We start from the raw sequence: 52,647 nt of genomic DNA on the forward strand, positions 1-52,647 counted from the left end.
GAATCGTCGTTGTTGCCACTGGAGATCACCGCCGCGAATTCGATGTTCGTCAGGGTGTCGCGGTAGCGCCAAGCCTGCACGATGGCCTGCACCTTGGGCGGCCGCTGACACAAGGCTTCGTCGTCCAGCGCCTTGTCTTCGGGCGGAAGTGCCTCGGCCTCGGCTAGTAGTTCAGCGCGCGCGGTTTCAAATGCAGCCACGTAACGTACCGCCGCTAAACGACTGTAGGCCACCACCTGCGCCTTGTAGCCGTTGGGCAGGATGTTGGTCAAGTAGTGCCGCAACATGTCGCGCGCCTTGTCCGCGATCAGCAGCGGGGCGTCGAAGATCGGTCCCTTGGTGGCGTACTTCTGCTTGATCGCCTCCAGCTCCTCGGCGCTGCGCTCGCGGAACAAGTCCTCGAACAGCTCGTCCAGACTGGCCCCGTCCTTGACGGCACCTTGCGCGGTACGCCCCTCGTACAGCACTGGCACGGTCGCGCCGTCTTCCTCGGCCTCTTTGATCGTGTAGCGGTCGATGAACTCGCCGAAGATCTCGTGGGTGCGCTTCTTGTCACCCATGATGATCGGCGTGCCGGTGAAGCCGATGCGCGCGCAGTTGGGCAGCCCGGCCAGCAGGTTGGCGTGCAAGTCACCCGCCTGGGTTCGGTGTGCCTCGTCGACGAGCACGAGAATGGTTTCGTCCTCGTTCAACACCTCGAAGGTCTTGGCGGCTGGCTTGGCTACATAGGCTACCGCCGTAGGCTCCCTCACCGCCATCTGCCCGTCTTGCCAGCCCTCCGGGATGTCGTCCTCGGTCAGACCTGGCTCACCGGCGGCATCTGGATCACGGTACTTCTGAATCGTGGCAAACAGCAGCCCTGGGCCCTTGCGGCGCACCAGCTTCTGCACGGCCACCGTTGATGTGGCCACTTCCACCACTTCGCCGGTCAGCGTCGCCGTAGCGCTGAGCTGGTCCTGCAGGTCTTTGCGGTCGGTCACCACCACCACTTTGAAGCGGCGCAGGACGGCGTTGGTGCGCAGCTTGCGCACCAGGAACACCATGGTCAGCGACTTGCCCGAACCCTGGGTGTGCCAGATCACGCCACCGCGCCGGTCATACTCGCCATCCTGCAGACGGGTTTTGCCGCACTGCAGGCGTTCGATCGCCTTGTTCACCGCGCGGAACTGTTGATAGCGACACGCCACCTTGATGATCTGCCCACCGGCCTGCATGAACAGGGTGAAGTGACGCACAATGTTCAGCAGGTTCGCCTTGTTGAGCATGCCAGCCACCAGGCGCTGCTGCTCGGACAGTGCGGCCACCCCCAGGGTGGCGGCAATGTCCTCTTCGCGGGCTGGGGTCACGGTCTTCCAGCGGGCGAAGTGCTCGAACAGGCCGCCGATGGTGCCTACGCGCGCCTCGTCGAAGCTGGTGGCGATTAGCAGCTGGTTGGTGAAAAACAGTGGCTCGTTCCCCTCGTTGTCTTCCACCTCGTAGTTGGCATGCCGCTGGTTGCTGTACCGGCGCAACTGGTCGATGGCTTCACTCAGCGGCTCTGGGAAGGACGGGCTCTTGCACTCCACCACCACCAGTGGAATGCCGTTCACTAGCAGCACCAGGTCCGGCACGATGAAGGCCTTGCCGCTGTTGTAGCCGGGCGGGCAATCCACGCGGTATTGATTGACGACCGTGAAGGTGTTGTTCTCGGGCGTGTCCCAGTCGATGAAGCGGATGGTCTGGCCACGCCCGCCATCCCAGCCCGGCAGGCCGTCGACCGTGATGCCCAGCAGCAGCAACTCCGTTGCGGCCTGGTTGGCTTCGATGAGCTTGGGCCGCGCAATGCGCGTGATCGCAGCGACCGCTTCGGAGATGCGACCCTCGTCCAGCCAGGGTACGAATGCGCCATTCACCTCGCGCAGATTGATCTCTGTCAGCTTGGCGCGTAGCACGCCTTCCTGGATCACCTCGGTGAAGTTCGCACGGCCGGTGACAGCGGGGTCATCGATGCTGCCCGCGATGTGCGTCCACCCCAGGCCTTCCAGTTGCTCGACGAACGGCCTTTCGACGTCTTTGAGTTCCCATCCCATGGTCTGACCCTTCTTCTTATGGCGCCATCAAGGGCGTGACACGGACGCGGCCGGTGAGGAGGTCGTCAATGACCCCCGCTTTCTCTTTCTGGCGCTTGTGAAGCTCAAGTTGCTCAACCGCAAGCCTGGTCAACAGGGCGCGAAAGCGACTGACAATTGCAATCTGCTCATCCCTGGTCGACGGCATGGGCAGTTCAAACGTCTCGACGTCTACTTTTGTGATGTTCGGATCTTTCCGCGTACTGGCCGCAACTCGCTTCCACCTCGGCCGTCCATGTTGAAGCGCACGTAGCACGTACTCGGGCACAACGTCAGGGTCGTTGATCGTCACGGTGCTGATTGCCTGGTTTGTCGCCGCAGGAACCCCCAGCATTGCCGTTCGTCCAATCTGCTCCCACCCACCGTACATTGCGATCAAGACTGAGTCCGCAAGCAGAATCGAGCAGGAGCTCTCCCGGAGTGCTGCGACCGTGATGCATTCATCTGTCTTGCGGATGATGTCTTCGTTCAGATCAAGCGTCTTTACCCACGGCGTTCCTTCCGGGTGAAAGTAGCGGTCGGCCTTTCCGCGTGAGGGAGTACTTCCGGATCTGATTTCACCAAGCGAGGCGACAGATCGCAGAGTCCAGTCCTTGGGTATCCAGCCCAACCTGGATTCTTGGTAGAGGTGGGGTGCCTGATCATGGCCCGGGCGCAATTCGCCATTGGCATCCACACCTCGCGTCAGCAGGTCATGAAGCAAGCCCTGCTTGACCTGCTTCAGCTTCTCGACGATGGCCTCAGTCTTGCGGATTGCGCCATCAAGAGTATGGAATATTCTTAAGAAGTCGTTTTGCTCTTCAATACTTGGAACAGGAAGCGAAGTCGCTGCGAGTTCCGTCCTGCTCAACTCGACCTGATTGGTTGACCCAGCGTAACAGAACCGCTCAAGATGGTTTTGGGCCCAAGACGTTCTGAGAACGGCATCAAGCCATTCACCTCGAAACTGATCTGGCGCGGAGCGCAACAACGTAATGTGGCCGTCGACGATGAAGTCCTTCGAGCTATCAAAGACGCAGGATCGGCCAATCGTTCCGGTGCCCGTGGAATTGAGAAGTACATCGCCGACTTCTGGCTTCAGTACATTGCCCATTGCATGACTTGAGTGTGGCCTCGCAAAGGCAGGATCAAATCCAAGCACGGTGACACACCGTTGGCCAATTGCCAGCACATCGCTATGTTCGACATAGACTGGCGCTGTTCCCCTTGAGATTGTTGAGCACATACGTTCCAAAGTGCGCTCCGGCCATCCAGCCTCGTTGGGGATATCAATAACCGAGTCAGACATAGCCGAGCCCCTTCAGGAACCGCTGCAACTGATTCGCAGCTATGTCGCGATCCTGCTCAATCTCGGTCAGCGTCACCTTGTACTTGTCCCACCAGTTCTCGAAGGCCGCCACGATGAGTTGACGCTGGCCGGTGACGTAGCGCTCCACGATCCGCTTCATGTCGTCGTGCAAGATGGTGAGCAGCAGCTTGGCGGCGTCCTCGGGCGCAAGACCGTCAACTGCCGAGTTGAGGTGGTCGGCGAAGACCTTCTTGCGGTCGGCCAGCTCCTTCTTCACGTCCTTGAGGGCGTTGCGCAGCTCGACGAACACCGCAAGCTGGTCGAGGATGGGCTTGAGCGTCGCCTCAATGGCTTGCTGCTTTTCAGCCTGGACGAGCAGTTCTGCGTCCTGCGCAGCAATCTCGGTCCGCAGGGTGGCGATCTCGGCAGCGTTCGCCTGCTGCGTCTTGGGCTTGTCGAGCTTCATCAGGGCACTGGCATTGGCCTTTTTGTCTTTCTCAATCGCCTTCACGACCCGAGCGATTTCTTTGATCTTGGCCTCAAGATCCTTCTTCTGGGCCCTGAGCTGGGCCTCATCCACGGCATCGTCGTCCTCGGCCTCGGCGGCTTCAGGGTCTTTGCCGCTTTCCTCTTCGCTCGCGTCGTTGGCCTTAATCTGGGCCTCAAGCTCGACCTTCTTGGCTTCCAGCTCCTCGATCTCATCGACGAAGTTGCCCATCAGGAACTTGACCAGCTTGTGTTCCAGTGGGCTTTCCTTCTTGGTCTTGTCTTCCAGCGCAGTGACGATGCTGGTGCGCCACGCATCGACCACGCCATGCGAGCCGCGCGCCATCAGGGTGAGGAAGTCGTACTTGGTCTGGTTCCAGAATCCGGCCACGATGCCACGCACCTGGAAGGGGTCGAGCAGCCCAATCTGTTCCAGTGAGCCGCTGAAGCTGGCCAGCAGCTCGTTGCGCAGCGCCACGAAGCTATGTGCCCCCGCCAGATCGGTGATGCGCTGGCTATGGGCCGCCCACCAAGCTTCGAAGGCGGCGCGGATGGCGGCTTCCTTGGCCTGCAGCCCAACGTTGGACTCGATGGCGGGTTTGAGCTCGGTCTTTGCTGTGAAGCTGGGTTTGAAGTCGTAGTTGGTACCGTCCCGCTCGACGAAGATGTCCATCGGGTTCAGGCCGTGCGCGTCGAATAGGGCCTTCTTGTTCGGATGCGCCACTTCGGCCTTGGGGACGCCACCCAGCAGATGGGCGCGCACGTCATGCGGCTCGGGCGGCGGGGCGTTGTCGGCATAACGGCGAATGTTGAGGTTGTAGCCGTTGGCCTTGAGCGTGGCGGTGTCCACGATGGCCGAGAAGCCCGGCTCCTCTTTGAAGGCCTCAAAGGTGGTGACGATCTTCTCGATGTGCTCAGGCATCAGAAAGCTCTGCGCCCGACCCTCAAAGTATTCGCGGTCGGCGTTGATGAACAGCACCTTACCCTGGCGCTCCTTCGGCTTGCCGCTGACCCGTTCCGCGCCGTTCTGCACCTGCTGTCTCAGCACCAGGATGCACGCCGGGATGTTCGTGCCATAGAACAGGTTGGGCGCCACGCCGATGACGGCTTCCAGCAGATCCTCTTCGATCATGCCGGCGCGGATGGTTCGCTCCTCGCCGCCCCGGAACAGCACCCCGTGCGGCATGACGGTGGCAATCTGCCCGCCATCGGCTAGCACCGCGACCATGTGCTGCAGGAACATCATGTCGGCCTTCTTGGCCCCCAGCGGCACCTCGCCGTAGTTGAAACGCTCGGCGCGGAACTCCGGTGCCCAGGCGGACTGGCCGCTCTGGTCTTTGTCGGTCGTGCCCCAGGGAATGGAGAACGGTGGATTGGTGAGGATGCGGTCAAAGCGTCGCAACTCTCCGCCTTTGACGTGCTGGGGCTTGGCCAGGGTGTCTTCGTTGTGCAGGTCAGCGGTGCTGATGCCATGCAGCAGCATGTTCATCTTGGCGATGGACCACACCGTGCCGTTGGCCTCTTGCCCGTAGAGGTTTGCCTTGCGCCCCTCCTGGCCTTGCTCATCGATGTATTCCTTGGCGGAGATCAGCATGCCGCCCGAGCCACAGCAGGGGTCGTAGATGTGGTGTTTCAACTCCGGTTTGATTAGGCGAACCATCATCCGCACCACCGAGCGCGGCGTGTAGAACTCGCCGCCTTTCTTACCGGCGGAGTCGGCGAAGTCGCCGATCAGGTACTCGTAGGCAGCGCCCAGCAAATCCGGGAACTCAAAGTCTTCGTTGCGCAGTCGGTGCAGGCTGAAGTGGTTTATCAGCGAGCGCAGCTTGATGTCGGGGATCTTGCTCTGGCCGACCTTGCGGGTGAAGTTGATGTGCTCGAGCACGTCGTAGAGACTGGTGTTGCCTGTCTCCAGACCGGCAAGCGCCTTGTTCAGGAAGTCACCGATGTTCTGGTGGGCCTCGTTGAGCAGGTACTCGTAGCGCGACTGGGGTGGCACCCAAAAGGAGCCTTCCTCCATGTACCAGTCTTTCTGGTTGGCGCTCTCGATGGCCTCCGCCTCGCTCAAGCCGGCCGCCAGCTCCTCCTTGATGATCTTCTCGCGGTGCTGGTCAAAGACGTCGGAGCAGCGCTTGAGGAACAGCATCCCGAAGATGTATTCCTTGAACTCGGAGGCGTCCATCTTGCCGCGCAGGATGTCGGCGGCTTTGAAGAGATGGCGCTCCAGCTGTGGCAGGGTTAAGGGCATGTAGGGAATCCAGTCAAAGTCGGTTGTTCTGTATTGGCGCGGCGCATCAGTCAGCCTTGCCCATCATGTTTTGTGCGTCGGGTGATCGGTAACCAGGGGCCAGCATTGCGTTCTTTACGCCGTAGAGCGCTAGATGATCCTTCAGCCAGAGTCGATATTCGTGGCCTCGCAGGCTGTGGTCTGGCGAGCAGTCCACACTCCATTGGCGCAGGATGTACCCGGCTGTAGCAGCACGAAGCTTCATCCGCAGCACGCCACCATCCATGCTGTAGTCCATCTCGGTGATCTCCGGCCGGGGCAGGTCTGGATGCGGTACCAGTTCCAGCTCGACGATCCGGGTCCACTGGATGTCTTGATTGCTCATCTCAAAGGCCGCAACTAGCTGCCCCTTGAGCACGACGGCGTGTGAGATCCGGGTAATGACGAAATCCCGGAACTCTTGGGACTTCCGGTCGAAGGCGCGGACGTGCCAGCGTAGGCCGTTGTCGATAAGTGCGAACGGGACGATCTCTCGCTCGGTGCGGCCACTGGAGATGGAGTGGTACTCAATGCTAAGTGGACACGCATGGTGGATCGCACGGGTCACGCTCGCCAGCACATCCAGATCCGGGAGGGCGAGCCGGGACGGGCTCTCGCTAGCCACCCACGCCTTGAGCCGCATCGGTTCGCCGTCACCAAAACCCTGAGTCAGCCACGACAACACCCGCCCCGGGGGAAGTCGAAGACCGACTGGAAGTCCGGCCCGAGGACGTAGGACTTGCCTTTGGAGTCGTAGTCGATGTTGCCGGAGGCCAGCTCCTTGTACAGCGCCAGATCCCTGGATGCGGCGGCGGACTTGATACCAAACCGCGTCACCAAGTCCTGGCGGCGTATTTCCCCACTGAAGCGCACGCGCAATTCCACGAACGCGAGTCGATCGCGTTGTGGCTGGGTTAGATCTGCAAACTGTTCGTTCGACAACCTGGCTGGCTCGTTCGTGTTAGCGAATGCTTGTGCTTACCTCTGAGGGAAAATACATACCCACTCTTAGAGCACGAACATTACCCTATTTTGATTTTATGTGCGTTGCATTCTGATAACCACAAATCTAGAGCTGAGGTTAGCTTTTGCCGCAAAGCGCCCCTCAATCCCAGGCGGATCGCAGACCGAACCAGGCCATTACCGTCCGAGTGCTAGCTCATGCCTTGCCACAGCTCATTGGACTCGACAACAGCTATAAATCGTCCAGCAAATCCGTCAGGGAACAATGAATTCTGACCCTCCTCGTCAAACTGATCCATCGGCCGGAGGAGCTGCTTCTCGTCACGCAGAATGACCTCTAGTGCCTCACGGGATACCACTCTGAACGCATCGACTGATTGCCCGTCGATCTCAATGGAGGCGTCGACGATCCAGGCCCACAGGCCCGCCTCAGGATGCTGACCGTTGCGGCCCAACCTGAACCAAAGATCTTGATCAGACCCCAACGCCTTAGGGCTAAGCTGGCCAGCTCGGAGCGAGCGACCGCAGCCACACCACGCCAAAACGGTGCCGACGTCAGGCCTATCGCGTGGTCAAGTGCAGTGGGGTTTTTACCTGTAGGCCGCTTACCCGAGAAATGATGCAGGCTTTCATCAAGAGCACAACCCTTACTGGGCTCAGACTGCTTCCTTGCACATACCGACCGGTAATGCTGCCGGCATCGCTCCCGTTTCTCTGTCATCCCACAACACTCACGTCAGCCTTAGATTCACGACCGTAGCCTAAACCATCGGCTGACCAGGACTTCACAGGCACGGTGCTAGCACCCGGCACGCTGGCAACACATCGGATCACCAGCGCGAGCTTGAGCTATCAACCCAACCTACCTGATGAGTTACGTTCGCCCTTGAATGGACCGCTTAGTCATCCCGGAAACCCTCCTTGTCAGCCCCTTACGCAAGCAACGAGCGCCTACTGGCTTGAGCCGCAGATGTTGATCATTCTTGACCAGGTAACGCATGGCGTAATGCACGTTACCCCGCGCGCCCAGGTCACGCCTGTGGATCAGGCCAATCCCCAGCCTGTCTTGATGTTTATCTTTTTCGAGGTTGCAGTTGTTGAAGCAGCCCTGACCACGGGTGATGCTCTGCCACAGCTCTCCGATCCGCTGTGCCCTGTAGATGTCGGCACTCACTTCAGCGCCGTTGAAGAAGAAAGCAGCATGGATGTGATACCCACGATCCTCGCCTTGTTCAACGCTGCAGATGTAGCCGGTTTCATGATCGAAAATCAGGTTACGTTCACGCTCAGCAATCAACCGGTTCAGGTCGTCGAATACGTGCTCCACACGCAACCTAGCTTGGGCCTCAGTTCGGTAATACAGATCAACCCTGACAACGCAGGTACGGGCGTAGCGATCAAGCACGGCATCAACGTAGCGGCCGACCTCAATCTCTTGCTGAATTGCCTGGTAGCGCTGGTCGTGTTCCCTACGCTTGAATCTCTTTTGGGTGAGGAGAGTTCGGATGCTCTTGGTCAGCTCGTTCAGCGCCTCGCTGATGCTCAGATAGCGCGTTTCACTCTCGTTCAAGCAGGTAATGCCAAAGGGACTGCGCTCAACCCCAATGGACTGGCAGGCTTCCTGAAAAAGGCTTAATTGCCAGCTGCGCTGATACTCCGCATCACAATCGAACAGCGCGACCATCTGCACGATCCCATCAAAGTATTTTGACAGCCTAGTTTCACTGACCTGCTCATCACCATGCTTCGAGCATGTGATTCGGAAGGCTTGGCTATCTGTACGCTGAATGGAGTTTACGAGGCGTTCAATACGGATAGCGGTATCGGATTGAGATCGAACGGTGCTGGTGTTTCGCTTGGTCATGGTTGTGTACCTGATTGGGGGTTCGCATACCAGGTACGTGTTTTGTATTTTTTAACTGATGACCTAACCCATAGACCGGGTAATAGATCTCGTGTTGCCATTGAGCTAAGGCTATTGTGTTGTTATAAATTGATAGCCTAGAGCTATATAACTAGATCCCGACCCAAGCCACAGCGGCCATCCAAGGCTGGCCAGGCAATGGGGAGCAACATTGCCGAGCCCGCCGAGTGATTCACCGAGTTTCCTCCTGGGAGAGTTAGCTGAGAGCGCTGGGCTTTTCAGCGGCATAAGCGCCATGACCAGCCTTAGCCGGTCATGGCGCAGATGGTCATTTTAGCTAGCCACGCTTAAGTGGTTGGTCGGGCGCAACGCAGTCCCGTCAGCCAAGTCCCGCTCCTCGATCCTTGCCAGGATCCAGTCATGCACTTCGCTGTCGACCCAGCCGACGCAGCGGTCGCCCAGTGACACCGGTTTCGGGAAGGTGCCTTCCGCGATGTATTTGTAGATAGTCGACCGGGCAAGGCCTGTCGAGTCTATGACTTCTTTCAGACGGATGATCCTCATGAACGGGGCTCCTCGTAATCGTTCAGAGGATTGGCAGAGCCGGTAAAAAAACACTGTAGAACTGATCCGCAGGCGCTCCTACGGTGCACCTTCAAGCTGTGTACGTACATACGTACAGCGCTCTGGTCCCGAGCGCTGACTCACACCCTAGCCCACCTTGTGACTACCCGACCTCACTCAGAAACCGCCCGGACTCACGCAAGGCCCAGCAGAACATCCGGCTTGAGTTTGTACATCAGATCAGTCTCCCCCAGATGCACTTTCGCCCGCCTGAGCGTGGATAGCAAAGCCATGCTTCCAGTAGCCGCGTCCCATCCTGAGCTCTCCTATTGCACAAGGGAAAGCTAAAAGAGACTCTGTAGCCAGCAACAACCTCAACAAACCCCAATGAAATCTGGTGATATCCAAAAAATATGATTCTAGAATCGCTGTAGAATACTTATAGAAATCAACAAGAATCCATCTAGAACAACCATAGAATCAATGTAGAATCATCTAGATTTTGCCCCCATAGCCGCCCCTAGATCCGGATGAGATGACATGGAAATCAACAATCGCACACGCAATAAGGATGCGGACAGGCTGAGCGAGCTACTCCAAGAGCCTCATCAAAACCATCGCCACGACATCTGGTTGTGGCTGTTCCTCTACTACTACAAAGAGGCCAGGCTTGATCTCAGTACCTGCAACGGCCTCACCATGCGTGACGAGATAGCCAGGGCCCTGAGGAGCCAGAGGTTCTTCCAGTCCCGCATCCCTAGACAGAAGGACCGATTCCTACTTCCAAACGAAAAGCTGGACTGGATCGAAGAGGATGAACGGCAGCACCGGTGGCTGATCCGCGAGATCGAACAGATGACTAACCTGCGCCTGCATCGCGACCTAGTCCACCTCACTGGCAGGGATCGCCTCATCGCCATGGTCGACCTTTGGGATGTCGATATTGCTGACAAGGCATCCCAGATCGATGACCTTCACCGGGACTGGCGTAGGCACAAGTCGAAGGACACCGAGTTCGAGTGGTTTGCCGATAAAAAGGAGAGCGAAAGGCGCTGTGTTTGCGCCTGGGAATGGCTTGAAAAGAAGCATCTGTCCCCGCTGCACAGGCAAGCGCCAATCACCAACCACCAAGAGCTGCTGATGTTCTTCGACCAGGCTGATGTAGGCCGTTACGAACGGGCGGCGATGATTCGAGAGATCAAGAAGCGATGGAGCCGTAAGCAATTCGACGAACGCGCCGCAGACAAGAAGCAGGTCAACGTCATGCTCTCGAAAGCAGTGATCGCTCAGCTTGATGCGCTAGCTGAGACGCGTGGCGTGAAACGCGCTCAAATCATTGAGAGCCTGGTGAGGATGGAGGCTGAGTCTGGCTTATACCTCGCCGATGTTTGAATACCGCTCCACCGGCAGAGACCACGAGATCAGCCACAAGGAGCGCCACGCCCCCTGAGCTCAAATCCAGTCACTCGGTATTCCAAAATGTATTCCAATCAAATATCAAACCGAACTTCTCACATATACTTCAACAAGATAGCTAATCCTTTCAGATTACCCCGGCCCACCAACTCTCAACGACAAAGCCCGCCCAGTGCGGGCTTTGTCGCATCTGGGGTTAGTCGAATGGCCGCCCATTTCCTTCACATTCTCAAGCCTGCCGGTGGCTGTGAATGTTCGAAGCGTACTAAGAGGACGCTGGGGGCTGCGGCACCGCTTTGGCTCATCTCCAATTTAACGAAACCAGTTTGGCTGTAAGACGAGTGCGCTTGTGTGATAGCAAAACCACAGCCATCCCCTTACCATTCCGCGGCTGGCTGGAAGCCTCGCAGAGAAAACCGGTTCGCATGTGGAAACTCAACCTGCACAAGGAAGGCAATAAACCATGAGCTTCATCGAAACGATCCAATCCAAGGAAGTCGATATCTACATATCGGCGTTCTTCACCATCCTCGGCCTGATTCTGGGAGCCATTCTGGATCGGGTACTGAAAGGCGATTCTCCACAATCCGCCAATCAGCCGGGCCATTCGGTAAACCTGACCTTCAACACGGTGGTCAATCCACCACCGGGCGTGAACGCCGCCAGCACGAGCCAGGATATGACTCCAGTCATCTGCATGATGATGCTGATCGCCGGGCTGATTTATGTGTTTTTCCGGGCCGAGATACTCAACCTGATTTCCTGGATCACGCTATTCACCATTTCCCTGTGGGCTGGCGGCACCTTGCATAGCCTTTACCGGGGCTTCTTCGCGGGCATTAAGTGGGTCGTTGCGCTGTTGTTTTGCTTGGCATTTTGCGTGGTCGCGACGTATGTCACCGACGAAGCTTTTATGCCCACCCTGGCGCCGCAAAACTTTCAGTACAGCCAGCAGATCATCAATGAGCAGGGCCTGACGGGAATAAAGAAATATTTCGTCTTGCTGGACATGCACTGGTTCTTGCTACACCTGATAGGCGTACTGCTGTTTATCTATACCAGCCTTCGGATGATGCTTTTTTCAACCTACTTCATCGTTGCGGGTGCACATGCCAATAACAACGGTACTCACGAACCTTGGCTTTCCAGAAAAACCCGCAAGTACGCCAATCTGCGCAAAAACATCATCTTCATGCCTATCCTGCTGGTTCTCGCGTACCTGCTTACCTCGGGTCTTGCTTTCGACTGGTTCATCCACACGATGCCAAATCAGGTCAATGCGTTGATGAACACGGTGCTGTATGGGCGCTGATATTTTCATCGTGCGCTGAAGATCGACTGGCGCGACACCAACCCGGTTGGCAGAAGCGACATGAATTTTTCTTCACTGCGCCCAACCGGGACAGCCTGTAAAGTCCACTCGCTCATTCAAGAAACTACGGTTCGCCCGCGCTCCTAGCGGGCTTTTTTCGCCTCGGCTTCTCCATATCTTGCCGCTCCCCACCATATGCGCGACTCTGCCAGCAGATCCCTCGCCAAGGAGCGCTCGATGCCGCTGTTATCCCTGCCCTGCCCGCGCCTCACGCTGGCGATCCTCTCCCCCGATCAAGCCGAGCTCGAAAGCGCGTTCTACCAGCGCAACCTCCGCCACCTGGCGCCGTGGTCGCCCATCCGCACCACCGACTACTTCTCCACCGCCAACATCCGCCGTCGTCTCGAGATCCAGGCCAGTGCCTTCGAAGCCGGGTTAGCCATGCATTTCGCGCTGCTGTCGTCGGACGGTCAGCAGATGATCGGTGCGTGCAATTTCAGCGGAATTATTCGTGGGGCGTTTCAGGCGTGTTATTTGGGTTATCACATCGATGAGGCGCATCAGGGGCAGGGTTTGATGCAGGAGGGGCTGGAGGCGGGGATTGGTTATATGTTCGATGTGCAGAATCTGCATCGGATCATGGCCAATTACATTCCGGGCAATGAGCGCAGTGCGCGTTTGCTTGAGCGCTTGGGTTTTGAGCGCGAGGGGTATGCGAAGGCGTATCTGAATATCGCCGGGCGTTGGCAGGATCATGTGCTGACGGCGCTGGTCAATCCGGGGTTCGAGGCGCCGGATCAGCGCTGGTCGCGGCGCCTGGGTTGAGTTGCGCGAAACCTGTCAGACAAAAATCCTTTCAGCTCTCGGGTTTGCGGCCGATACAGACCTGCTAACACCCCTGCTGGCTCAAAAGAACAACAATCTTCCAGCTTAACTGACGACCAAGAAACCCAACGTTTCTGGAGGATTTGCATGAATAGCTGGTTCGGTAACATCAGCGTGAACATGAAACTCGGCCTGGGCTTCGGCCTGGTGCTGGCCCTGACCTGCGTTCTGGCGCTGACCGGCTGGACCAGCCTCGGCGGCCTGATCGACCGCAGCAACTGGATGAGCGACATCACCCAGCTCAACGCTGGCCTGACCAAACTGCGCGTGGTGCGCCTGCAATACATGCTGACCAACGGCGACGAAACCGCCGCGCAGAATGTGCAGACCACCCTGGAAAGCTTCGCCGCACAGCAACAGGCGTTGATCAGCAAATTCAAGAGTCCGGAGAACGTCAAACTGCTCAAGCAGCAGGCCGCGACCATCGCTGAATACCAGACCTCGCTGAACAAAATGCGCAACGCCTATCGCACCGGCAACTCTGCCCGCGACACCATGAGCGCAAATGCCCAGGCCGCGTCCAATCTGATCGATTCGATCAGCCAGCGCGTGCAGCAGATGGAGTTGAGCGATCAGCGTTTCGAGCAGTTCCAGGCGGTTACTGCAGCGAAGGAAGCCTTCATCCTCGCGCGCTATGAAGTGCGTGGTTACACCGCGACCAGCAACGCCGAGACCGAGCAGAAAGCCGTCGGCCAGATCGACGCGGCCATCGCCAGCCTCAAGCCGCTGAACGCGCAATTTGCCGCGACACAGCAGGATGCCCTGCGCCAATTGGAAACCGCACTGACCAGCTATCGCAGTGCGTTGATGGCGTACAAGAACGCCAACACCGAGGCGGTGCAGGCGCGTAAGGAAATGACCGATCAGGGCACCACCATCGTCGCCCTGAGCGAACAGCTGTACCAGATTCAGCTTGATCGCCGTGACGCCGAAAGTGCCCAGGCGCGCACCTTCCAGTTGATCAGTACGTTGCTGGCGCTGCTGGTTGGCGTGATTGCTGCGGTAATCATCACCCGTCAGATTACCCGCCCGTTGCAGGAAACCTTGGCCGTGGTCGAGCGTATTGCCAGCGGCGACCTGACTCAGAACGTCACCGTTACCCGTCGCGACGAACTCGGCGTGTTGCAGCAAGGCATCGCGCGCATGGGCGTGACCCTGCGTGATTTGATCAGTGGCATCCGCGACGGCGTCACTCAGATCGCCAGCGCCGCCGAGGAGTTGTCGGCTGTAACCGAACAGACCAGCGCCGGTGTGAACAGCCAGAAAGTCGAGACCGATCAGGTCGCCACGGCCATGCACGAAATGACTGCCACTGTGCAGGAAGTTGCGCGCAATGCTGAGGAAGCGTCGCAAGCCGCCGCCGCGGCAGATGGCGAAGCCCGTGAAGGCGACAAGGTTGTCAATGAAGCGATTGCGCAGATCGAGCGTCTGGCCAGTGAAGTGGTGCGCTCGACCGAAGCGATGAGCGTGTTGCAGCAGGAAAGCGACAAGATCGGCAGCGTCATGGACGTGATCAAGGCTGTCGCCGAACAGACCAACCTGCTCGCCCTCAACGCCGCGATCGAGGCGGCACGTGCCGGTGAAGCCGGGCGTGGGTTTGCCGTGGTCGCCGATGAGGTACGCGGTCTGGCTCAGCGTACGCAGAAGTCGACTGAGGAAATCGAAGGTCTGGTCGCCGGTCTGCAGAACGGCACCCAGCAGGTTTCGGCAGTGATGAACAACAGCCGCGCGCTGACCGACAGCAGCGTCGCCCTGACGCGCAAGGCCGGCGCCTCGCTGGAAAACATCACCCGCACGGTGTCGAACATCCAGTCGATGAACCAGCAGATCGCTGCGGCGGCTGAACAGCAAAGTGCAGTGGCTGAAGAGATCAGCCGCAGCATCATCAACGTCCGCGACGTGTCCGAACAGACCGCAGCGGCGAGTGATGAGACGGCAGCGTCGAGTGTTGAACTGGCGCGGTTGGGTGGTCAGTTGCAGCAGATGGTCAGCCACTTCCGCGTTTGATTTTGGTTTTGCGCTGAAGCTGAAATCGAATCGCGGGCAAGCCCGCTCCCACAGGTTTTCGTGGTCGAGCACTGTTGATGTGTTCATCTCGATAACTGTGGGAGCGGGCCGCGATGGCGGTGGGTCAATCAAATCAACATTGCCTGACACTGCGCCTTCGCGAGCAGGCTCGCTCCCACATTTGGATTTCTGTGGGTCACAGGATTTGAGCACACCGCAGATCCCTTGTGGGAGCGGGCTTGCCCGCGATGGCGGTGGGTCAGTCAAATCAACATTGCCTGACGCTGCGCCTTCGCGAGCAGGCTCGCTCCCACATTGGATTTGTGTGCCACGCTGGATTTTGATCCCGTCGCACAATCCCTGTGGGAGCGAGCCTGCTCGCGAAAGCGGTTTAAATGGCAGAGCAGATTTTCAGACCTGCCACGGATTGATCACTTCAATCCCGGAAAACTCGAAATCCCGGACATTACGTGTAGCAATCGCGGCTCCACGATTTCGGCAGATCGCTGCGATTTGCGCATCGGCCATTGCAATCCCCCGCCCTTTCGCCTCTGCATCGGCTACCAGCGTCGCGTACTCGACGGCTGCGTGGGCATCGAATGGCAAAATCCGCCCGGCAAAATCCTCTTCAAACATTGCCAAAGCGTGGGCCTGGAGTTTTTGTTTGCGCTTGCCGGAAGGTAATCGAGCGATGCCGTGCAGTATCTCCGCCACGGTGATTGCGCTGATGACCAGGTCCATGGCCGGTTGCGCATCCACCCAAGCCAACACTTGAGCCTCGGGTTCGATACGCATGAATTCGGATAGAACGTTGGTATCGAGCACTATCATTCAGAAAAATCCACCCCGAGCGGTTTTCCTGTACGCGCAGGCAGATCGAGCTCAGCTCCGCCCTCGGCGCTGAAACGCTGGTGGATCCGACTGCCCAGCCCTCCGGCACGATCAACCGTGGTGAGCGCTCGGCCCAGAATCAGCCGAGCCTCTTCTTCCATGGAATGTCCGTTGTGTGCAGCGGTAATGCGCAACTGCTCCTTGAGCTTCTCGTCAAGGTTTCGAATAGTGATGCTGGCCACGTCGCCCTCCTGCAATCAATGAAATCATCGATTGCAGGCTAGCATATTCAGGTTCGATTGGAGTCAGGCCCGCCGAGCGGCATCGTCGATAACGGCACACCGCAATACCCCTGTGGGAGCGAGCCTGCTCGCGAAAGCGGTGGATCATTCAGATCATCATTGACTGACACTCCGCCTTCGCGAGCAGGCTCGCTCCCACAGGGGTGTATGGTGTCGGGACTATTCGGGATACCCGGTGATTTTGCGGATGCTTTGATACAGCGGTTTGAGTTGGCGATACATGCGCAGGTAAACGTCTGTGTACAGTTGCTGGTAAATCTCCTGCGCCTCGGGTTGTGGGTTAAAGACCGCTCCAACCCGAGTCATCGCCGCAATGGCCGATGGGAAATCCTTGTGCAGTCCCAACCCCACCGCACAGCAAATCGCCGCCCCCAACCCGGACGCTTCATACACATGCGGGCGTTCTGCCGGCAGGCCGAAGATGTTGGCGGTCAGTTGCATGGCGGCGTCGCTTTGTGAGCCGCCGCCAGCTACACGCAGCCGCTGGATCGAGACCTTCGAACGCCGCTCTATGTTCTCCATGCCCTGGCGCAACGCGTAGGCCAGGCCTTCGAGAATCGCGCGGTAGATGTGCGCGCGGGTGTGTACGTCGCCGAAGCCGATCATCGCGCCTTTGGCTTCCACGCCCGGTTCGCGGATGCCCGGTGACCAGTAGGGTTGCAGCATCAGGCCCATCGAGCCCGGTGGCACTTCGTTGACCAGTGCGTCGAACAGTTGCTCCGGTTCGATGCCTTGCGCTTTCGCCTGCTGCATCTCGCGCAGGCCGAATTCGTTCTTGAACCAGCTGACCATCCAGTAGCCGCGATAGATCATCACTTCGCAGTTGTACTGATCGGGCACGGCCGAGGGGTACGGTGGGATCAGCGGTACGATTTCCAGGTAGCGCGAGCGGGTGCTGGTGATCGTCGCGGTGGTGCCGTAGGACAGGCACACGGTGCGCGCATCGACCACGCCGGAGCCGATCACTTCGCAGGCCTTGTCCGCGCCCGCCGCGATCAACGGCAGCCCTTCAGGAATGCCGGTGTGCCGGGCGGCTTCGGCGCTGATGTAGCCGAGGGTTTCGCCGGGTTTGTGCAGGCTCGGCAACTGCTCCGGGCGCACCGCCAGTGCCTGCCATTTCCAGTCGCGCGGCGCCGCCCATTTCAGCCGTTTGAAGTCGAAGGGCAGATAGCCGACGCAACAGCCGATGGAGTCGACGAAGCGCCCGCACAAGCGATGGGTGAGAAAACCCGAGAGCAGCAAAAACTTGTCAGTCGCCGCCCACACCTCGGGTTGATGCCGGGCGATCCAGTTGGCCTCGGCCTGGGCGCGAAAATAATCCACCGTCGCTTGGGCGCCGACCAGTTTGAACAGCCAGCCCCACGGCCCTTTGATGCTGCCCTCGACCTCAGCCTGACGTTGATCGAGCCAGACAATTGCCGGGCGCAGCGGTTTGCCCTTGGCGTCCACGTTGATCACGGTGCCGCGCTGGGTGGTCAGTGACACGCCGGCAATCTGCGCACGGTCGATGCCGGTCTGCTGCCAGAGTTGCTGGCAGGCCTCGCCGAGTTTCGCCCAGTAATATTCCGGATCCTGCTCGGCCCAACCGGGTTGCGTCGAGTAGTACGCCTGCAAGTCGACTTTGCCTTTGCCGAGCAGATTGCCCTGCAGATCGAAGAGCAACGCGCGCACGCTCTGGGTGCCGTTGTCGATGGCTAATAGGTATTTCATGGGGTGATCTCCGGCAACCCGTGATCGCGCAGCCACAACAATCGATAACGCTGAATTTCCGCTAGCCAGCGCTCATCATCCCAGGCCAATCGTGGCTGGCACAGCGTGCGGATCGCCGGCAAATAATCCTCGCCACCGCGCGGCAGCAACAGGCCCAAACGGGTGCGGCGCAGCAGCAAATCATCCAGGTGCAGAATCATTTCCGCCTCGCAGGCGAACGCCAGTTCTGCCCACAACGTGTCGCTGGTGCCAACCGTTTCCAGACCGAGTTCGCCGAGCAATTGCGCCAGCCTCGGCAGGTCTCGACCGTGACGTCCGGCCAGGCGTCGCCATTGATTGCCACTCAGTCCCACAATCGTCAGCGGCGGCACAGCGGCGAACACCGGTGCGCCGTCATCGACAAAAGAACGCCCAAGCATCGCCGCACAAGCCTTGAGCACTTCGATCGCTTGCGGACGAAATGTGGTCAGTTTGCCGCCGGCCAAAGTCACGCAACCGGGCTCTTGCCACAGCACATGTTCGCGGGTTTCGTTCGACGGTTTGCCCTGCTGCGCACCCGTCGCGCTGCCCACCACGGGGCGCACGCCTGACCAAGTTGAAAGCACGTCGTCGACGCCCACTTCGGCGCCGGGAAATTGCTGCTGGCAAGCGGCGAGCAGATAGTCGATTTCGTCGCTGGAAATGCGCGCGCTCAAGTCGAGATCTTCGCGGTGATCGAGGTCCGTGGTGCCGACCACCGTCGCGCCTTCCCACGGAAAGACAAACACTGGGCGCCGATCGCGCTGATGCAGAAAAGTGAACGCCTGCGCCACCGGCAAGCGCCAGCCCGGCAGCAACAGATGACTGCCGCGCAACGGGCGCAATTGCTTCGTCGCTTCAGCGAGGCGCAAGCGCTCAGCCCAAGCGCCCGTAGCCACGGCCAGCACGCCAGAGCGCAATTGCAGCGTGGCGCCGCCCTCGCCATCTTCGATCTGAACCCCGCACACGCGCCCGCCTTCACGCAGCAGTTGCGTGACGCGCACACCATTAAGCACCACCGCGCCGTCGGCCCGGGCCTCGCGCAATACGCGCATCACCAGCCGCGCGTCATCGGTCAGTGCATCGACAAAACAGCTGCCGCCGAGCAGGCCGTTTTCCTTAACCCCCGGGGCGAGAAAACGCAGTTGCTGGGCGTCATGAAAAGCATGGTTGCGCCGCCCCGCCAGCGCGTCGTACACCGAGAGCAAGCCGCCCATGACGCGCGGCCCGGGAAAGCCGCCGCGATAGTGCGGCATCATGAAACTCATCGGCTCGACCAGCCCCGGCGCTTCGTCGAGCAGGCGCTGACGCTCGCGCACCGAATCGCGGGTCAGGCGCCACTGACCCTTGGCGATGTACCGCAAACCGCCGTGGACCATTTTCGATGATCGGCTGGAGGTGCCCCAGGCAAAATCGCGCTGCTCCAGCAGCAGACAACGCCAGCCCCGGCGCGCGGCTTCGCGGACGATCCCGGCGCCGCTGATGCCGCCGCCGATGACGATCAGGTCCCAGGTTTCATCCGCCAGCGTCGGCAGAATCTGCTCGCGCCATTGCGCGTTCCAGTTCGCCGTCATGGCCGCGACTCTGGCAACAGCGTGCCCGGGTTGAGGCGCCCCTCCGGGTCGAAATGTTCGCTCAGCGCCTGCAACGTCTGCAGCGCCAGCATGCCTTTTTCCCGCAGCAGATACGGCGCGTGATCCTTGCCGACGCCGTGCTGATGACTGATCGTGCCGTGGTTGTCGACGATAGTCTGGCTGGCCGCGTGTTTGAGCACCCGCCAGCGCGCCAGCGTCGCGGCATAGTCGGCGGCCGGGCGAAACACGTAAGTGGTGTAAATGCTCGAGCCTTCGCCGTAGACGTGCGAGAGATGAGTGAACACATGCACGCGCTCGCCCTCGGCGGCCAAGGCGTCGCGCAGGCTGTTTTCGATGAGGCTGAGCAAGTGGTCGACGTTGCTCCAGTCGGTGGCCGTTTCGAGGGTGTCGACCACGTAACCGGCGTTCCACAGGTTCTCGCGCAGGTAGGGAAAGCGGAAGCGGTTCTGCGCCCACTTCTTGCCCAGCAGGGTGCCGGTGAACACGCCGCCGAAGGCTTTCAGATGCTGGCGCGCGTGTTTCAGCGACAGTGCGTTTTGCTGGCGATTGCCGGTGACACCGAAGGTCAACAGGCATTTGCCGTCGCCGGCGCCACGGAGCTTGAGGTACTTTTCCAGCCAGGCGATCTGTTGCGGATGGCCGGCCAGCGCCAGTTGCGTTTCGGTTTCCACCGCGTTCGACAGACGCAGCATCGACAGCGGTACGCGCGCCTGCGCCAGTTGCCGGATTGCTTGCAGCGCGTGCGGCCAGTCGGGCAGAAACACGCCGTAGAAACGCTCGTCCGCCGGCAACGCGCTGACCCGCACTTTGACTTCGGAAATGATCCCGAAACGGCCTTCGCAACCGAGCACCACTTCACGCAGATCCGGGCCGGCGGCCGACGCGGGAAAGGTTGGAATCTGCAGAGGCCCGGCGAACGTTTCCAGGGTGCCGCCAGCGAACAATTGCTCGATCCGCCCGTAGCGCAACGACTGCTGGCCGCTGGAACGACTGGCCACCCAACCGCCCAGCGTCGACAGCTCCCACGACTGCGGGAAATGTCCCAGCGTGTAGCCGCGCGCGCGCAATTGGCTTTCGACTTGCGGCCCGCTGGCGCCGGGGCCGAACGTCGCCAGCAGGCTGTGTTCGTCGAGGTCGGTCAGGCGATTCATCCGCGCCAGCGACACCGTCAGCACTGGGCGCGCGGAGTTTGGCGGATTGATGTGCCCGGCCACCGACGTGCCGCCGCCATAGGGAATCAGGCACAGATCCTGATCATGGGCGAGCGCCAGCAATTGGCGGATCTGCTCGGCGGTTTCGGGAAAGGCCACGGCATCGGGATACGTGCCCAGCGCACCTTCGCGTAATGCCAACCAGTCCGGCAGGCTCTGGCCGCGGGCGTGCAGCAGGCGATCGTGAGTATCGACGCTGTACAAGCGATGAGGCACCAGACGCGAGGTCGGCACTTGCGCCAACGCCGCCGCCAGGGTCGCATCGGGCAACGCGTGGCCAGCGCCCAAGCGTTCATGGAGAAACGTCGCGCCTTGGGCCGGCAGTTCGACCACCGTGCCTGCCTCTCCCCAGCCGTTCCAGCGTCGCATGCGTGTGTCCTTTTTCTGCCGTTGGATCAAGCTTGCATACTAGTCAGCGCTGGAGATCTGTCACGGTCGCATCCGGCCAGAACCTGTAGCGAATGGCGCCAAACGTCCGGGCATTTACTTTCGCCGGGCAATCCACTTACCTTGCGGCATTCATTCGCTCACGCGCCGTCGATCAAAGGACCGCGACCATGCCATCGCTCGGCTTCACTTCCGTTCCGCCGCTGCTCAAATACCTGCGTCACGCCGAACAGTTGGGCATGGCCATCGAGCCTGCGTTGGCGGCGGCCGGGTTGCAGGCGCAGCAGTTGAGCGACAACACCTTGCGCCTGCCGGGTGAGGTTCACGAACGCTTGCTGGATTATTTCTGCGAGCACTCCGGCGATGGGTTGTTCGGGCTGCATGCGGCGAATTTCGTCCTGCCCAATTCGTGGAGCGTGCTCGGTTACATCACCATGAATTGCGCGACGCTGGGCGATGCGATGAGCCGGATCATGCCGTTCGAAAAACTCGTCGGCGACATGGGTGTCAGCCGCGCCGAGGTGCAGGGCGAGCACGTGCATCTGATCTGGACCTGCCGCTACGAGCGGCCACGGATTCGTCGGCATCTGGTGGAAAATGTGCTCGGTTCGTGGCTGCACTACGCGCGCTGGATCGCCGACACGCAGCTGTCGCCGGCCTTCGTATGGCTGGAGCATGCGCGGCCGAATGAGGTAACGCAGGCCGAATACGAGGCGTTTTTCGGCTGCCCGGTGCTGTTCGATCAGGCGTGTTCGGCGCTGGTGGTGCCGCTGGATTATTTGCAGTTGCCGCTGCGCCAGGCCGATGCGCAATTGCTGCGAACCCTGGAAGAACACGCGATGGGTTTGCTGGCGACGCTGGAAGATGCGTCGCTGGCGCAGCAGGTGAAAAACATTCTGCGCGGTTTGCTCAAGGAGGGCCTGCCGCGCAAGGAGCAAGTGGCGGAGCAGCTCAGCGTCTCGGTGCGCACGTTGCAGCGGCAATTGCAGCAGGTCGGGACGTCGTATCAGCAGATTCTTGATGAGCTGCGTCAGGAACTGGCCGAGCACTATTTGCTCAACAGCACGTTGCCGATTCAGGACATTGCGCAGTATCTGGGTTTTACCGAACCGCGCTCGTTTCATCGCACGTTCAAGAGCTGGCGCGGGATGCCGCCGGGGGAGTTTCGGCTGCGGAATCGGCGGTGATGCTGATGGGCTCTTCGCGAGCAGGCTCGCTCCCACAGTAGTTCTCGGTTGCCTGCATTTCCGAGTTCACCGCAGACCCCTTGTGGGAGCGAGCCTGCTCGCGAAGGCGTCATTTGCCACACCGATTAAACACGTCTTGGCACAACTGTTTAAAGCCGCCAGACATTCAGCGAAACCACCCACAATTCCTTGCGCCGCTGCCTACGCCTGCGCCAGAATCCGCCGGCTTGTGCGCCTTGGGGCCTGCCGGTAACTTGATTCGGTCACTGATTTCTCAGTGATCGAGCTTAGCGGCTCGGACAGCATTCCGGTTGTACAAGTCCAATCCGGTCAGGCTCACGCCTGCACTCGATGGTGGCTGTGCGCATGGCATCTTCGGATGCACCGGGTTGAATGCTTACCGGTCCGCTAACTTGCGCACAGCTGCCTCCCTTTGCTTAGCGGCGAAACGGATGCAGCTTCATAAGAGGCAAGCATTCATGTTCAAAGTAACCCCAAACCCGCCACCCACCGACCCGGCATCCCCCTACGAATCCGCCGACTCGAAGAAATTCCACGAAGCCGCCGACCGCGCCCTCGACCATTACCTCGGCCCATCCAGCGCTGAATTCATGGCCCCGCCCTACAAATCCAACACGCTGTACATTGCCAATCCCGAGGCCGACAACGAATCGCTGTTGGCCGACGCCTGCGAAACGTTGGGGTCGGCGACGGTGATGCTCAACGATCAGGCGGGGCTGGTGAACGGCTCGCAACGCAAGACGTTGCAGGGCATTGCGCAGATTGTGATGGTTGCGGAGATGGCAGTGAATCGGGTGCTGGATCGGTTGGTGCCGACTGATTGAGGGTTTTTGAGGAATTTGGTGTGGGCTGGTTTTGTGGGGTGTCAGGGGTTGCCCTCACCCCAGCCCTCTCCCAGAGGAAGAGGGGGCCGACCCAGCTGTCTTGCGTTGTCCGTCGACCTGAAAGACCAAGTCGATTGTGGATTCGACGCCATGCATTCAATTCGATTATGGATTCAGCACAGCACATTCAGGTCGGCGTAACTCCCGAGCTCCCGCAATCGGTCCCCTCTCCCCCGGGAGAGGGCTAGGGTGAGGGGCTTTTGATCTTGGGCGCCAAGCTCAAAGACTGATCGCATTGGTAAACACCAACCGATTGCCAAACGGATCGGCAATCGTCATGTCCTGACTGCCCCACGGCATCGCCTGAATCTGCGGATGGGAAAACTTGTAATCCTTGGCCATCAGCTGCTGCTGAAACGCCTCCAGCTCATCGGTCTCGATACGCAGCGCCGAACCCGGGCAGGCATCGCCGTGATGCTCGGACAGATGCAGCACGCACTCGCCCCGCGACACCTGCAGATACAGCGGAAAATTCGCTTCGAAGCGGTGCTGCCAGTCGATCTTGAAACCAAGAAAATCGACGTAGAACTCGACAGCCTTGGCCTCATCGAAGATCCGCAGGATCGGGGTGGTTTTGCCGAAGCTCATGGGGTGCTCCCTGACTGATTGGCCCCACAGTGTAGATGGGGAGGATGTCAGCAAATCGGCTTGTGGATGGCTTTCTTTAATTGCACAGTGCCACTATGAGACATAGATCAAAAGATCGCAGCCTTCGGCAGCTCCTACATTGGAATCCGATCTCCTGTAGGAGCTGCCGAAGGCTGCGATCTTTGGCGCCATCATCATCAATAAAATCCTTCGCGCAAATTACCTTCGCGAGCCAGAAACCGCCCTGCCCTGCTGCCATTCGCCTGTCCGTCGCGATAACTCAACACGCCGTTGACCCAAACCCCGTCAATCCCCTGCGCCGCCCGCTGCGGATCGTTGAAATCGGCCACGTCACGCACGGTCGCCGGATCGAACAACACCAGATCCGCCCAATGCCCTTCACGAATCTCGCCCCTTTCCTGCAAGCCAAAACGCGCCGCCGACAGGCCGGTCATCTTGTGCACGGCGGTGTGCAGTGGAAACAACCCGACGTCGCGACTGAAATGGCCCAGCACCCGTGGGAAAGCGCCCCACAGGCGCGGATGCGGGAGCGGGTCTTCGGGCAGTCCGTCAGAGCCGACCATCGAAAGCGGATGGGCGAGGATTCTTCTGACGTCGGCCTCGTCCATGCCGTAATACACCGCCCCCGCCGGTTGCAGACGTTTCGCGGTTTCTTCCAGCGACAGTTTCCATTCGCCAGCGATGTCGATCAGGTCGCGCCCGCTGACTTCCGGATGCGGTGTTGACCAGGTAATGGTGATGCGGTGCGCGTCGGTGACTTGCTTCAAATCCAGGGTCGAAGAACTCGCCGCATAGGGATAGCAATCGCAGCCGACCGGATGGGTTTTCGCTGCCTCTTCCAGCGCTGCGAGCAATTGCGGACTGCGCCCCCAGTTACCGACGCCGGCGCATTTGAGGTGGGAAATGATCACCGGCGATTGCGCGTGTCGGCCGATTTGAAATGCTTCGTCCATCGCCTCCAGCACCGGGGCGAATTCGCTGCGCAGATGGGTGGTGTACACCGCGCCGAACGCCGTCAGTTCTTCGGTCAGTTGCATGACCTCATCGGTGGACGCGTTGAAGGCGCTGGCGTAGGCCAGGCCTGTGGATAAACCCAACGCGCCGGCCTCCAGGCTGTCGCGCAACTGCTCGCGCATGGCGGCGATTTCGCCGGGTGTCGCGGTGCGCAACAAATCGTCGAGGTGATTGCTGCGCAGCGCGGTGTGGCCGACTAGCGCGGCGACGTTCAACGTGGGGTTGGCCGCTTCGACGGCAGCGCGGTAGTCGCTGAAACGCGGGTAGACGAACGCCGCTGCGCTGCCGAGCAGGTTCATCGGATCCGGCGGATTGCCCTTCAAGGTGACCGGCGAAGCACTGATGCCGCAATTGCCGACAATCACCGTGGTCACGCCTTGGCTGAGCTTGGGCAGCATCTCGGGTTGGCGGATGACCACGGTGTCGTCGTGGGTGTGCACGTCGATGAAACCCGGCGCCAGCACCCGGCCGGCGGCGTCGGTTTCTTCGCTGGCGCGGGCGTCAGGCAGATCGCCGATGCGCTCGATGCGGCCATTGAGAATCGCCACGTCTGCGCGGTAGCCCGGCGTGTTGCTGCCGTCGATAACCAGCGCGTTGCGGATCAGGGTGTCGTACTGCATGTCAGTCTCCCAGCGGCAGGTGATCGTCGCCGCCACGGTATTCGTCGAGGGCGAGTTTGATTCGCCGCAGACGTTCTTGATTGTCTTCAGGGCTGGCCAGCGCCAGTTCGGTGGCGAGCACGTCGATGGCCAACAGCATGCCGTAGCGCGCCGCCGTCGGTTTGTAGATGAACGAGGTTTCCGCGCCTTGCAGCGGCAGGACGACGTCGGCCAGTTCCGCCAGTGGTGAATCGCCGCGAGTGATGGCGAGAATGCGCGCGCCGTAGTTGCGCGCCAGCTCCACGGTTTCCAAAAGCTCCGGAGTGATGCCGGTCAGCGAGCAGGCGATCAGCACTTGCTCGGCGTTCAAACTGGCGGCGGTGACGCGCATCATCACCGCGTCATGACACACCGCAATCGGGTAACCGAGGCGCACCAGACGCACCTGCAGTTCATCGCTGCACAGGGTCGAGCAACCGCCCATGCCGAACGCGTGAATCATCCGCGCCTGGCTGAGCAATTTCACTGCGTCGGCGAACCGCGATTCGTCAAATCCGGCCAGATGCTGGCGCAGGGTGGTTTCGATGTCGCCGACGATCTGCCCATAGAACGCCGACTGCTCGGGCGTGCCTGCCGGGTCGAGAAACCGGCTGCCAACGCCGCTGGCCTGGGCCAGTTGCAGACGTAGATCACGCAGGTCACGGCAGCCGACCGTGCGGGCAAAGCGCGACAGCGTGGCGGTGCTGACCTCGGCCCGGTGCGCGAGGTCTTCGAGGCTGGCGCTGGCGGCAAACCCGACATCGTCGAGCATCAACCGCGCAATGCGCCCCTCGCCGGCGCTGAAGGAATCCTGGCGGGCGCGGATCTGGTAGAGGATGTCCATGGGCGGCGGGCTCCGGTTACAGCAGGTAGGAAAGGCCGACGGTCAGCGCGAAAGCGACCAGCGAAATCAGCGTCTCGAGCACGGTCCAGGTCTTGAACGTCTGCGCGACTGTCATGTTGAAGTATTCCTTGATCAACCAGAAGCCGCCGTCGTTGACGTGGGAAAAGATAACCGAGCCGGCGCCGGTCGCCAGCACCAAAAGCTCAGGGTGTGGATAACCCAGACCGATGGCCACCGGCGCGACAACGCCTGATGCGGTGGTCATCGCCACGGTGGCCGAGCCAGTGGCAACGCGCATCAGCGCAGCGAACAACCAGCCCATGATCAGCGGCGACAGGTGAAATTCGTGAGCGAGGCCGACGATCTGATCGGTGACGCCGGCATCCACCAGAATCCGGTTCAAGCCGCCACCAGCACCGACCAGCAAGGTGATGCTGGCGGTGGGCGCGAGGCATTCGTTGGTGAATTTGAGGATCGATTCGCGGTTGAAACCTTGGGCAATCCCTAGCGTCCAGAAGCTCAGCAAAGTCGCCAGCAACAGCGCGATCACCGAATTGCCGATGAACAGCAGGAACTGGTTGAAAGCGCTGCCGGGAGTGGAAATCAGATTGGCCCAGCCGCCGATCAGCATCAGCACCACCGGCAGCAGAATGGTTGCCATGGTGATGCCGAAACCCGGCAATCTGTCGCGCGGCTCGCGCTCGAGAAATTGCTTTTCCAACGGGTTGTCCGCCGGCAATTGAATGCGCGGCACGATGAATTTCGCGTACAGCGGGCCGGCGATGATCGCGGTCGGAATGCCGATCGCGATCGCGTACAACAAGGTCTGCCCGACCGACGCCTGATAGGCCTGCACCGCGAGCATCGCCGCCGGGTGCGGCGGCACCAGCGCATGCACCACCGAGAGCCCGGCAACCATCGGCAGACCGACCATCAGAATCGACACGCCAACGCGGCGGGCGACGGTGAAGGCGATTGGCACCAGCAGGACGAAACCGACTTCGAAGAACAGCGGCAGACCGACCAGAAACGCGATGCAGACCATCGCCCAATGCGCGTTCTTCTCGCCGAATCGCTCGATCAGCGTGCGCGCCATCTGCTCGGCTCCACCGGACTCGGCCATCATCTTGCCGAGCATCGTCCCCAACGCCACCACCAGCGCAATATGCCCCAACGTCTTGCCGACGCCCGCCTCATACGCACCGACCACCGCCGACGGCGGCATCCCGGCCACCAACGCCAGGCCCAGGGAAATCAGGGTGATGACAATGAACGGATTGAGCCGGTAACGGGCGATCAACACGATCAGCGCGATGATGGCCACGGCGGCGTAGACCAGCAGCCAATAGCCGAAGGAAAGCGTCATGCGGTACTCCTCGAAAGGGTCACGTTCGAATGGGTTGTGAAACTCATAAATCATTTCGAGATAGAGATTTCAAACCGCATGAAATTAATTTTCGTGGAGAGACAAGGTGTGTCGCTGATGGGTATGGCGTGTCGTGATTAATGAAAATCGGAGGGCGGGATTTTCATGGCTTCCTGGCCACCACAAAGTCCCTGTGGGAGCTGGCTTGCCAGCGATGACGGCGCCACGTTCAACATGGGTGGCGACTGATCCACCGCTATCGCTGGCAAGCCAGCTCCCACAGGAATTACATTTTTCCAGGCAGAACGCGGTCACCTGTGGGAGCGAGCCTGCTCGCGAATGGCTTCACTCGGTGCGCGCTGGACTCACACCATTTCGTTACGAATCCATTCAACCACCGACGTGCGCTTCGGCGTCCAGCCCAGCAGTTCCCGGGCGTGTTTGCCGCGTACGCGGCTGTTGGAACCGAGGCCGTAGTTGGCCATTTCGTAGCCCCATTCGGCTTCGGCGTCTTGCAATGGCCAGTCTTGCGGTTCGCCCAGATTGAGGGCTTCGGCCATGGCGGTGGTCATGTCGATGAACGAGGCTTCACCGCTCTCGACAAAGTAGAAAGTGCCCGGCACATTCCTGGTCAGCGCCAGCAGATACAAGGCGACGACGTCTTCGATGTGCACGTTGGACCAGATGTTCTGCCCTGTCCCGACGTGGCGCACCACGCCGCTTTTGCGCGCCTGCTTGAGCAGTCGCGGCAATTGCACGCTGTCGCGTTTGACGCCCAGGCTGTGGCCGTAAATCAAGGTGTTGCAGATCACCGCCGAGTTCACGCCATCCTTCGCCGCCGCGAGCACCAGGTTGTCGATGGCTACGCGATCGGCCTTATCGACAGTCGGTTCCGGCAGGTGGTCTTCGTAATAAATGTCATCGCTGGATTTGCCGCCGGAAGCGTCGCCGACAATGCTCGAACCGCTGGTGTGCAGAAAGACTTTATTAGAGCCGCGCAAAGCGTCGAGTAACGCTTCAACCGCACCGCGATGATCGCTGCTCGCAGCGTTGATCACCGCATCAGCGGCACGCGCCTGTTGCGCCAGCAACTGGCTGTCATCAAGGGTGCCGATCAGCGCATTCATGCCCAACGCTTTCAGCTCATCAGCCTGCTCGGCGCTGCGCACCAGACCTGTAACTGTGTGCCCGGCCCGCACCAGGCCGGTGGCGATGGAACCGCCGATAAAACCGGCAGCGCCTGTAACGAATACGTTCATGGAGAAACTCCCTGCGTGAATAAGTAATGCAGCGAGTATCGACTGATGAACCCCAGCGAAAAACCCGCTCTCGGCCAATTCACTCTTGCGCAGGGATCACGAATCAGCCCTTGAATTTGGCGCTGGCGTAGGCGGCGAGTTTGCTCTGGATAAAGTCGAGGAAGCACTGAATGCGCAACGCCAGTTGCGAGTTGCGGTAGTACACGGCGTTGATCGGCTGGCGATAGCCACTGTTGAATTCACCGAGCAGGACTTTCAGGCGCCCGGCGCGGATGTCGTCGATGGTCATGAAGTGCGACAGGCAGGCGATGCCCTGCCCCTCCAGCGCCAAATGGCGCACGGTCTCACCACTGGAAGCGCTGATTGCCGGGCTGATCGGCCAGCGGTCGCCATGCACATAGCGCAGCGGCCACTGGTTGAGGCCTTCGTTCTGGGTGAAGCCGAGCAACGTGTGTTCGCTCAAATCCGCCACTTGTCGTGGCGCACCGTGTTTTTTCAAATAGGCGGGGCTGGCGACGATCATTAATGGGCTGCAACCGAGCGAACGCGCATGCAGCGTCGAATCGGCGAGGGTGCCGATGCGGATGGCGACGTCGGTGCTTTGTTCAAGCAGGTCAATGATCAGGTCATTGCTGTTGAGTTCGAGTTGGATGTCCGGGTACAGCTGCCGGAATTCGTCGATGTAGGGGACGATGGCGTGGAGCATGAACGGCGAGGCGGCGTTGATGCGCAGGCGCCCGGACGGAGTTTGCTGGCGCGAAGACAGACGCTCTTCGAGTTGATCCATCTGGTCGAGAATCAACTTGGCCTGTTCGAAGAAATACTTGCCCTCCTCGGTCAGGTCCATGCGTCGCGTGGTGCGGTTGATCAGCGTGGTGTCGAGCTTGGCTTCGAGCTTCGACAGCGTGCGACTGACGGCCGACGGCGTCTGGCCGACCTGCTCGGCGGCGGCGGAAATCGAACCGCACTCGATCACGCAGACGAAAATCTGCAACTCATCGGATCTGGCTTTCACGGGTGTCCTCTTTGGAATCGCCAAGATCGCAACCAATCGCCATGCCCCCTGCAGGAGCTGCCGAAGGCCGCGATCTTTTGCTGTATCCGGATAGTAGCCCGAAACCCATCAAGCCTTGAGGCCAAACACCTCAGTCAGATGCTGCTCATAGCGCACCACATCATTCTCGATATTCGGACGCTTCATTACGTCGACGCAGAGGAAGGTCGGCAGCGCGGTCATGCCCAGAAACTCATTGGCCTTGTGGAACGGGAAGTACACGGCGTCCACGCCTTTGGCTTCGAAGAAATCCGTCGGGTCATCGAAGGCTTGCTGCGGCGCGTTCCAGGTCAGCGACAGCATGTATTGCTTGCCCTGAATCAGACCGCCACTGCCGTACTTCTGCGAAGCATCGGAACGGGTGCGGCCGTCGCTGGCGTAGAGGCTGCCGTGACCTTCGGTGAAGACTTCGTCGAGGTACTTTTTCACCGTCCACGGCGCGCCCATCCACCAGCCCGGCATCTGATAAATGATGACGTCGGCCCAGAGGAATTTCGCCACTTCCTCGGCAACGTCGTAGCCCTCATCAATGAAGGTGGTCTTGACGTCGACACCGCCGCGATCGAGCACGCTCAGCGCGGTTTCGTGCAAGGTGGCGTTGTAGCGGCCATCGGAGTGGGCGAATTTTTTACCGCCATTGAGCAACAGCACTTTCTTCATCGGAAAACCTCGGCGCAGCCTTCAAGGCTGGATTGAAACAGAAATTGGAATGGCGGCAGATTAACCATCGATCTCGCGCGGAAACAGCCACATCGACGCAAAATACATTTGATCAAAACGCACGAATCGATCGCCAATTGTTGCCGTAGCATCGCCGCTTTCTGCTTTTGAGGAAGTTGTGATGAGTGAACGCCAGGGTTTCATCCTGCACGCCAAGACCCGCCCGGAAAAAGCCGCCGAATTCGAAGCGCTGTTCCGCGCTTACGTCGAGCCGAGCCGCGCCGAACCGGGCTGCATCGAGTACCACATGCTGCGCGACAATGAAGATCCGACGCTGTTTATCTTCTACGAGATCTGGGCCAGCCAGGCGCATCTGGATGAGCACTCGGCATTGCCACACATGAAAGCGTTTTTCGCCAGGCGCATGGACTATCTTGAGCGCGATTTCGATATCCGCGCGATCGACATGCTCAGCGAATCGTCGGCTAGCCGCTGATCAGCAAATGGGCGCCGAGCGCGCCCATTCCGATAAAGAACACCCGCTTGAACAGCACCGCACTGATGCGCTGACGCAGCCACTGACCGAGCCACATGCCAAGCATGGCCGGGATCAGCGCCAGCAGCGAGGCGCTCAATTCGCCACCGCCGAGTGCGTCGTGCCAGAGCAGCCCAGCGGCCAGCGCCAGGGTCGAGACGGTGAAGGACAGGCCGAGCGCCTGCACCAGCTCATCGCGGCTCAGCCCCAGCGCTTGCAGGTACGGCACCGCCGGAATCACGAAGACGCCGGTGGCGCAGGTGATGACGCCGGTGATCAGGCCACACAGCGGGCCGAGCCACGATTCATGCGCGGATTTGACGTGTAGCGTGGGCAAGAACAATCCGCTCAATGCATACAGCAACAGCGCCGCGCCAAGTCCGCGCACTACCCAATGTCCGCTGGACATGCCGAGCCAGAGGGTGCCGATGCCGGTGCCGAGGAAGATCATCAGCAGCATGGGCCAGAGGCGTTTGATCAATCCTTGCAGATGACCGCCGAAGGCCAGTTGCCAGAGGTTGGTCAGGGTCGCGGGGACGATCAACAAAGCGGCTGCCTGCGCCGGCGCCATAGCCAGACCGAGCAGGCCCATCGCGACAGTGGGCAGGCCGAGGCCGATCACGCCTTTGACCGTGCCGGCGAGGAGGAAGGTGGCGATGACCAGTAGAGAAAGGGTCAGGCCGAGGGTTTGGTAGAAGTCGGTCAGTGTGTGCATTGGGGTAATGTGCACTGATCCGGGCTGGGGGAAAATCTGCCATATACTTAGGCAGCCTCTTCCTTTGCAAGAGGCTGATATTTGCAGTGATGCATCTGGCCTCATCGCTGGCAAGCCAGCTCCCACAGAATCTCGGTTGTTCATCCATTTAGAGATCAACAAGAAACCTGTGGGAGCTGGCTTGCCAGCGAAAGGGCCAGCCCAGACACCATAAAAATCAGAGGCAAACCCCATGCACTTCGACCTCACCGACCTGCGCCTCTACCTGCACATTCTCGACACCGGCAACATCACCGCCGGCGCCGCCCGCAGCCACTTGTCCCTCGCCGCCGCCAGCGCCCGAATCCGCGCGATGGAAGCCTCGCTGGGCGCCGAATTCCTCGAGCGTGGTCGGCGCGGCGTCACCCCGACGCCGGCCGGTAAAGCCCTCGCCCGCCACGCGCGCATTCTTTTGCAACAGGCCGAACGCATGCAGCAGGATCTGGCCGATTACGCGCAAGGCGTCAAAGGCCAGGTGCGGCTGTTGTGCAACACCACGGCGATCACCGAGTACCTGCCAGAAGTGCTCGCGGACTTTTTGCGCAGCCATCCCAATCTCGACATCGATCTACAGGAACTGCCCAGTGCGCGAATTACCCATGCCTTGCGTGAAGGCGCAGCGGATCTGGGGATTGTGTCCGACGCGGTCGACACCAACGGCCTGCAGACCCAGGCGTTTCGCGACGATCCGCTGGTGCTGATTCTGCCGCTTGATCACCCGTTGTCTGACGCCGCCGAGGTCAGTTTCAGCGACGCGTTGCAGCACGACTTTGTCGGATTGAGCGCCGACAGCGCATTGGCGATTTATCTGGAAGAACAGGCGCTGCACAGCGGCGCGCGGATGCAGGTGCGCATTCGCGCCGATGGCTTTGATGGCGCGATGCGTATGGTCGCCCGAGGGGCGGGACTGGCCATCGTGCCCTTGGCCGCTGTCGAACGCGCGACGGTCGAACGCTTCAAATGTGTGGCGCTCAATGAACCGTGGGCGCGCCGCACGTTATTGCTCTGCGCGAGAGACTTCGCCGCGCTGCCCGGTTATGCCCAGGCATTGTTACAAGCGCTCAGCGCTGCGCGCGTTTCTGAGCACACCGATGTCGACCCCAGACAACTGAGCGGCGACCGGCCGCTATAGGGTGCGACTTCAATTCTCAAGTCCACCTGCCCGGAGTCCCCATGACCGCGACCGCCCCAATCACCGTTCTGCGCGACACCCACCCGCTGCCAGTGCTCGACGCCTGCAAATGGGAAAAACTCGAAGGCGACCCGCACACCGTCAACCTCAACGCCTACACCAGCGAAGACGGCAGCAAGATCATGGGCACCTGGATCTGCACACCGGGCAAGTGGCGCGTCGATTATGTGAAGTGGGAGTACTGCCATTTCCAGGAAGGCTACTGCGTGATCACCCCGGACGGCATGGCGCCGATTCATCTGCGTGCTGGCGATATCTTCGTGGTTGAGCCGGGTATGAAAGGCACGTGGGAAGTGGTCGAGACCGTGCGCAAATACTTCGTCTTCGCCTGATGCAAAAAAGCCGGGAAATCACCCGACGTGATTTCCCGGCAAATGTCCCGGCGTTGCTAAAACTTGTGGCGAGGGGATTTATCCCCGCTCGACTGCGCAGCAGTCGCAAACCCTGAGCACTCGGTTTACCTGACACACTCCAGGGGCTGCTGCGCAACCCAACGGGGATAAATCCCCTCGCCACAAAGGGCTGATCGTGATTACTGCGGCTTGCGATAGCTGTTGATGATCGCCGAGAAGTCTTTCCCACCGTCACCGCGCTGACTCATCGCCTGATACAACTGCTGCGCCACCGCGCCGAGCACCACCGGTTGATGCGCCTGCCGCGCCGCTTCCGTCGCCAGCCCGAGATCCTTGAGCATCAGTTCTGCACCGAACCCGCCGGTATAACCGCGCGAGGCCGGCGCCGTTTCGACGATGCCCGGCCACGGGTTGTACATCTCCGAACTCCAGCAGCGGCCGGTCGAGCTGTTGATGATCCCGGCCAGCACGCCGGTGTCGATCCCCAGCGCATCGCCCAACGCCATCGCCTCACTGACGCCGACCATCGAAATCGCCAGCAGCAGGTTGTTGCAGATCTTGGCGATCTGGCCGGTGCCGACTTCACCGCAATGCACAATGTTGCGGCCCATCTGCGCCAGCACCGGTTGCAGGGTGGCGAACAGTTCCGAGGTGGCGCCAACCATAAAGGTCAACGTGCCGGCAGTCGCTCCACCGGTGCCACCGGACACCGGCGCATCGGCCATGGACACGCCTTGTTTGGCCGCCGCCGCTGCCACATCGCGGGCGGTCTGTGGATCGATAGTGCTGCAATCCACCGCCGGCACGCCTTGGCGAATGCCGGCGAGCACGCCCTCTTCACCCAGCCAGACACTGCGCACATGCACCGCGGCCGGGAGCATGGTGATCACCAGTTCGGCATCTTCCGCCGCCTCGCGGGCCGAAGCGCGGATGGTGCCGCCCAGTTGCTCGAGTTCCGCCAGCACGGTTTTGTTCAGGTCGACCAGATTCAGCGAGTGGCCGGCCTTGATCAGGTTGCGCGCCATCGGCGCGCCCATGTTGCCCAGCCCGATAAATGCGATTTTCATGATCGAATCCTCAGCGCAGGTTGATGGTGGTGTTCACGCCGTCGTTGACGCTGTCGTCATCGAACCAGCGCGCCGTGACCGTTTTGGTCTGCGTGTAGAACTGCACCACTTGCTTGCCGTACGGGCCGAGGTCGCCGAGTTTCGAACCGCGCGAACCGGTGAAGCTGAAGAACGGTACCGGCACCGGAATCGGAATGTTGATGCCGACCTGACCGACGTCGATTTCAGTCTGGAATTTACGCGCCGCCGCGCCGCTCTGGGTGAACAGGCCGGTGCCGTTGCCGAACGGGTTGGCGTTGACCAGCGCAATCGCCTGATCGAGGGTGTCGACTTCCAGCACCACCAGCACCGGGCCGAAGATTTCCTGGGTGTAGATCTGCATGTCGGTGGTCACACCGGAGAACAGGGTCGGGCCGACAAAATTGCCTTGTTCATAACCCGGCACGCTGATGTCACGACCATCGAGTTCAAGCTTGGCGCCTTCCTTGATGCCGCTTTCAATCAGTTCGAGAATCCGCGCCTTGGCCTTTTTCGAAATCACCGGACCGACATCGGTGCCCGGCTCGCTGCCGGCGTTGACCTTGAGTTTTTGCGCCAGTGCTTTCAGGTCTGGCAGCCACTGTTTTGCGGCACCGACCAGCACCACCACCGACGTGGCCATGCAACGTTGCCCGGCCGCACCGAAACCGGCGCCGACCAAGGCATTCAGCGCTTGCTCGCGATTGGCGTCCGGCAGTACCACAGCGTGGTTTTTCGCGCCCATCATCGACTGCACGCGTTTGCCATGTTTGCCGGCCAGGTCATAAACGTGGGTGCCGACAGCGGTAGAACCGACGAACGACACGGCTTTGATGTCCTTGTGCGTGCACAGACCATCGACCACATCCTTGCCGCCGTGCACCACGTTGAGCACGCCAGCAGGGACGCCCGCTTCGATCGCCAGCTCCACCAGCAGCATGGTCGACAGCGGATCCTGTTCCGACGGCTTGAGCACGAAGGTGTTGCCGCAGGCGATCGCCATCGGGAACATCCACAGCGGAATCATCGCCGGGAAGTTGAACGGCGTGATGCCGGCGCACACACCGATCGGCTGGCGCAGAGTGTAAGTGTCGACGCCGCCAGCGACGTTCTCGGCGAACTCGCCCATTTGCAGGGTGCCGATCGAGCACGCGTGCTCGACCACTTCCAGGCCACGGAAAATATCGCCTTCGGCATCAGCAATGGTCTTGCCCTGCTCGGCGCTGAGGACCACGGCGATGCGCTTGGAGTGCTCGCGGATCAGCGCTTGCAACTTGAGCATGATGCGCATCCGCGCGCCGATCGGGGTCAGTTTCCAGGTCTGGAACGCGCGCTGGGCGGCGCTGACAGCGGCATCGACCTCAGCGGCGGTGGCGAACGGAACCTTGGCCAGCACTTGCTGGGTGGCCGGGTTGACGATGTCGTGCCACTCGGTGGTCTGCGACTCGACCCATTCGCCGTCGATCAGCAGTTTGACCTTTTGCAGCGTGGTGTCGTTGGGCGTAAGCGATGCGTTCATGCTGGTCTCCAGAACTTGTTTTTATCGTAGGAGCCAAGGCGAAAGGTTCACCTTGAGATGAGGCGTGTGTCGCGAATTGGTTGTCGGACTGTTTTTGGAGTATAGATGTGCAAACTTCTAATAAGAACGCACATATAAGCCCGACCATCATGCAAAAAAACATCACCTCGCTAGGCTCGCTGAACTGGGACGACCTGAAGTTTTTCCTCGAAGTCGCCCGCACCCGCAAGGCCAGCACCGCCGCCAAACGCCTGGCTGTCGACTACACCACGGTGTCGCGACGGATCAGCTCGCTGGAAGCGGCGCTCGGCACATTGCTGTTCGAAAAATCCCGCACCAGCGGCTTCGTCCTGACCACTGAAGGCCAGCGCTTGCTCGGTTATGCCGAGTCGATCGAAAGCACATTGCACATGGCTTGCGAGCAGGTTTCCGGCTCGGGCGTGGCCCTGTCCGGGCACGTGCGCATGGGCTGCACCGAAGGCTTCGGCAGTTTTTTCATCACCCCGCAACTGAGCCATTTCGTCGACGCCTACCCGGCGATCTCAGTGGACATCCTGCCGCTGCCGCACTTCATCAGCCTGTCCAAGCGCGAGGCCGACATCGTCATCGCCCTCGAGCGGCCGGAGCACGGGCCGTACGTCTGCTGCAAACTCTGCGACTACCGTTTGCAGCTGTACGCAACCCAGGACTATCTTGACAAACACCCACCGATCCGCCGCCCGGCCGATTTGAGCAAGCATCAATTCATCAGTTATGTGGATGATCTGGCGTTCAGCTCGGAGCTGCTCTACCTGGCCAACGTGCTGCCCGGCGCCAGCGCAAACTTGCGCAGCACCAGCGTGATTGCACAATACGTCGCCGCACAGCAGGGGCGCTCGCTGGCGATCCTGCCGTGCTTCCTCGCCGCACAAGACCCGCGATTGCTGCCGGTGCTGCCGGAGGAAATCGACATCACCCGGCAGTTCTGGATGTACTGCCGCGAGGATCTGCGCAAGTTGAAGCGGATTACGTTGTTGTGGGATTACATCCGCGAAGTGACTGAACGCAATCAGGCGTTGTTGATGGGTGAAACGCGGGAGATGCGCTTTGCCGATTAGTCGGCGCTGACCACGATCGACACCCGGCGATTTTCCGTACGCCCCGCTGCGGTGTCGTTGGAAGCCACCGGTTCGCTGCTGCCCAGGCCTTGCAGCTGGATATTTTCCTGCTTCATGCCGACCGTGCCGAGGACGTTGGCAACGCTCTTGGCCCGGCGCAGCGACAGTTGCTGATTGTAGGTTTCCTTGCCCGACGCATCGGTGTGGCCATCGACGCGCACCCGCTCGATTCCCACGCTGAGCAACGCCTTGCCGATGCGTTCGACGATTTCCGTGCTGGCTGCGTTCAGGCTTTCGACGTCGCTGCCAAAAAGCACTTTGCCCGACAGGCCGAATTCCCAGCCGTCGTCGGTCAACTCGAAACCCTGCTGTTTGAGCACGGCGACCTGCGCCGGTGTCAGGCCTTTCTGCGGAGCGGTCTGGCAACCGCTCAGGGTCAGCGCGGCGATCATCAGCAATGCGGAAAAAGTCGAACGGGAAGAGTGAACACGGACATCAGCTCCTGGTGTGAACGGAATCGACCGGGCGCTCCGACCCGGCGGTGAATTGCGCGCCGCGCGACAGGCGCTTGGCCTGGTACATTGCCGCGTCGGCTGCGTTGAGCAAGGCACCCGGCGTGGCGCCATGATCGGGGTAAACGGCGATGCCGATACTGAGCGAGGTCACCACACTGCTGTCGCCGGGCAGGGTGATCGGCATGTCCATGCTGGCGAGAATCTTGTCAGCGATGTGCTCAGCGTCTTCGACCGTGTGCAGTGGCGCAAGCAGCACGGCGAACTCGTCGCCACCCAGCCGCGCGACCAGATCATCCTCGCGCAATTGCGCTCGCACGCGATTGGCGATGGCCACCAGCACTGCGTCGCCCGAGGCGTGGCCGAAGTTATCGTTGATGCCTTTGAAGCGGTCGCTGTCGAGAAACAGCACGGCGACCCGCTCATCGTGTTTTTTGCCGTTGCGCAAGGCGCGGATCAAGCGGCCTTCGAAAAACGCGCGGTTGGGCAAACCGGTGAGGCTGTCGTGGGTCGCTTGGTGAGCGAGAGTTTCGTTTTCGTTTTGCAGATGGGTTTGCCACGACTCGAGTTCGCCGAGCAAGGCATTGAAGTCATTGCCCAGATTATCCAGTTCAGCGATTTGCGCCGGCGGCACGCGCCGATCCAGCGCTCGCTCACTGCGCGCGGCGTGGGCGACGGCGGCGAGGCTGTGCAATGGGCCAATGATTGCGCGCAGCTGCCGCCGCGCCAGATAGAGCGCGACCCAGGCGCTGATCGCGGTGCAGAGCACAATCCCGGCCAGGCCGCTGAGCAGGAAGCGCATCAGGCTGCCGCCGTGGCCGATGAGCAGGACGCGACCGATTTCGCGGTCCTGATGCTCAATCGGCAGGCTCACCGGTTTTTCCAGAAGAGCGCGGGTGATCTGCATTTCCAGCTCGGAGAACAAGCCGGTCTCGACGCGCTGCCATTGCGCGATCAATTGGCCTTGCGCGTCGAGCACTCGGGCATCTGCCACTTCCTCGGTGGCGGCGATGATCGCCAGCGCCTCGGTTGCCGCCGCTTTGTCATTGAACACGACGGCTGCCTCGACGGTGTAGCTGATCGAACGGGCGATCAAGTGCAGGTTGTGGTCGGCATAGACCCGCAGCGCGAGCACGCCCAGCAAGGTCAGCGAAACACTGGCCATCGCCACCGCCACCAGCGCGACAATCAAATGCCCACGGCCAATGACCGAACCAAGGGTGGGGCGAGCCTTCCAACTGAACAGCTTCATGGCGCCGCCGCTTTGCGACGGGACAACTGCAACACGCTGGGGTGAATGCGCACACCACTGCGAGCCACGGAGTCGAGATTGACCTCGAACGACACTTGTTCATCGCCAACGCGCAGGCAGAACAGACTGCCGACGGTGCATTGATCGTCTGCTTCGCTGATGCTCAGCACCGGATGCCCGATCAACGATGCGAACAGGCGACTGCGTTCATCGGCTGTGAGCTTGCCGATGTACACCGCGTCGCATTCGCTGACGATGGCCGGGTTGTCCGCCAGCAGACGCCGCACGGCCACTGGCCGACCCGTGGCTTGGGTGGTGCCTTTGACCAGGTCATCGGTGTATTCGGTGGGGCCGACGATGCACAGACGCAATTGCGCCGGCTCCACTGGCCAGCGTGCGTAACTGAGGATGCCAAGAACCACTTGCGTGACCGCTTTGGCCCGTTGCTCGGCCGGCCCGGTTTGCGCTTGGGCGATGGCGCTGCCCGTGAACAACCAGAGCAAAACGATCAGCAATGCGTGCTGGCAGGCCACCACACGCTGTGTCGCCCAGACGGCCACCTTCATGGAGGGATTCTCTTGGAGCGTAACGAAATGATGCCGCAACGATAGCACAGCGCCAGAACACCAGCGAGGCGCCTGCCTCTGACCGGTTGGTCAGTACTCGTTGTCGGTCATTCAGCGCTTCATCCCGGAGGCTCGGTGCCCTCTTCCAGTTCCAGCATCAGCCCGCTCAGACGCTTGACCTTGCGCAGCACCCCCTCTTCAAACACGCCGGCACGCGGCTCGATCAAGGTGAACCAGTGCCGGGCGCGAGTAATCCCGGTGTAGATCAACTCCTTGGTCAGTACCGGATTCAGCGCATCCGGCAGGATCAGCGCCGTGTGGGCGAACTCCGAACCCTGGGACTTGTGCACCGTCATGGCGTACACGGTTTCGACATCATTGAGTCGACTCGGCAACACGAAGCGCACGCCGCCCTGACCATCGTTACGCGGAAAGGCCACGCGCAGAACCGTTTTGCCGATTTCTGCGCCTTCACGCTCGGGCAGTTTCAGGGCGATGCCGATGTCGCCGTTCATCAGGCCCAGACCATAGTCGTTACGAGTCATCAGCACCGGCCGACCTTCATACCATTGTTGATCGCTCTCGATCAGACGCGCCTTGAGCAACGCAGTGGTAATGCGCTGGTTCAGACCTTCAACGCCCCATGGCCCTTTGCGCACCGCGCACAGCAACTGGAATGTGTCGAACGCCTGCAAGACTTCCCGCGCCCAATCGGTCCAGTCCGCATGCTCAAGTGGCCGCGTCGACGGTGGACGCTGATCGCGCAGTACGCTCAAGTAATGGCGATAACCTTGCGGGCCGTTGCCGTGACCTTCGAGCAGCAGGCGTTCGAGCTTGAGATCGTGCTCGCCTTTGAGCGGTAGCGAATACACGTCGTCGTAGCTGCCGACCGCGAGCAACTGCCGCGCTTCATCGGCCAATTGCTGATTAACCCGGCGCGCGAGCTGACCGATACCGCTGCCCTCGCCGAAGCGGCGCGAGTGACGCAGCATCACCACTTGTTGCGCCAACGGATGGGTGCCGTCGCAGTCTTCATGCAAACCGCTACCCTGCAACGACTCGCCACTGACAGACTCCAGCCATTGTCGCGTTTGCGGGCTGTACCAACCGCCCTCGGCGTCACGGCACAGATCGCCCAGCACCGCGCCCGCCTCGACCGAGGCCAGTTGATCCTTGTCGCCCAGCAGCACCAGCCGAGCATGGGCCGGCATGGCGTCGAGGAGGTTGGCCATCATTTCCAGGTCGATCATCGAAGCTTCGTCGACCACCAGCACATCCAGCGGCAGGCGGTTGCCGGCATGGTGACGGAAATGCCGGGTGCCGGGTCGACTGCCGAGAAGACGGTGCACGGTGGTCACATCGCTGGGGATCGCCGCGCGCACCGCTTCGGCGACTTGCAGTGATTGCACTTGCTGACTGATCGACTCGGTCAAACGCGCAGCGGCCTTGCCGGTCGGTGCCGCCAGACGAATGCGCAGCGGATGGCCAGCCTCGACGGCCGGTGCCTGCAGCAATGCGAGCAAGCGCACCACCGTGGTGGTTTTCCCGGTGCCCGGGCCGCCAGTGATGATGCTGAAGGCGCTGCGCGTAGCGATGGCGCAGGCGAGTTTTTGCCAATCGATGACAGCTGCGGATTCCGCGCCGCCGAACAATTCGTTCAGACGCTGCGGCAGATCATCCGGCGTCGGCTCCTGCTGCATCAAGCGTTGCCGCAACGCTGCATCGATGCGGCGTTCGTAGGTCCAGTAGCGGCGCAGGTACAGGCGTTTCGAGGACAGCACCAGCGGACGTGTCTGCGCTGTTTCACTCGGGTCAGCGGCCAGGGCCACCAATGGACTACTTGCCAGCACTTTGCACCAATGGGCTCCATCGAGCGTTTCGAGCAATTGCGAGGGCAGCAACAACACACCGCCCTGCACATCGCCTTCGGGCGGCAATGACAGTGCAAAATCCGGCGCCTTGAGGGTTTCAAACAGGTCCAGACACACATGACCATGGCCGAGTTGGTGACTGGTCAACGCCGCCGCGAGCATCACCAGCGGATCGGTCTCGGGCTCGAGTTCATGCAGGAACGCGACAAAGGCGCGGTCCAGCGCGCGCAGCCAGCCGCGCTCGACCCAACGGCTCAGCAACAACAGCAAATCATCGGCGCGGGTCAGCGGCGAGAGTTTCGACAGGCTGTCCGCTTCCAGCGGCGTCGGCAGCAGATCGGCGAATGTGCGGCTCATAAGAGGACTCCCTGTTCCCAGGCGGGTTCGGACTTGGGTTCGGGTTTGCCCTGGAACATCCGGTCGAGGCGTTCGATCAATTCCCGTGGCGGACGCACGAAGTACACGCCGCGACTATCCGCACGCGTACCGCGTAGAAACAGATACAGCGCCCCGCCGATGTGACGGTCGTAATCGTAATCCGCCAGCCGCGCCTTCAACTGGCGATGCAGTGCCAGCAGATACAGCACGTATTGCAGGTCGTAACGATTGTCAAGGATCGACTGCTCCATCGCCTGCACGGTGTAGGCCTGATCATCCACGCCGAGCCAGTTGGATTTGTAATCGGCGACGTAATAACGGCCAGCGTGCTCGAAGGTCAGGTCGATAAAGCCCTTGAACATGCCGTTGAGTTGCACCGGTTCTGCCGCAACACGAGCGACGCCATTGTGGGTGTGCTGGCGCACCTGTTCGTCGAGTTTGAGCACGTCGACTTTGTGGCTGGCGAACCAGAACTCCATCTCGACGCGGTATTGCGTCAGTTGCTCAAGAACCACCGGCGGTTGCCCGTCAGCAATCGGCAACGGTGAGTTGAGCAAATGCTGCAGCCAGTCAGTCAGCGTGGTGATCCAGCCTTGCCAGCCGCGCAGGTTGCAACGCCGGGCAATTGCATCTTCCAGCGCTTCGCGGGTAACCGAAAAACCTTCAGCACCCGCCCATTCGAGCAAGCCATGTAAAAACGTGCCCGGGTTAGGGCCACGCGGGAAGCGGTGGATATCTGCTCCACCACTGCTGATTTCATGTGGCGCGTCGGGATCGAGGCGCTCGTCATCGAAGAGCTTTTGCGCCTGCGGACTGTCCGGTGCTTCATCGCTGCCGACGCTCAATATGTCGCTGATGCGCAAAGCGCTATAGGAAGCGATCCACCAGTTTTCACTGGCTTTGCGCTTGGGCCGTAGCGTGGCTCGCAGGACTGCTTCATTGCGCGGCGGCTGGTAATGCTCCTCAGTGGGATGAGGCATTTCGCCGATGCCGATGGCCGGGCAGTCTTGCTGCAGATCCCGCAGCCAGCGATTCAATTCGCTGGACTCGCCCAAAGCGGCACCGCCCCCCAGCAAGTAACCCAGCGCTGACAGGTGCAGCACCGAGCTGTTGTTATTGCCGCGTTTCAGGTCAGTGACGCCCAGCCAGCAGGCATGCTGCGCGCGGGTTAACGCGACATACAGAAGACGCAGATCTTCGGCCAGACGCTCATCGTCAGCCAGGGCGATCAACTCGGGGGTAGGCTTGAGGCTGATCTGCGCCTTGCCCGCAGCGTCGTGGTAATGCAGCGGCAAACGGCTGCCATCCACCGGTTTCGCCGAGCAAATGAATGGCAGGAACACCAGCGGATATTCCAGACCCTTGGATTTGTGGATGGTCACCACTTTGACCAGTTGCTCGTCGCTTTCCAGACGCAGAATCTGCTCTTCACCGGCCTGACCGGACAGTGCCAGCAGCTCGGCCAGATGGCGGATCAGCGCTTGCTCGCCGTCCAGTTCAGCAGCGGCTTGCTGCATCAGCTCCGACAGGTGCAAAAGGTTGGTCAGCACGCGCTCGCCGTCACTGCGCCGCATCAGGGTTTGCGGCAGATGGAAGTCGTGAAGCAGGCGTCGCAACATCGGCAACACGCCCTGTTTGCGCCAGAGCTCTCGATAGCCGCGGAACTGCATGACCCGGGCTTCCCAGACCATTTCGTCCTGGTTCAGACGCTCCAGTTCGATCAGCGGCAGGTTCAATGTGGTGCAAGCCAGCGCAGCCTTGAGCGAGCGTTCGACATCGGGTTCGGCGCAAGCCTTCAGCCACGCCAGCAGATCGTGCGCCTCTTGGGCGGCAAACACCGAATCCTTGTCTGAGAGATAAACACTGCGCACACCTCTGGCGGCGAGTTCGGCGCGTACGGCCTGGGCTTCCTTACCGTCGCGGACGAGGATCGCGATGTCCGAAGGGCGTAAACCTTTGAAGTCGTCTGCTTGAAAGAAACCAGCGCTGCCGGTTTGCCCGCCATTGAGCAGTGCGGTGACTTGACTGGCGCAGGCGGCGGCCATTTGCTGGCGATAAACCGCGCCGGACAGCGGCTGATCGCTGGGCAGTAGCCAGACATTGAGTGCCGTGACGTCTTGCCCGGCAATCCGCAGCGTTTCCTTGCGTCCCTGAGACTCGACCGGGAGGAACGGTACCGGGTTCTCGCCATTTCTTTCGCGAAACAAAAACGCGCCGCGTCCCTGCTCTCGGGACTCGGCGCGTTCGAATACGTGATTGACCGCTGTCACCATGCCGTGGCTGGAGCGGAAGTTGGTGCCTAGTGTATGCAAACGGCCGGTAGTGGCCTGACGTGCGCGCAGATAGGTGTAGATGTCGGCACCACGAAAGGCATAGATCGCCTGCTTGGGGTCGCCGATCAGGAACAGGCCGGTGTCAGGGTGATTGTCTTCGATGCGGTAAATGCTCTCGAAGATGCGGTACTGAACCGGGTCGGTGTCCTGGAATTCGTCGATCAGCGCGACCGGGAACTGCTCGCGGATCAGCGTTGCCAGACGCTCGCCGCCCTCCGATTGCAGCGCGGCATCCAGACGCAGCAACATGTCGTCGAACCCCATTTCTGCGCGACGGCGCTTCTCTTCTTCAAAACGCGCGCCGACCCACTTGGCAGCGTGTTGCAGAACAGCAGCATCGGGCGTCGGCAAGGCATCAAGGCTCGACTTGAGTCCGGACATGGCGTCCAGTCCCGGATGACTGGGAGCCTGGCCTTTCCAGGCCTCGGCCATTCCATCGGGCGTCAATCGGGTGAAGCCGGTGCCAATGTCCAGTTGTTCAAGCGTCTCGTCTTCGGCCCAGGTCTTGAGTTTCTCGAACCAGGGCTCGAAATAACGCGCCTGCATTTTGCGGCCATCGACGGTTTTGCTGGCGACGCCTTCATGGCAGAGAGCAAGCAGCTCGTCTGCCCAGTCACGCCAAGGCATTTTCAGTTCGACCAACGCCGCTCGCCGCTCCAGCAAACACTCCTCGATCAGCTCCGCAGGCGCCTTGCCTTCATCGGTGTCACGCTCGCTGGCAAACAAGCCGCGCACCCGAGGCAACAACGCGGCGGGGCCACCCCAATTGCTGCGCACCCAGTTCAGCGCATCGCCCTGCATCGGGTAGCAGAACAGTCGCCAGTAATCGCGCAACACTTCGCCAAGCAGATCGCTGTGATCGGTTTCCAGGGATTGCGTGAACAGGCTGCCGCTGTCGAACGCGTGCTCGCGCAGCATGCGCTGACACCAGCTGTGAATGGTCGAGACGGCGGCTTCATCCATCCACTGCGCGGCGATATCGAGGCGGTTGGCGCAGCCCGGCCATTGCTGCGGATCGAACTGTTCGCGCAGCTCGGCAATCAATCCGTCGGGGGCAGTAATTTCATCGCGGAAGAACCGCGCGGCCTCAGCCAAGCGTGTCCGAATGCGTTCACGCAGCTCTTTGGTGGCCGCGTCGGTAAACGTCACTACGAGGATTTGCGGCGGCAGCAGTTCGCGTGCAAAACCGCTTGTCTCGCCGCCATGGCCGAGAATCAGCCGCAGATAAAGTGCCGAAATCGTGAAGGTTTTGCCGGTGCCTGCGCTTGCTTCGATCAACTGACTGCCGCGCAGCGGGAAGGCCAGAGCCAACGGTGTTTTGGTACTCATGCGCGCGCACCTTCGCTGGACAAGGAACGCCACGGCGCTTCGAATAATGGGCGGTACAACGCGTCGCACCAGCCGGTGAAGGTTTCGTCTGCCAACAATGCATCGAAGTCGGGATATTGCCGGAGCAGTGCCGGGCTTTCGCGCCGCTCGCCGTTGCTGGTCTGGCCGTCACCGTCATAGGCTTTTCGCGCAGCGGCTTCGGCTTTGACCGGGTCAGTTTGAGACAACCAGGCGAACGCGGTTTTTATCGCAATCGGCAAGGGCTGGCGCATGCCTGATTGCCACGCAAGAAGCAGGTCACCGAGCAAACGCAACGCTCGGTCTCGCTCCATTGGCTCAAGCAACAACGTGTCGTCACTGGCGACCAATGCCGTGGTCAGCGCATGCTCGCTGGCGCAGGCGACCAGATGGGTAACCCACGATTTGGTCAGCCGATGCCACTTGCGAGTTTTGATCGAGCCGATGCTATTGGGAATGGTCGTGACCGACAGCAGGCCGCCATCGGCGCGTTGATGCAGGTTTGCGAGCCAGCCCTCCAGCCGCAAACCCTGCAAGTCGAGACTGACCGGGATTGCACTACTCAATGGCGACGGCCATAACGTCAGCAACTGTTGATAACGCTGCAGAAGATCCGGCAGCGGTTCGATCAGTTCACGCTGTAGGCATTCGCCAAAACCGGCCATAGGCAGCAGACCACTGTTTTGCAGGCGCAGCGCCCGGGCTTGCAGCGCCTGATCGATATTGTCCGGCTGGCTGAGTGCGGCTTCCAGCAAACTGTCGCTCAGCGTGTAGCGCTGTAGGGCGTCCAGCACGAAAGGTTCTTCATCTGCCAACGGCGCTTGCGCCGCCTCGAAATAGACCTTGAGACGCTGGGTGAAAAAATGCCGAACCGGATTACGCAGAAAATCCTGCAGCAATGCCAGCGTCAACGGTTCATCTTGAACATATGGCGCGAGTAACGGCGCTTCGCTTTGCTGCGCTTTCTCTTGATGTAACACCTGCCACTCGCTGGCGTAGCTGAACAGTTGCTCGCCTTCGTGGAAATAGCGGGCACTGAAAGGTTGCAGGGGGTGTTCTTCGGTCAGCGCTTCCAATAGATCCTGGGTAGGGTCGATTGAACGCCAGCCGCTGGCGAGGTGATCGCGCAACTGGCCGATGAGCACCGAGGCGGGTCGTTCGCTGTTGTCACGGATGCTGCGGCCAACCCAACTGATGTAGAGCTGAGAGCGCGCGGACAACAGCGCTTCAAGTAACAGATAGCGGTCGTCCTCACGTCGTGAGCGGTCGCCTGGGCGGTAATCACTACCCATCAGATCGAAGTCCAGCGGCGGCTGCGCGCGGGGATAATCGCCGTCGTTCATGCCCAGCAGACATACCAGTTTGAAAGGAATGGCACGCATCGGCATCAAGGTGCAGAAATTCACCGCACCGGCGAGGAATCGTTGCGACAATCGGCCCTGATCCAGCCCGGCGAGCCAGGCTTCGCGCACGACAGTCAGCGGCAATTCGTCAGTCAGGCCGACCGCCTCGCAGGTTTCCAGCCAGGTCTCGCGAAGCTCTTCGAGCTGGGTCAGCAGGTAGTCGTCGTGCTCGTTGCTCGCCTGAAAGAACACCTGCATCAGCGCCTGCAAGCGCAGCCCCCACTCTTTCGGTTGAGCAGGTTGCGTGAGTTGCTGGTGAGCGATTTCCAAGGCATCCAGCAGCGCAACCAATGGCCCGATCAGGGCAGCATCCAGCCCACCAATTTCATCATAAGGTTCGATGCCTGCACACGCCTCAGCGCTGCCGACTGCGTAGCCCAGCAGCATTCGGCGCAGGCCGAAATGCCAGCTGTTCTGCTCCAGTTGCTCCGGCAATCCGAGACCGGCCCGTTGCTCTGCGCTCATGCCCCAACGCACGCCGGCACCCTCGATCCAGCGGTGTAGGGTTGGCAGGTCACGTTCCTCTACGCCAAAGCGAGCACGCAGAGCTGGAACATCGAGCAGGTCGAGAATCTCGCTGACCGGGAAACGGCTGTCCGGCAGCTTGAGCAGGTGCTCGACGGCGATTAGTAATGGATCACGTCCTCGCTGGCCCTGGTCCGCCAAAGTGAACGGAATGAAGCGCGGGTCAAATCGATCGAGCTGACCGAAAACCGCGCGGATATGAGGGGCATAGCTGTCGATATCCGGGACCATCACGATCACGTCCCGTGGGCGTAGAGCCGGGTCGGCGCTGAAACGCGCCAGGAGTTGATCGTGCAGGATTTCGACTTCGCGCTGGGCACTGTGGGCGATGTGAAACCGGATCGATTGGTCCTGCGCCAGGTCGACAGCGGGCCAGAGCGCACGAGTCTCGTTGAGGGGGCGCAATTCGAGGATGTCGTCCTGAAGCTGGTTAAGCATGTTGTGCGGCTGGGCTTCGCTGAACAGGTCGATGCGTCCGTCACGAAAGGCTGCGCGGTAGCTGTTGGGATCGTCGTAGCTGTCGAGCAGGTTGATATAGTCGCGACCTTGCTTGCCCCAAGCGGCCAGCAACGGATGCGCGTGCTGATGCAGGGTTTCGGCATCAAGTACAACGGGCATCCCGCTTTTGCGTTGTTGGCGCTTGTATTGATGTCGCAGCAGATCCTTGTCGGCAACGATATCGGCCCAGTGATGGCGACAGGGGTTGTGTACGCAAAGCAGAACCTGACTGAAGCGCGCCAGACCGGCGAGCGCTTCAAGTACCTGCGCGGGTAGCGAAGAAATACCAAAAACGATCACACGCGGTGGCAGTGAAGCCGGAGCCTCATCAAGAGTGTTGATGCGCTCCATGAAACGTTGATGGACGCCGGCACGACTCTGCGCCATGCCTTGTTCGCCGACGTCATCCAGCAGCGCTCGCCACAACTCGGCCTGCCAGCAACTGGTCGCTGGCAGAGGCTTGATTTCACCTCTGACATTGCGCAGTTGATGACGCCCCTCAGCCCAATCTTCCAGCCAGTCAGCCCGGTAGACCTGATATTGGTCGAACAGATCGGCTAGACGCTCTGACAACTGATAGCGCTTGCGCAGATCGCTGTCGTGAGTGAGGAAGCGTTGCAGCGGCTCGAAATGGGGGCGATCGATTACCTGTGGCAAGAGGCGCATCAGACGCCAGGTCAGCGGAGCTTTATCGAGCAGGGATTTCGCCGGAATTTCTTCTCGTCCCAATACCATGCGATACAGCTGCCACATGAAACTGCCGGGTAGTTGAACGTCAATCGCCGCAGCGATCCCGCAACCGCCGAGGTCATCGTCTTCAGGATCTTCGGCCAATGCGAGTTTGAGCCATTGGGCGATGCCGTTGCTTTGCACCAAAGCGATTTCGTTTTCCAAGGGTGCCAGTGGGTAGCGCCGCATGATGCTGACCACAAGACTGCGCAGCTCATCGAGACTGTTGCTCTGAACCACCATGAATGCAGCGTTGAGGGACTGGGCGTCCGACATATGGATTCCTTGGAAAATCGCTAAAGCCGAGGCAGAACCTTAGCATTGTCGGCCGGCTGTGACAGCCGGACGAGGTCTGCGAAGCCTGTAAGAACTTTCTCGCAGGCAAAACAAAACCCCAACTGCTTTCGCAATTGGGGTTTCGGAATTTAATCTTGACGATGACCTACTCTCACATGGGGAAACCCCACACTACCATCGGCGATGCATCGTTTCACTGCTGAGTTCGGGATGGGATCAGGTGGTTCCAACGCTCTATGGTCGTCAAGAAATTCGGGTACTGACTCGGGACCAGATGGCCTCGCTTCAGCAAATTGGGTATGTGACAGCTGGTGTTTGTGAACTTCGAACTTTCGGTTCGTTTCGTCTTCACACACCGCAATCTGGTGCCTTTTCAGGTCAGCAAATTGCTTGGGTGTTATATGGTCAAGCCTCACGGGCAATTAGTATTGGTTAGCTCAACGCCTCACAGCGCTTACACACCCAACCTATCAACGTCGTAGTCTTCGACGGCCCTTCAGGGAACTCAAGGTTCCAGTGAGATCTCATCTTGAGGCAAGTTTCCCGCTTAGATGCTTTCAGCGGTTATCTTTCCCGAACATAGCTACCCGGCAATGCCACTGGCGTGACAACCGGAACACCAGAGGTTCGTCCACTCCGGTCCTCTCGTACTAGGAGCAGCCCCTCTCAAATCTCAAACGTCCACGGCAGATAGGGACCGAACTGTCTCACGACGTTCTAAACCCAGCTCGCGTACCACTTTAAATGGCGAACAGCCATACCCTTGGGACCGGCTTCAGCCCCAGGATGTGATGAGCCGACATCGAGGTGCCAAACACCGCCGTCGATATGAACTCTTGGGCGGTATCAGCCTGTTATCCCCGGAGTACCTTTTATCCGTTGAGCGATGGCCCTTCCATACAGAACCACCGGATCACTAAGACCTACTTTCGTACCTGCTCGACGTGTCTGTCTCGCAGTCAAGCGCGCTTTTGCCTTTATACTCTACGACCGATTTCCGACCGGTCTGAGCGCACCTTCGTACTCCTCCGTTACTCTTTAGGAGGAGACCGCCCCAGTCAAACTACCCACCATACACTGTCCTCGATCCGGATAACGGACCTGAGTTAGAACCTCAAAGTTGCCAGGGTGGTATTTCAAGGATGGCTCCACGCGAACTGGCGTCCACGCTTCAAAGCCTCCCACCTATCCTACACAAGCAAATTCAAAGTCCAGTGCAAAGCTATAGTAAAGGTTCACGGGGTCTTTCCGTCTAGCCGCGGATACACTGCATCTTCACAGCGATTTCAATTTCACTGAGTCTCGGGTGGAGACAGCGCCGCCATCGTTACGCCATTCGTGCAGGTCGGAACTTACCCGACAAGGAATTTCGCTACCTTAGGACCGTTATAGTTACGGCCGCCGTTTACCGGGGCTTCGATCAAGAGCTTCGCGTTAGCTAACCCCATCAATTAACCTTCCGGCACCGGGCAGGCGTCACACCCTATACGTCCACTTTCGTGTTTGCAGAGTGCTGTGTTTTTAATAAACAGTCGCAGCGGCCTGGTATCTTCGACCGGCATGAGCTTACGGAGCAAGTCCTTCACCCTCACCGGCGCACCTTCTCCCGAAGTTACGGTGCCATTTTGCCTAGTTCCTTCACCCGAGTTCTCTCAAGCGCCTTGGTATTCTCTACCCAACCACCTGTGTCGGTTTGGGGTACGGTTCCTGGTTACCTGAAGCTTAGAAGCTTTTCTTGGAAGCATGGCATCAACCACTTCGTCACCCAAAGGGTAACTCGTCATCAGCTCTCGGCCTTAAGATCCCGGATTTACCTAAGATCTCAGCCTACCACCTTAAACTTGGACAACCAACGCCAAGCTGGCCTAGCCTTCTCCGTCCCTCCATCGCAATAACCAGAAGTACAGGAATATTAACCTGTTTTCCATCGACTACGCTTTTCAGCCTCGCCTTAGGGACCGACTAACCCTGCGTCGATTAACGTTGCGCAGGAAACCTTGGTCTTTCGGCGTGGGTGTTTTTCACACCCATTGTCGTTACTCATGTCAGCATTCGCACTTCTGATACCTCCAGCAAGCTTCTCAACTCACCTTCACAGGCTTACAGAACGCTCCTCTACCGCATCATCCGAAGATGATACCCGTAGCTTCGGTGTATGGTTTGAGCCCCGTTACATCTTCCGCGCAGGCCGACTCGACTAGTGAGCTATTACGCTTTCTTTAAAGGGTGGCTGCTTCTAAGCCAACCTCCTAGCTGTCTAAGCCTTCCCACATCGTTTCCCACTTAACCATAACTTTGGGACCTTAGCTGACGGTCTGGGTTGTTTCCCTTTTCACGACGGACGTTAGCACCCGCCGTGTGTCTCCCATGCTCGGCACTTGTAGGTATTCGGAGTTTGCATCGGTTTGGTAAGTCGGGATGACCCCCTAGCCGAAACAGTGCTCTACCCCCTACAGTGATACATGAGGCGCTACCTAAATAGCTTTCGAGGAGAACCAGCTATCTCCGAGCTTGATTAGCCTTTCACTCCGATCCACAGGTCATCCGCTAACTTTTCAACGGTAGTCGGTTCGGTCCTCCAGTCAGTGTTACCTAACCTTCAACCTGCCCATGGATAGATCGCCCGGTTTCGGGTCTATTCCCAGCGACTAGACGCCCTATTAAGACTCGCTTTCGCTACGCCTCCCCTATTCGGTTAAGCTCGCCACTGAAAATAAGTCGCTGACCCATTATACAAAAGGTACGCAGTCACAGAACAAAGTCTGCTCCCACTGCTTGTACGCATACGGTTTCAGGATCTATTTCACTCCCCTCTCCGGGGTTCTTTTCGCCTTTCCCTCACGGTACTAGTTCACTATCGGTCAGTCAGTAGTATTTAGCCTTGGAGGATGGTCCCCCCATATTCAGACAAAGTTTCTCGTGCTCCGTCCTACTCGATTTCATGACCAAGAGATTTTCGCGTACAGGGCTATCACCCACTATGGCCGCACTTTCCAGAGCGTTCCGCTAATCTCAAAGCCACTTAAGGGCTAGTCCCCGTTCGCTCGCCACTACTAAGGGAATCTCGGTTGATTTCTTTTCCTCAGGGTACTTAGATGTTTCAGTTCCCCTGGTTCGCCTCTTGCACCTATGTATTCAGTACAAGATAACCATCTTATGATGGCTGGGTTCCCCCATTCAGAGATCTCCGGATCAAAGTCTGTTTGCCGACTCCCCGAAGCTTTTCGCAGGCTACCACGTCTTTCATCGCCTCTGACTGCCAAGGCATCCACCGTATGCGCTTCTTCACTTGACCATATAACCCCAAGCAATCTGGTTATACTGTGAAGACGACATTCGCCGAAAATTCGAATTTCTCAACTAAGAGAACTCACAAATTTTACCTTAGCCTGATCCGTTACCAGTGAAAGTAACGTTCAGTCTATCTTTCTATCACATACCCAAATTTTTAAAGAACGATCTAGTCAAAGACTAGAAATCAACATTCATCACCGTACCGGTGGAATGCTCATTTCTAAGCTTTCAAACTTCAGAAGCAGTAGTGGTGGAGCCAAGCGGGATCGAACCGCTGACCTCCTGCGTGCAAGGCAGGCGCTCTCCCAGCTGAGCTATGGCCCCGTATTTCTACAGGCGTTTCCCACACAAAATTGGT

36 protein-coding genes, 2 tRNA genes, 2 rRNA genes and 2 pseudogenes (2 of these 42 only partly in view) are annotated in these 52,647 nt (G+C 59.8%); 11 read left to right on the forward strand and 31 right to left on the reverse strand.

The genetic code is table 11. The annotated features are described in order from the left end of the window. From ACZZ0K_RS20255 to ACZZ0K_RS20280, 6 genes and pseudogenes are all read right to left on the reverse strand, one after another. Positions 1 to 2,069, reverse strand: the 5' portion of a protein-coding gene (locus ACZZ0K_RS20255) for a type I restriction endonuclease subunit R (RefSeq protein ID WP_463559285.1). The gene continues 1,270 nt to the left of window position 1, outside the view; 2,069 of the gene's 3,339 nt are visible here — the first part of the coding sequence; it begins with the start codon at positions 2,067 to 2,069; its stop codon lies beyond the left edge, outside the window. A 16-nt stretch (positions 2,070 to 2,085) separates the two neighbouring features. After that, entirely contained in the window at positions 2,086 to 3,396 is a 1,311-nt protein-coding gene (locus tag ACZZ0K_RS20260) for a restriction endonuclease subunit S (protein ID WP_463559286.1), read from the reverse strand. After that, positions 3,389 to 6,130, reverse strand: a complete 2,742-nt coding sequence (locus ACZZ0K_RS20265; protein ID WP_463559287.1) for an N-6 DNA methylase — start codon at positions 6,128 to 6,130, stop codon at positions 3,389 to 3,391. The genes ACZZ0K_RS20260 and ACZZ0K_RS20265 overlap by 8 nt, the downstream gene beginning before the upstream one ends. 46 nt (positions 6,131 to 6,176) lie before the next feature. Then, positions 6,177 to 7,090, reverse strand: a pseudogene (locus ACZZ0K_RS20270) (WYL domain-containing protein). Positions 7,091 to 7,985: 895 nt separating this feature from the next. Then, positions 7,986 to 8,975 carry a YagK/YfjJ domain-containing protein gene (locus ACZZ0K_RS20275; protein ID WP_463559288.1) on the reverse strand — a complete coding sequence of 330 codons (990 nt, stop codon included), beginning with the start codon at positions 8,973 to 8,975 and terminating at the stop codon, positions 7,986 to 7,988. 333 nt (positions 8,976 to 9,308) lie between these two features. Then, positions 9,309 to 9,539 carry a helix-turn-helix transcriptional regulator gene (locus tag ACZZ0K_RS20280; RefSeq protein ID WP_122752959.1) on the reverse strand — a complete coding sequence of 77 codons (231 nt, stop codon included), beginning with the start codon at positions 9,537 to 9,539 and terminating at the stop codon, positions 9,309 to 9,311. 540 nt (positions 9,540 to 10,079) lie between these two features. Between ACZZ0K_RS20280 and ACZZ0K_RS20285 the strand changes: the two genes are divergently transcribed. The 5 genes and pseudogenes from ACZZ0K_RS20285 to ACZZ0K_RS20305 all read left to right on the forward strand — a co-directional run bounded on the left by ACZZ0K_RS20285 (position 10,080) and on the right by ACZZ0K_RS20305 (position 15,159). Continuing rightward, positions 10,080 to 10,931: a hypothetical protein gene (locus ACZZ0K_RS20285; protein ID WP_463559289.1), complete on the forward strand. Its 852-nt coding sequence runs from the start codon at positions 10,080 to 10,082 to the stop codon at positions 10,929 to 10,931. Between the two features lie 487 nt (positions 10,932 to 11,418). Next, positions 11,419 to 12,267: a hypothetical protein gene (locus ACZZ0K_RS20290; protein WP_258707573.1), complete on the forward strand. Its 849-nt coding sequence runs from the start codon at positions 11,419 to 11,421 to the stop codon at positions 12,265 to 12,267. A gap of 237 nt (positions 12,268 to 12,504) precedes the next feature. Further along, positions 12,505 to 13,092, forward strand: coding sequence for a GNAT family N-acetyltransferase (locus ACZZ0K_RS20295; RefSeq protein WP_258707572.1), 588 nt, complete (start codon positions 12,505 to 12,507; stop codon positions 13,090 to 13,092). Positions 13,093 to 13,374: 282 nt separating this feature from the next. Beyond that, positions 13,375 to 14,301: pseudogene (locus ACZZ0K_RS20300) on the forward strand (methyl-accepting chemotaxis protein); the annotation flags it as partial. 144 nt (positions 14,302 to 14,445) lie between these two features. After that, complete coding sequence (locus ACZZ0K_RS20305) at positions 14,446 to 15,159, forward strand: methyl-accepting chemotaxis protein (RefSeq protein ID WP_371915160.1); 714 nt, start codon at positions 14,446 to 14,448, stop codon at positions 15,157 to 15,159. 411 nt (positions 15,160 to 15,570) lie between these two features. On the opposite strand, the gene ACZZ0K_RS20310 is transcribed toward ACZZ0K_RS20305, so the two are convergent. The 5 genes from ACZZ0K_RS20310 to ACZZ0K_RS20330 form a co-directional block, all read right to left on the reverse strand. Further along, complete coding sequence (locus ACZZ0K_RS20310) at positions 15,571 to 15,990, reverse strand: type II toxin-antitoxin system VapC family toxin (RefSeq protein WP_041477894.1); 420 nt, start codon at positions 15,988 to 15,990, stop codon at positions 15,571 to 15,573. Next, positions 15,987 to 16,232 carry a FitA-like ribbon-helix-helix domain-containing protein gene (locus tag ACZZ0K_RS20315; protein ID WP_258707571.1) on the reverse strand — a complete coding sequence of 82 codons (246 nt, stop codon included), beginning with the start codon at positions 16,230 to 16,232 and terminating at the stop codon, positions 15,987 to 15,989. The genes ACZZ0K_RS20310 and ACZZ0K_RS20315 overlap by 4 nt, the downstream gene beginning before the upstream one ends. 219 nt (positions 16,233 to 16,451) lie before the next feature. After that, positions 16,452 to 18,002, reverse strand: coding sequence for an FGGY-family carbohydrate kinase (locus ACZZ0K_RS20320; protein ID WP_258707570.1), 1,551 nt, complete (start codon positions 18,000 to 18,002; stop codon positions 16,452 to 16,454). Continuing rightward, positions 17,999 to 19,594, reverse strand: coding sequence for a glycerol-3-phosphate dehydrogenase/oxidase (locus tag ACZZ0K_RS20325; RefSeq protein WP_258707569.1), 1,596 nt, complete (start codon positions 19,592 to 19,594; stop codon positions 17,999 to 18,001). Before ACZZ0K_RS20325 ends, ACZZ0K_RS20320 begins: the two co-directional genes overlap by 4 nt. Beyond that, a complete protein-coding gene (locus ACZZ0K_RS20330) occupies positions 19,591 to 21,195 on the reverse strand; it encodes an FAD-binding oxidoreductase (RefSeq protein ID WP_258707568.1) in 1,605 nt (534 codons plus the stop codon). Before ACZZ0K_RS20330 ends, ACZZ0K_RS20325 begins: the two co-directional genes overlap by 4 nt. A 188-nt stretch (positions 21,196 to 21,383) precedes the next feature. Between ACZZ0K_RS20330 and gliR the strand changes: the two genes are divergently transcribed. After that, positions 21,384 to 22,400, forward strand: coding sequence for an AraC family transcriptional regulator GliR (gliR, locus tag ACZZ0K_RS20335; RefSeq protein WP_258707567.1), 1,017 nt, complete (start codon positions 21,384 to 21,386; stop codon positions 22,398 to 22,400). Between the two features lie 479 nt (positions 22,401 to 22,879). Beyond that, positions 22,880 to 23,245: a DUF6124 family protein gene (locus tag ACZZ0K_RS20340; protein ID WP_258707566.1), complete on the forward strand. Its 366-nt coding sequence runs from the start codon at positions 22,880 to 22,882 to the stop codon at positions 23,243 to 23,245. Between the two features lie 279 nt (positions 23,246 to 23,524). Here the strand turns inward: ACZZ0K_RS20340 and ACZZ0K_RS20345 are convergent, their stop codons facing one another. From ACZZ0K_RS20345 to mdaB, 7 genes are all read right to left on the reverse strand, one after another. Continuing rightward, positions 23,525 to 23,893, reverse strand: a complete 369-nt coding sequence (locus ACZZ0K_RS20345; protein ID WP_016771789.1) for a glyoxalase superfamily protein — start codon at positions 23,891 to 23,893, stop codon at positions 23,525 to 23,527. 197 nt (positions 23,894 to 24,090) lie between these two features. Continuing rightward, positions 24,091 to 25,548: an N-acyl-D-amino-acid deacylase family protein gene (locus tag ACZZ0K_RS20350; protein ID WP_258707565.1), complete on the reverse strand. Its 1,458-nt coding sequence runs from the start codon at positions 25,546 to 25,548 to the stop codon at positions 24,091 to 24,093. A 1-nt stretch (position 25,549) separates the two neighbouring features. Continuing rightward, positions 25,550 to 26,410 carry a MurR/RpiR family transcriptional regulator gene (locus ACZZ0K_RS20355; protein WP_256809596.1) on the reverse strand — a complete coding sequence of 287 codons (861 nt, stop codon included), beginning with the start codon at positions 26,408 to 26,410 and terminating at the stop codon, positions 25,550 to 25,552. Between the two features lie 16 nt (positions 26,411 to 26,426). Continuing rightward, complete coding sequence (locus tag ACZZ0K_RS20360) at positions 26,427 to 27,776, reverse strand: GntP family permease (RefSeq protein ID WP_258707564.1); 1,350 nt, start codon at positions 27,774 to 27,776, stop codon at positions 26,427 to 26,429. A 365-nt stretch (positions 27,777 to 28,141) separates the two neighbouring features. Further along, on the reverse strand, positions 28,142 to 29,035 hold the full coding sequence (locus ACZZ0K_RS20365; RefSeq protein ID WP_258707563.1) for an NAD-dependent epimerase/dehydratase family protein: 894 nt from the start codon (positions 29,033 to 29,035) through the stop codon (positions 28,142 to 28,144). Positions 29,036 to 29,138: 103 nt separating this feature from the next. Then, the gene (locus ACZZ0K_RS20370; protein WP_256809598.1) at positions 29,139 to 30,050 is read right to left on the reverse strand and encodes a LysR family transcriptional regulator; all 912 of its coding nucleotides are present in this window, start codon (positions 30,048 to 30,050) and stop codon (positions 29,139 to 29,141) included. 108 nt (positions 30,051 to 30,158) lie between these two features. Continuing rightward, positions 30,159 to 30,749: an NADPH:quinone oxidoreductase MdaB gene (mdaB, locus tag ACZZ0K_RS20375; RefSeq protein WP_073473897.1), complete on the reverse strand. Its 591-nt coding sequence runs from the start codon at positions 30,747 to 30,749 to the stop codon at positions 30,159 to 30,161. A gap of 181 nt (positions 30,750 to 30,930) precedes the next feature. Here mdaB and ACZZ0K_RS20380 point away from each other — a divergent pair, with 181 nt between their 5' ends. Further along, complete coding sequence (locus ACZZ0K_RS20380; RefSeq protein WP_150635979.1) at positions 30,931 to 31,245, forward strand: putative quinol monooxygenase; 315 nt, start codon at positions 30,931 to 30,933, stop codon at positions 31,243 to 31,245. Here ACZZ0K_RS20380 and ACZZ0K_RS20385 read toward each other — a convergent pair. Next, the gene (locus tag ACZZ0K_RS20385; protein WP_258707562.1) at positions 31,235 to 31,999 is read right to left on the reverse strand and encodes a sulfite exporter TauE/SafE family protein; all 765 of its coding nucleotides are present in this window, start codon (positions 31,997 to 31,999) and stop codon (positions 31,235 to 31,237) included. The genes ACZZ0K_RS20380 and ACZZ0K_RS20385 overlap by 11 nt on opposite strands. Before the next feature lie 232 nt (positions 32,000 to 32,231). Here ACZZ0K_RS20385 and ACZZ0K_RS20390 point away from each other — a divergent pair, with 232 nt between their 5' ends. Together ACZZ0K_RS20390 and ACZZ0K_RS20395 are read left to right on the forward strand one after the other, a co-directional pair. Continuing rightward, positions 32,232 to 33,170: a LysR family transcriptional regulator gene (locus ACZZ0K_RS20390; RefSeq protein WP_258707561.1), complete on the forward strand. Its 939-nt coding sequence runs from the start codon at positions 32,232 to 32,234 to the stop codon at positions 33,168 to 33,170. Between the two features lie 41 nt (positions 33,171 to 33,211). After that, positions 33,212 to 33,562, forward strand: a complete 351-nt coding sequence (locus ACZZ0K_RS20395) for a cupin domain-containing protein (protein ID WP_016770579.1) — start codon at positions 33,212 to 33,214, stop codon at positions 33,560 to 33,562. A 200-nt stretch (positions 33,563 to 33,762) separates the two neighbouring features. Here ACZZ0K_RS20395 and mmsB read toward each other — a convergent pair whose 3' ends face one another. Further along, positions 33,763 to 34,650, reverse strand: a complete 888-nt coding sequence (gene mmsB / locus ACZZ0K_RS20400; RefSeq protein ID WP_258707560.1) for a 3-hydroxyisobutyrate dehydrogenase — start codon at positions 34,648 to 34,650, stop codon at positions 33,763 to 33,765. Between the two features lie 10 nt (positions 34,651 to 34,660). Next, entirely contained in the window at positions 34,661 to 36,187 is a 1,527-nt protein-coding gene (locus tag ACZZ0K_RS20405; protein WP_024011486.1) for a CoA-acylating methylmalonate-semialdehyde dehydrogenase, read from the reverse strand. Positions 36,188 to 36,336: 149 nt separating this feature from the next. Here ACZZ0K_RS20405 and ACZZ0K_RS20410 point away from each other — a divergent pair, with 149 nt between their 5' ends. Continuing rightward, positions 36,337 to 37,284: a LysR family transcriptional regulator gene (locus ACZZ0K_RS20410; protein ID WP_016771799.1), complete on the forward strand. Its 948-nt coding sequence runs from the start codon at positions 36,337 to 36,339 to the stop codon at positions 37,282 to 37,284. Here ACZZ0K_RS20410 and ACZZ0K_RS20415 read toward each other — a convergent pair. The 10 genes from ACZZ0K_RS20415 to ACZZ0K_RS20460 form a co-directional block, all read right to left on the reverse strand. Further along, positions 37,281 to 37,736: an OmpA family protein gene (locus tag ACZZ0K_RS20415; RefSeq protein ID WP_463559290.1), complete on the reverse strand. Its 456-nt coding sequence runs from the start codon at positions 37,734 to 37,736 to the stop codon at positions 37,281 to 37,283. The genes ACZZ0K_RS20410 and ACZZ0K_RS20415 overlap by 4 nt on opposite strands. A gap of 43 nt (positions 37,737 to 37,779) precedes the next feature. Further along, positions 37,780 to 39,048 carry a diguanylate cyclase DgcN/YfiN gene (locus ACZZ0K_RS20420; RefSeq protein ID WP_076565622.1) on the reverse strand — a complete coding sequence of 423 codons (1,269 nt, stop codon included), beginning with the start codon at positions 39,046 to 39,048 and terminating at the stop codon, positions 37,780 to 37,782. Then, the gene (locus ACZZ0K_RS20425; protein WP_041477864.1) at positions 39,045 to 39,614 is read right to left on the reverse strand and encodes a regulatory sequestration protein YfiR; all 570 of its coding nucleotides are present in this window, start codon (positions 39,612 to 39,614) and stop codon (positions 39,045 to 39,047) included. Before ACZZ0K_RS20425 ends, ACZZ0K_RS20420 begins: the two co-directional genes overlap by 4 nt. Positions 39,615 to 39,733: 119 nt before the next feature. Then, complete coding sequence (gene recD / locus ACZZ0K_RS20430; RefSeq protein WP_258707559.1) at positions 39,734 to 41,842, reverse strand: exodeoxyribonuclease V subunit alpha; 2,109 nt, start codon at positions 41,840 to 41,842, stop codon at positions 39,734 to 39,736. Then, positions 41,839 to 45,525 carry an exodeoxyribonuclease V subunit beta gene (gene recB, locus ACZZ0K_RS20435; RefSeq protein ID WP_463559291.1) on the reverse strand — a complete coding sequence of 1,229 codons (3,687 nt, stop codon included), beginning with the start codon at positions 45,523 to 45,525 and terminating at the stop codon, positions 41,839 to 41,841. The genes recD and recB overlap by 4 nt, the downstream gene beginning before the upstream one ends. Continuing rightward, positions 45,522 to 48,974, reverse strand: a complete 3,453-nt coding sequence (gene recC, locus ACZZ0K_RS20440) for an exodeoxyribonuclease V subunit gamma (RefSeq protein WP_252885284.1) — start codon at positions 48,972 to 48,974, stop codon at positions 45,522 to 45,524. Before recC ends, recB begins: the two co-directional genes overlap by 4 nt. A gap of 153 nt (positions 48,975 to 49,127) precedes the next feature. Then, a 5S ribosomal RNA gene (gene rrf / locus ACZZ0K_RS20445) occupies positions 49,128 to 49,243 on the reverse strand. A 153-nt stretch (positions 49,244 to 49,396) separates the two neighbouring features. After that, positions 49,397 to 52,290 (reverse strand): 23S ribosomal RNA (locus ACZZ0K_RS20450). Positions 52,291 to 52,537: 247 nt separating this feature from the next. Beyond that, a tRNA-Ala gene (locus ACZZ0K_RS20455) sits at positions 52,538 to 52,613 on the reverse strand. A 30-nt stretch (positions 52,614 to 52,643) separates the two neighbouring features. Continuing rightward, positions 52,644 to 52,647, reverse strand: a tRNA-Ile gene (locus tag ACZZ0K_RS20460); it runs 73 nt beyond the window's last position.

It is taken from the genome of Pseudomonas sp. AC255 (assembly GCF_979258175.1).

Bases quoted from the DNA above. Each gene is read 5' to 3' on its own strand.
- ACZZ0K_RS20260 (WP_463559286.1), bottom strand. From the start codon at position 3,396: ATGTCTGACTCGGTTATTGATATCCCCAACGAGGCTGGATGGCCGGAG.
- ACZZ0K_RS20265 (WP_463559287.1), bottom strand. From the start codon at position 6,130: ATGCCCTTAACCCTGCCACAGCTGGAGCGCCATCTCTTCAAAGCCGCC.
- ACZZ0K_RS20275 (WP_463559288.1), bottom strand. From the start codon at position 8,975: ATGACCAAGCGAAACACCAGCACCGTTCGATCTCAATCCGATACCGCT.
- ACZZ0K_RS20280 (WP_122752959.1), bottom strand. From the start codon at position 9,539: ATGAGGATCATCCGTCTGAAAGAAGTCATAGACTCGACAGGCCTTGCC.
- ACZZ0K_RS20285 (WP_463559289.1), top strand. From the start codon at position 10,080: ATGGAAATCAACAATCGCACACGCAATAAGGATGCGGACAGGCTGAGC.
- ACZZ0K_RS20290 (WP_258707573.1), top strand. From the start codon at position 11,419: ATGAGCTTCATCGAAACGATCCAATCCAAGGAAGTCGATATCTACATA.
- ACZZ0K_RS20295 (WP_258707572.1), top strand. From the start codon at position 12,505: ATGCCGCTGTTATCCCTGCCCTGCCCGCGCCTCACGCTGGCGATCCTC.
- ACZZ0K_RS20305 (WP_371915160.1), top strand. From the start codon at position 14,446: ATGCACGAAATGACTGCCACTGTGCAGGAAGTTGCGCGCAATGCTGAG.
- ACZZ0K_RS20310 (WP_041477894.1), bottom strand. From the start codon at position 15,990: ATGATAGTGCTCGATACCAACGTTCTATCCGAATTCATGCGTATCGAA.
- ACZZ0K_RS20320 (WP_258707570.1), bottom strand. From the start codon at position 18,002: ATGAAATACCTATTAGCCATCGACAACGGCACCCAGAGCGTGCGCGCG.
- ACZZ0K_RS20325 (WP_258707569.1), bottom strand. From the start codon at position 19,594: ATGACGGCGAACTGGAACGCGCAATGGCGCGAGCAGATTCTGCCGACG.
- ACZZ0K_RS20330 (WP_258707568.1), bottom strand. From the start codon at position 21,195: ATGCGACGCTGGAACGGCTGGGGAGAGGCAGGCACGGTGGTCGAACTG.
- gliR (WP_258707567.1), top strand. From the start codon at position 21,384: ATGCCATCGCTCGGCTTCACTTCCGTTCCGCCGCTGCTCAAATACCTG.
- ACZZ0K_RS20340 (WP_258707566.1), top strand. From the start codon at position 22,880: ATGTTCAAAGTAACCCCAAACCCGCCACCCACCGACCCGGCATCCCCC.
- ACZZ0K_RS20345 (WP_016771789.1), bottom strand. From the start codon at position 23,893: ATGAGCTTCGGCAAAACCACCCCGATCCTGCGGATCTTCGATGAGGCC.
- ACZZ0K_RS20350 (WP_258707565.1), bottom strand. From the start codon at position 25,548: ATGCAGTACGACACCCTGATCCGCAACGCGCTGGTTATCGACGGCAGC.
- ACZZ0K_RS20355 (WP_256809596.1), bottom strand. From the start codon at position 26,410: ATGGACATCCTCTACCAGATCCGCGCCCGCCAGGATTCCTTCAGCGCC.
- ACZZ0K_RS20360 (WP_258707564.1), bottom strand. From the start codon at position 27,776: ATGACGCTTTCCTTCGGCTATTGGCTGCTGGTCTACGCCGCCGTGGCC.
- ACZZ0K_RS20365 (WP_258707563.1), bottom strand. From the start codon at position 29,035: ATGAACGTATTCGTTACAGGCGCTGCCGGTTTTATCGGCGGTTCCATC.
- mdaB (WP_073473897.1), bottom strand. From the start codon at position 30,749: ATGAAGAAAGTGCTGTTGCTCAATGGCGGTAAAAAATTCGCCCACTCC.
- ACZZ0K_RS20380 (WP_150635979.1), top strand. From the start codon at position 30,931: ATGAGTGAACGCCAGGGTTTCATCCTGCACGCCAAGACCCGCCCGGAA.
- ACZZ0K_RS20385 (WP_258707562.1), bottom strand. From the start codon at position 31,999: ATGCACACACTGACCGACTTCTACCAAACCCTCGGCCTGACCCTTTCT.
- ACZZ0K_RS20390 (WP_258707561.1), top strand. From the start codon at position 32,232: ATGCACTTCGACCTCACCGACCTGCGCCTCTACCTGCACATTCTCGAC.
- ACZZ0K_RS20395 (WP_016770579.1), top strand. From the start codon at position 33,212: ATGACCGCGACCGCCCCAATCACCGTTCTGCGCGACACCCACCCGCTG.
- mmsB (WP_258707560.1), bottom strand. From the start codon at position 34,650: ATGAAAATCGCATTTATCGGGCTGGGCAACATGGGCGCGCCGATGGCG.
- ACZZ0K_RS20405 (WP_024011486.1), bottom strand. From the start codon at position 36,187: ATGAACGCATCGCTTACGCCCAACGACACCACGCTGCAAAAGGTCAAA.
- ACZZ0K_RS20410 (WP_016771799.1), top strand. From the start codon at position 36,337: ATGCAAAAAAACATCACCTCGCTAGGCTCGCTGAACTGGGACGACCTG.
- ACZZ0K_RS20415 (WP_463559290.1), bottom strand. From the start codon at position 37,736: ATGATCGCCGCGCTGACCCTGAGCGGTTGCCAGACCGCTCCGCAGAAA.
- ACZZ0K_RS20420 (WP_076565622.1), bottom strand. From the start codon at position 39,048: ATGAAGCTGTTCAGTTGGAAGGCTCGCCCCACCCTTGGTTCGGTCATT.
- ACZZ0K_RS20425 (WP_041477864.1), bottom strand. From the start codon at position 39,614: ATGAAGGTGGCCGTCTGGGCGACACAGCGTGTGGTGGCCTGCCAGCAC.
- recD (WP_258707559.1), bottom strand. From the start codon at position 41,842: ATGAGCCGCACATTCGCCGATCTGCTGCCGACGCCGCTGGAAGCGGAC.
- recB (WP_463559291.1), bottom strand. From the start codon at position 45,525: ATGAGTACCAAAACACCGTTGGCTCTGGCCTTCCCGCTGCGCGGCAGT.
- recC (WP_252885284.1), bottom strand. From the start codon at position 48,974: ATGTCGGACGCCCAGTCCCTCAACGCTGCATTCATGGTGGTTCAGAGC.